The organism is Candidatus Neomarinimicrobiota bacterium, from assembly GCA_016784545.1.
Taxonomy (GTDB): domain Bacteria; phylum Fidelibacterota; class UBA8477; order UBA8477; family JABMPR01; genus JABMPR01.
On sequence record JADHUM010000025.1, the window covers coordinates 1 to 49932 of the forward strand.

Consider the following 49932-nt stretch of genomic DNA (forward strand, 5'->3'; position numbering starts at 1 on the left):
CGGTTGTATCACTGGTAATTGCACCGCTGATTGCAACCATAGGCCTATAAGGAGGTTCGCTCTTGAAAAAGTATGAGTGCCTTTATATTGTAAATATCAACTTTGATAGTGAAGGAATCTCCGCCGTTGTTGCAAGAGTGGATGAAGTCCTGAAGAACGTAGGCGGTGAGCTTGTGAATACCCAACATTGGGGCAAGCGCAAACTGGCTTACGCTATCGATAAAGAACGCTATGGAAATTATGTTTTAATGCATTTTCAAGGCGAAAACCCGAATATCTCAGAGCTCGCTCGCGAGTTTGAAATTGAAACAGGTGTACTTCACTATATGACAATTCGCCTGGATGAATTTCCTGATTTTGAGACACTGGCTGTTCCACAGGCTTTTGAAGCTGAGCGTGGAAGACGTCCTGGTGGCAGAGACTCAAGAGACTCAAGAGATTCCAGGGATGATCACAGACCAAGACGCTATGAAAACGAGGAAGCATCTCCAGCAGTAGCCAAGGAAGCAACTGAAGACGTTGCCAAAGAGGCAACTGGAGAAGTAGCTGAAGACGTTGAAGGTGCTGAAGTTGCTGTTGAAGCAACGGAAGAGATTGCTGAGACAGCAGAAGTGGTTGAAGAGAAACCGGTTGAAGTCGCCGAGGAAGCAGCTGAAGAAGTGGTCGAAGAAGTTGAAGTGGCTGAAGAGCCTGCAGCTCCTGAAGCAGATGTTGAAGAATCCGCAGACGAATCACCTGAAGAAGAAGCTGAAAAGCCTGCTGACGCAGAGTAATCGGCCGGATTAGAGAAAGAGAGTATTCTATATGAAAATGTTCACCTATAGAAAAAAGATTTGCAAATTCTGTGAAAACAAGAAGATGGAAATTGATTACAAAAACCCCTCCATGCTGCGTCGCTTCGTGACCGAACAGGGCAAGATTCTACCTAGCCGTATTACAGGTACTTGTGCTCGCCATCAAAGAGGGCTGGTAACAGCTATTAAACGTGCTCGGAATATTGCTTTACTGCCATATACCAATGACGTAAAAAACGCCTAAGAGAGAGGATCTGATCATGAAAATTATTCTACGTGAAGATATCGAATCCCTGGGTCTTGCTGGAGAAACCGTCAACGTCAAAGATGGTTTTGCCCGCAATTATTTGATTCCACAGAAGCTGGCTTATCCAGCTACCCGCAGTTTCTCACGCGTTTTTGAGGAAGAAAAGAAGCTAAAAGATAATCGCGATGCCCGCGCTACTGCACAGGCTGAGCAACTAGCTGCCAAGCTTGGAAATCTCTCCCTTGAAACCTCAGTGAAAGTCGGTGAGGAAGACAAGGTTTTTGGTGCCGTAACTGCAGCTGATATTGCAGAACTTCTGGCTGCTAAAGGCTATGAGATTGACAAACGTGACATCCTCCTCGAGGAACCCCTCAAGGCTCTGGGCATCTATAATGTACCAGTAAAGGTCGCCACAGATATCAAAGCCGAAGTCAAAGTCTGGGTTATCAAAGAATAAGCTGATACCCCACCATGTTAAATGGGGTGAAAGTGATGGTTGTTGTCTCAACTTTCATTTTCACCCTATTTTGTTTCTGGAGATAAATAACTATTAGATAAGTTGGCATCCTTTGACACGATTTTCATTTCATATATTTAGCACGAGAGAAGCCTACTTCATGGTAGCAGCAAGTATGTTTCTAGGGCTTTTTATTGGCCTCAGTCTCCAGAGTTTGATATCTGGAATGGAGAACACAACACTCCTTGATCGCCTCATCATGCTTGTAGGTGAAATTGCTATCATCGTCCCGCCGCTGTTTATTCTCAATCAACGTAAAATTTCACTCATTCAAGTATTGCCGCTGCATAAGATATCACCCATTACCATTGGCATGTCAGTTTTGTTTATTGGAGGTGTGATCGGTTTGGTGTCTGTGTTTGAGGTTCTCGTTTTGCCTTATTACCCAGTCCCGGATTTTTTAAAACAAATGGATGCGACCCTTTTCGATGGTGGTATTCTGGCAAATGTGATACTCATTTCAGCAGCAGTCCTGGTGGCACCCCTTGTTGAAGAATTCCTCTTCAGAGGTCTGCTCCAGCAAAGCCTGTTTTATCATTTTGGGTCCGTGTTGCCAGCCATGGTGATTCCAACAGTGGTTTTTGCCCTCTTCCATGTGGGCTACCTCTTCTATTTCCCAGCCATGGTGGAGCTCCTCACGTTAGGACTATTGCTGGCATGGCTTATGGTCAAGACGGGAAACATTCTCATTCCAATGCTTACCCATGCCTTGTTTAACCTTTCAGCATTTTCAGGATTATTCCTGGGTCTTGATGAAGAGACTTCCACGCTGGCTGATCTGGGATGGACCTGGATAATTATCTCTGCCACCCTTTTTGGAATAGGCCTATTTTATTTTAAACGCATGAAAACCGTAGTATGTGATGAAGTCTATTTGATACCGCTACCCTATGAAGTGGAGGGGTGAGAGAATGGAATATAGTAAAATCCTGGCAATTGGCATGGGTGGCTTCCTGGGTGCTCTCGGTCGTTATTGGGTCAGTGGTCTTGCCCAAAGGCTTGGTGGTCGATTTCCCTACGGGACCTTGTCGGTTAACCTTATCGGTAGTTTTATTCTCGGTATCTTCGCCACGCTTTTCCTGGAGAAGGTGATCGTAAACCAGGAGATGAGATTGTTTTTGCTGGTAGGCCTGTTAGGTGCTTTTACGACCTACTCAACCTTCTCATTAGAGACACTCAATCTTATGCGTGGTGGAGAATGGATGTTCGCAGGTTTGAATGTTCTGGCCAATGTAGTGGGGACACTTATTGCTGTGTGGGCAGGAGTTAGCATCGCCAAATTGTGGTGATAATCTAAAACGCTGAGCTCTGAACCCCGGAACAGTGCATCAATTTAAAGCATTTCCATACACAATTGGTCACCACAAGTCCCTCCACCCTGCCGGGTAGAAGAAATGTCAGCAACGAAGTAATTTGATTTATTCATTCTGAGTCGTATCATCGGTCCTGTTTATTGTGAAGTCTTTTTTTAACGACCACAATGGTAGGAGGGGAATATATGTATGAAGATTATGCAGGTCAAAAACTGTGCATATTTATTGGAGAAGACGATAAATTTAATGGTCGCAGATTACATGAACTTCTTCTGGAAAAGGCTCTTGAAAATGGATTATCAGGCGGTACAATTGTTCGCGGAAGAGAAGGTTTTGGGGCACATGGTGAGATTCATTCAATGAAAATATTGCGGATGTCTGAAAACTTGCCCTTGATATTGGAGTTTGTAGGAAGAGCCCCTAAAATTGATGCCTATGTTGATCAAATCAAACCGCTGCTTAGTGAGGGGATACTTACCAGGACAGATGTTCAAATAAGCAAGTTCAGAAAGGATGACGGCCAATAAAAATCTGGATTATGTCATCGGGACACTTATTGCCGTGTAGGCAAGGCTAAGCATCGTTAGATTGTGGTGATGAAAACGGGAAAAGATTATGCTTGAATATTACGACGGACAGAAGCTCTGCATCTTTATCAGTAAAAACGATAAGTATGAAGGAATAGTCCTTTATGAACTGCTTCTAGAGATCGCCTTCAATAGCCGTTTATCCGGTGGAACCGTTACCATAGGGGATAAAGGATTCTTTGGGGCTAGGGATGAATCCACCAAATTAAAGATTCTGCGAACCGCTGAAAACTTGCCTGTGGTGTTGGAGTTTCAAGGTAGGGCAGATAGAATTGTTAGATATATCGAACGTATCCAGCCTATGATAAGAGAAGGTCTTATTACGCTAGCAGACGTCCAGATCATGAAGTTCAACTCGTCAGATGAAGACACTGAGAATTTTGAGGACGAGCATAATGAGGATCAGTCAAAAATATTTGAAGACGACGACAATGTGTCCAGTAAGCCGGATTCACAACCGGAAGAGGTTGGTGAGACCTTAGCTGTTGATGAGGATGATTCTACCCCCTCAGAATCTGAGGGACAAAGCGAAGCAACCAGTCAGCCCGCAGATGACGAGCCAGATGTGGAACAAAAGGTTGAGGAGGATCTTGTGGATACTCCCGAGCCCGAGGTGGAGATTCCCTCTTTTGATGATGACCATGAGCAGCCTTTAGAAACTGAAGAGGAAGACCAGGGGAAAATACCTGAAGAAGAGATAAATGAAGTCCCTGAACCCCACATTGAGGAGGACTCATTTATTGAATCGGAAGGCGATGAAGACGAGCCGCATACTCCTGAATTTCAATCGCTGGACGAAGACCCAGTCAAGGATGAAGACGTAGATGAGTTCCTTGAAGATGAAAGTGACACATTTATTGAAGAAGAACTTGAAGAGGAGTCTCCAGCTCTACAATTGGCAGATCTGAGTGAAACACCAGCAGAAGATGATGACGAGGACAGGTTCGAAATGGATGACTCAGATAAGACCGAAGAGGATACATCTAACAATACTGAAGATAGAGAACCACCGACGGAAGATGAGCTTGACGCATTGTTTAAGGAGAGTAGTGAGACGTTTGAAAGCACTTTTGATGATATGCTTAAACAGGCCGGTGGGGCAAGTGTGGATGATACCGAATTAGATTCTGAAGATGACATAACAATGGACAAAGAGCAGGGGGAATCACCGGGTGATGAGGCTGAAGAAAGTGCCGAAACCAATTCCGAGACCTATGATAAGAATCACAAGGAAAATGAGATGAAGAACTATTTTTCATCGCTTTTTAAAAAAAGTGAGTAAACAAAAGGAGATTAACATGAAAAAATTAATAACACTACTTGTTGCTTTCGGGCTGATGGGGATGCTAACACTTTCATATGGGCAAACCTCGTATTCCACTTCGCGGGCATCTGGAACCATCATGATTTCCGGAACGGGATCCTACCAGACTGATCTGAGTCAGGATTTGAGATCTTCAGTCTGGAACATTAATACAGACCTTGCTTTGTTTCTCTTTCCACAATTCGCTGCCGGAATAGATCTGGGTTATGGAAAAGCCATGCAAGAATCAGGTGACGAGGATGAACCTGATGTCTTTGAATCCGTAGTCATGTCCCTTGGACCAAGGGTCTACTTCTTTTTTGGTGGCAAGAACAGCGAGCTAACACCATTTATCAAAGGTGGCGCAAATTACCTTGTTAACAAAACACTCTATAATGATGAAGAATTGTTTAGGGATGAATCTGAATTAGGGCTGGTAGCCAGCGCAGGTCTTCTTTTAAACCTGGCAAAAAATGTTGGTCTTACTGTAGAAGCTGAATACAATTTCGAAAAAGGTACCGATGTCAATGATATTGATACTCAACAGCTGCTAATAAGATTTGGAATTCGCTCCTTTCTTGGACAATAATAGCCACTCCTGATCCAGACAGTTAATATATTGATGGCTGGTGACCACTTCTTGTGATCATCAGCCATTTTTTACCATATTGGGGTGAGCAAAATGATATCTAGTTTTCAAGAACTTCATCAATTGGTTAAGGGTTCCACACCCAAGCGGGTAGCTCTGGCAGCAGCTGAGGATTCTATTCTTATTCAAGCAGCCAACAGAGCACAGCAAGAAGGCCTTGCTCAATTTTTTCTGTTTGGCAACGCCAGGAAAATCGAATCACTCATTCCACCTGGGATCTCGGGTTTTGAAATCGTTGATAGTCAGAATCCAGCTGTTGATGCTATCCAATATATTCATGCGGATAAAGCCGACCTGCTGATGAAAGGCAAGATTCCCACTGGGGAACTCTTGCGAGCTATCCTTGATAGAGATACTGGGTTGCGCCAGGGTGAACTGCTCAACCACATTGCTGTTATAGAATCACCCCACTACCATAAGCTGCTCTTCATTAGTGATGGAGGTATCAATCTTCATCTCGACGAGCATGTTTTCCAGCAGATGGTAGAGAATATCACCCACTACCTGAAATTATTAGGCATCGAACGACCTCATTTTGGGATGATGACCCTGGTTGAAACGGTGAGCGATAAAATACCTGAAACGGTCATTGCGCAAAATGTGGTTAAGGCGCTATCTGGCAGGGTCTCCATCGAAGGACCCATTGCTCCCGATGTTGCCCTCTCCCTTGTTGCCGCTACCCGAAAGGGTTTGGACTCGGAAATCGCTGGTGAAATTGATGTCTTTCTCATGCCCAATACAACAGCCGCCAATCATCTGGTGAAGGGACTCTCAGCTCTGGGAGGATGCAAGGTGGGAGGGGTAGTCGTGGGTGCCCGTGTGCCTGTTATTATGTTGAGTCGTTCTGACGATGCAGAGACGAAATATAGATCAATCCTGCTAGGGTTGGTTTAAGGGTTTCTGGAATGGTGTTATAGAATTTGCGAGCTGAACTATACTCCGCCCTCAATGCAATGTTATAAGTGTATAGAGGAATACGGGTGATAGACGCGAAGCGAGTGACTTAAAACCTGGGAATTGAAATTCGACTGCATGATCAACTGAAGCGAGCTCCTACCTCTTCCCTTATACCCTATACCTCATTTCCCTGAATTCCCCTGAACCAGACCAACGCCTTCAGTTTGAAATTGTTTAACTGCTTCATCACTCAGGGGGTGTTTGGACATGGCTATCAGAGTAGAATAAGGTAAGGTAAGGTCGTCTGCTCCAGCAGAAAATGCCTGGCTAGCTTCAGCTGGTGATTTTAGGCTAGCGGCCAGCAATTTGGTCTGGCTTCCACTCAATATTTCAGCAATATCTTCAACCAACTTTAGACCATCTCCCATGAGTCTTGTTGCCCTATTCACATAGACTGCCAGATATTGAGCACCAGCCTCCCTGGCAATCAGAGCCTGAGAGGTTGAGTAAATGGCCGTGGGACAACAGGGTATCCTGGAAGACAACTCGGAACATAGTCTAAACCCTAATTCCGTAGGGGGTAATTTTACCACGAGTTGCTTCTCGAGGAGTTCCACAGCTTGATGTGCTTCAGCCATACAGGCTTCAAAGGTATTTGATGTCAACTGGTAAAAAATGGGTCCAGCACTCAACTTTCTTAGCGCCATGAATAAAGCTGACGGCTCCAGCTCTGATTGGGCCAGAAGTAGTGGATTGGTTGTGACACCCTTAACCCAGCCAAGTTCAAGGGCTGTTTTAACCTGTGCAAGATTTGCTGAATCGATGAAAATGGACATAACGCTTCTCCCTGCCTCTTCCCTTTACTTTTCACTCCTGTGTCGTGTACCAATCTTTCATTTCAGACCATCAAATCAAAATATTATTTGGAGCAAACTACGGATTACATTCCAGGCATGCAGAGTAAAAGTCCACAACAGGTTCATACGCGTAATACGGTTCTCAATGCAGCAGGTGAAGGCCTGTGGGGTTTTGCAATGGCCTTCCATAATATGAATTCTGTCATCCCCATGTTTCTGGCACAGATGGGTGCATCTGCTTTCATTATTGGTTTGATTCCTGGCGGATTCATTCTGTTGGTCGCATTGCCACAGCTGCTGTCGGCGAATCTTTTTCGTCACTCTACTCGGATAAAGGAAATAAACATCGGATTGCATTTTGCCATGGCTCCCCTTGCGTTTCTCATTGGTGTGGCTTTCTACTATTTTGAGTTTGTTGGTCAGACTGGGATCATGGTCTATTTGGCTTTATGGATTCTATGGTCATTAGGTGTGGGTTTCCTGGTTCCTGTGTGGGCAGATTTTTTAGCATCAGTGACAGTGACGAATCGCCGGGGAAGATTTTTTGGTATCACCTTTACTGTGAATGCCATCATGGGGATGGTTGGCGGCTATGTCCTAAAGGAGGTCCTGTCCATGGATTCTTTGAGCTTCCCCAGTAATTTTGGGGTCGCTTTCCTAATCATGACACTGGCTATACTGGTGGGGAATAGCGTTTTCATCTTTATCAAAGTCATTCATCCCCCATCACCAAAGAAAGAGCAGCTTGATAATTGGTGGCAGCGCCTGAAACCCATTTATACTCAGGACAGAAACTTCCGCAATTATATTTATAGCCGTGCACTGGCCGCGGCAACCATGATGCCCCTGGCTTTTTATGGCGTTGATTTACAAAACAGATTTGATCTACCCTTAAGTTCTGCTGGAACCTTCACTTTTTTTCTGGTTGTGGGTCAAGCTATTTTCAACATAGTATTCGGATATATTGGTGATATTTATGGTCGCAAGACCGCAATAAGCGGATTTTTCATTGGTCATTTTTTAGCCGGTCTCACTGCTATCCTGGCCACTGAGCCGTGGATGGCATATATAACTTTTGTGTTTGTGGGAATGGCCTTTGGGGCCGGTCAATCTTCCTTTATGGTATTTGTTTATGAGTTTGCAGGGGAACTGGGTGACCGTAAGCTGTATTACGCTGCCCTGGATACTGCTGTGGCGCCATTTATCGTTGTATATATTTCAATCGCCGGGCTCCTGGTCGAGGCCTTTGGAACCATACCCCTCTATGCCTTGAGTCTGAGTTTTCTTGTGGCGGGCCTCCTGGTCTTCATCTATAAAGTCGATGCACCTGAACCAGCTTAAGGCGCTTTTTTGTTAAACCCATCCACTCTAAAGCTGTGATAATCTTGCAAAACGCGCAATTGTGAATCGCGTGCGATTCCCTGTAGCTAGAAGTTTACCGAGAGAAAAGACAATTATTATCAACAATAAACGCGCATAACGCGCTTTTATGTTGCCCCGAGATGAATCATGTCTATATTTGTCACGTATGAAAAGAAAAACTGACAGATTTGACAATGAATATCGGAGTTTGAAAATGAAAAACCTAGTGTTGAGCATCCTAATATTAAGCGCTACCACCCTTTTGGGGCAGGGGAGCAATTCCATCCAGGGCAAGGTCATAGATGAAACCACCCAACAGCCAATAATTGGTGCAAATGTAATAGTTGAGGATGCGAATCGTGGTTCGGCTACTGATGTGGAGGGCAATTTTTATATCCAGTCTATGCCAGTTGGTACTTATCGCTTAAGAGTAGACTATATCGGATATGCATCGAGGATCATCAGTGACATTGTGGTAAAGTCAAACAGACCTGCTGTGATTAATATTGAATTACAGGAAACAATCCTTGAACTGGAAGCTGCAGTGGTAATTGCTGAGTATTTCACCAAAAGTCCTGATACACCTTCCAGTACACAGGTTCAATCAAGTGAAGAGATCAGAAGATTGCCTGGTGGCTTTGAAGGTGTGGTCCGGGCGATTTCAATACTCCCCGGTGTTGCTCAGGCTGATGGTGGCCGAAATGATCTTATTGTTCGTGGTGGAGCCCCAAGTGAGAACTTGTATATCATCGATAATATTGAAGTCCCCAATATCAATCACTTTGGGACCCAGGGTGCCAGTGGGGGTCCCCAGAGCTATGTAAATCTTGATTTTGTGGATGAAACCTCTTTCTCAACAGGTGGTTTTACTGCCAAATATGGTGATCGTCTCAGCTCAGTGCTGGATATTTCCCTACGTGAAGGCCTCAGCGATCAGCTTGCCTCCAAGACAACCATCTCGGCTAGTCAGTTTGGCTTCAACCTGGAAGGTGCTTTACCACAAAACGGTAATTTTCTTTTTTCAGCACGTCGCAGCTATCTAGACTTTCTGTTTAAGGCTGCAGGCTTTGGTTTTGTACCAGAGTATTGGGATTTTCTTACAAAAGCAACCTTCAATTTGAATCAGACAGATCAGCTTACCTTCCTGGGTATCGCAGCCCTGAATAATGTAAAGTGGTTTAATGATACCAAAGAGCAACGCAATTCAAATAGCCAGATTCTGGGAAGTGATCAGCAGCAATTTGTCGCCGGTATCAATTACAGACATTTAATGAGTTCCGGTCTTTTTACAACCAGCCTGAGTCAGGTGAATGTAGAATACGATTTTCTCCAGAGAAATGCTGACTTGACCCCCATTTTCAGCAACCGCAGTTATGATCGTCAAACTTCCCTCAAATCAGATGTGACCTGGAAATTGAGCAAATCACTGCGTCTCAGTACAGGTGGAAAAATAAGTCGTGCGGATTTTTATTCAGATCTGGTACTCAACCAAAACGATGTCCCTGGTATTGGCAGTTTTAGTATTGAACAGGAATATGCCAAGGTGGGTTACAAGTCCGGCATTTATGGACAGCTGTCACAGCGTTTCGTCCGCTTTAATTACACAGCCGGTTTGCGTGCGGATCACTCAACATTTTTAGATGCTGCTCCAGTGCTTTCACCCCGTTTTTCAATGAACTATGATTTGACCGGCGATGTCTCTGTATCAACGAGTGTCGGTAGATATAACCAATATCCAAGTACGATCTGGCTGGTTTCCAATGAGAGTAACCGTGATCTCGATCCTATTCAGGCTGATCAGTTTGTTTTAGGGTTGGAATACCTCTGGCGTTCAGATACAAAAGTTACGCTGGAAGCATATACCAAACAGTATAGAAAGTACCCGGTCAGTCTGACTCGAGATTATCTCGTCATGGTGAATACCGGTGCTGGCTTTGGTGGATCAACTGAGGGTTTTGCCTCCTTTGGCGTTGATCCACTCAGTAGTGAAGGTACAGGCTGGGCTCGTGGTCTTGAATTTTTTGTTCAGAAAAAAATGTCTGAGGTTCCCTGTTACGGCACCATCAGTGTGAGCTACAACCAGTCCATGTTTAAAGCTTTGGATGGCATTGAACGTCCAGGAAGTTTTGATCAGACCTGGATCATGAATCTGGGTGGTGGATACGTTTTTAACGAAAAATGGGAGTTCAGCACCAAGTTCCGCTATGCCAGTGGTCGCCCCTATACACCCCTAAATGATTCAGGAATGCAGATAACAGAAGCCTATAATGCCCTCCGCCTGGATGCCAACCACAATCTGGATGTACGACTGGATCGTCGCTGGACCAATAAGGGCTGGGGTCTGATCACCTATATTGATGTTCAGAATGTGTATAACCGTAAATCATCTTCTGCACCATCATTTGACCCAAATACTGGCAAGGTTGCTGTGAATCAGGGTTTTGGGATATTACCAACTATTGGAATAAGTGCAGAAATCTAAGTTTGTTGGGTTATTTTGAGTTGATTAAGGAAGACTGGAGATGCAAAAGACTGCCAATAGTACCTCATTAATAAGTAGCGCCGATGTTGCCAAAATCCTGGGTGTCAATGTTGCCACTGTGAAGCGTTGGACTGACACGGGTAAATTGGATTGTGTGAAAACAGCAGGTGGTCACAGAAAGTTTCTATTACGACACCTCGCCGCATTTGCCATGGGTCATGAAAAATATTCAGAACGTCTGTCGCTCTTGCCCCTGGACAACCAGCTAAATCTTGAGCTGAGTCATCAAATTCTCCGGGCAGATTATGACCAGCTTATTCCCTATGTCCTGGATCACGCGATTTCCTGCGATCAATCAGCAGTGAAAACAGTTTTAAATGGCTTGGTTATGGTCAACCAGAATCTGGCCAGCATTTATGATGATTTACTCACACCAATTCTTCATACAATCGGTGAAATGTGGATGGATGGAAGGTTAAGTGTTTCTCAGGAACATCTTGCTTCCCAAACCATTAGGGATGGAATTATTCAACTTCAGGATGTGGTAGTCAAACCAGAAAAGACACAGACCAAAGCATTTGTCCTGACTTTGAGTGAAGAGCTCCATGATATCCCGGCAAAAATGGTTCAGCACCTCCTGGAGCAACGAGGTTTTCAGGTCCTTTTCAGCGGACAAAAAACACCTGTCGGTGATACAGAAAGCGTCTTCAAGTCATTTAAACCGGAGCGTGTATACCTCTCATCGATTTATAATGAGAATGCACCTGCAGCCCAGGCTGAGTTCAGAGAACTTCAAGACTTGTGTGAAAAATATGATGCCACTCTATATGTGGGGGGTAGCGGTGTTGCTCAGTTGGGGCTTGATGATACCCATGAATGCATACACCTGAATACTTTTACTGATGTTCAAGCTTCCTGAGTAGAAACACTCCAGATAAATCAAAAGGTAATGGAGTAGGCTGAAGGGCTTGTCCGCAATCTCTCGTAGTTCTATTCTGTATATTTCTTTTGGCAACGAGAACAATAATGCGTTCCTCGCTGTCCGACTTTAATCTTTGTTATCAAAGTTTCACATTTCAAACAAGGTTCACCTCCGCGGCCATAGACCTCCAAAGCCTCCTGATAACTGCCAATCCGATTATCGCCATGGCTAAAATTGAGGACAGTTGTTCCCTGGGCTTCAATACTGGCGGAAAGGATGGACTGTATAGCCGAATGCAGGCAGTACACCCGACTTTTTGGTATGGAAGAGGATAAACTTAAGGGTTGAATGCCTGATTGAAACAGGGCTTCATCCACATAAATGTTTCCCAGGCCGGCCAGAAAAGACTGGTCTAATAAGAGCGGCTTAATCAGACGCTTTTTCCCGCACAACATTTTATAAAACACATCCGGGATAAAGTCATCACTAAGGGGTTCGGGTCCAAGATTGCCTAAGGCCTCAAGCGGGTTATCCGTATACACCATGCGTCCAAATTTACGAGTATCTTGAAAATAGAGACTATTCCCTGACTCAAAATGCAGGACGACTGTCACATGCTTTTCTGGATAAACTGGAGTAAGTTTCCCCGTCATGCGCAAGTGAACAAGGAGAAATCCCCTGTCAAATTCAATGATAATGTATTTGGCCCGGCGACGAACTCCGGTAATAAGTTTACCCACAATTGATTCGTAGGGATCATCAGCCACCAGGGCTTTTTCCCAGGGCACTTCCAGATCCATAATTGTCTCACCAACTATAGTGTTCTGCAGACCCCTTACGACGGTTTCTACTTCAGGTAGTTCTGGCATAAAACAAAGATGTGTGAATGATCATCCAAGTTGGGATTCGAATCCCAACCCGGGAAAGCCAATACTCATTATTTCAGGACCAAACTAATGGGACAGTGATCTGAACCGGTGATGTTGGGATGAATCCGAGAGGCATCCACCGTGTCGGCAATCTTTTCACTTACCAGGAAGTAGTCAATTCTCCAGCCCACGTTGTTTACACGGGCATTGGAGCGGAAGCTCCACCATGAATAGTAGCCTTTGGCCCCAGGGTGCTCCTGACGAAAGGTATCAACAAATCCTGTATCCAGATAGCGGTCAACCCAAACACGCTCTTCAGGGAGAAATCCGGATGTCTTTTCGTTGGGCTTTGGACGAGCCAGATCGATATCAGTATGAGCGGTATTAAAATCTCCCACGATAATTACAGGTTTAATTTTATCCTTTTCACGGATGTGTTCCTGGAGGGCACCATAAAATCGCAACTTATAATCGAGTCGATCCTGATCTTTTTGCCCATTGGGGAAATAGACATTATACAAAAAGAATTTTTCATGTTCAGTGAGGACAATCCGACCTTCCCGATTAAAAGCATCGTCTAAAATGGCTGTTTCCACCGACAGAGGTTCTGTTTTACACCATGTCGCCACACTGCTATAGCCTTTGCGCTCGGCTGAATGATAATAGGCGTGATATCCAAGAGGTTTGGTCAGTGATTCATCGAGTTGATCTGGCTGTGCCTTGGTTTCTTGAAAGCACATGATATCAGGTGCATCCAGGTTAAACCAATCCCAAAAACCCTTTTTAACGACGGCACGAATACCGTTAACATTCCATGAAACTATGCGCATTGAAAACTCCTATATTGCGATAAAAATACTCTGAATATGCTCAAGGGGAATTGAAATATGTCCTGAGAGCATATTGGGCAAAGAGGGTGTCAGGGACAGATTTCCGATTGATTATTTGAACAGGAGATAGGGATTCAAACAATTATATTTTAAGCAACTTTAAATGAAATACAAAACAATCAAAAACAAGGTCACCGTCAATCCAGGTTCTCGAGCGATCTGGCGGGAATGGTTGGAAAAAAATCATGCAGATCTTAGTGAAATCTGGCTGGTCTACTACAAAAAGCACACGGGCAAACCAAGTTTAACCAAGGCTGAAGCCAATATGGAGGCGCTTTGTTTTGGATGGGTTGATAGCTTGATACAGGGAATAGATAAAAATCGTTACATGCAAAAATTTACTCCCCGAAAATCAAACAGCAGGTGGTCTGAACTAAACAAAAGACGTGTGATAGAGTTGCAAGCCCAGGGTCTCATGACCCCGCCAGGAACACGACAGGTTGATATTGCCAGGCAATCAGGAGAGTGGGCTTTGAACCGTGAACACCCTAATATCTCTGAAGTGCCAGAATTGTTTACCATCGAATTGGAAAAATCAAATGCAGCAAAGGTAATCTGGAATAAATTGAGTCCCGCTCATCGTCAACAATACCTGCTCTGGATAAGCACAGCCAAAAAAGATGAAACAACGAAAAGACGTTCCCAAAAAGCCATAAAGATGATGACTTCAGGGCAATCACCCGATACCTTGTAATCAAAGAAGGAAATGAAAATGACCCCAAAGATACTCCTTGTACTAATTTCTGTATTGTTCCTGGCATATTGCGCTCCTCAGGTTGAAAATATAGTGGAGGTTAACCCCGCCCTTGAAATGGTAACTCGCGCTGATTGGGGATGGGTACCCCTCACCGACACCATTCCTACCCACGAGATCAAATACATTACCATCCATCACGGTGGCGAGGACTTTCCCCAGGATAAAGATGTCATCAAATATTTGATTGGTTTACAATCCTGGAGTCGTTCTGATAAAAACTGGATTGACAATCCCTATCACTATATGATTGATCTTCAGGGGAAGATCTATGAAGCACGTCCCATCGAATATCCCGGTGATACCAATACGGATTATGATGTACGGGGGCATGCTCTCATTTGTGTCATGGGCAATTACGAAAACCAGATTCTCAGTGAAACCCAATTTAATCAACTCGCCCTGCTGACGGCAACTTTGGCAGATAAGTATGGCGTACCAAATGCCATGATCAAAAGTCACAAAGACTATACTGAGACCTTGTGTCCAGGGAAGGATCTCTATCGCTATCTGGAAGATGGTAGTCTGATCAAGCGCATCGCTGAATTAAGAAAACCTTAATACATCTCCCCTCGATTATATGTCGTCAAAAATAAAGCTAAAATACTTTAAACAATCCGGTGTGATCCCTGTTTACAAGGGCAAGGTGGTTGTCATCACAGCCAGGGGCAGTAACCGTTGGATTATTCCCAAAGGATCCATCGATTGGGAGCTAACAGCCCAGGAATCTGCAGCCAAAGAAGCACTGGAAGAGGCGGGTATCAAAGGGGAGGTGCTCCCTGATGAAATTGGGACCTATACTTACGAAAAACTGGGTGGCAGCTATAAGGTGCGTCTCTATTACATGGAGGTCACCAGGCTTAAAGACAAGTGGGATGAAAAACATTTCCGCAAACGAAAATTGTTTACCCCCAAGCAGGCGATAAAGAAGGTGGTTCCAGCGGCAGTTTCCAAAATTATGGCCAGTTTTTTTCATGAGAACAGACACCTCATTAAAAAGAAGAAGCGAAAGTCCAAAAAGAAAAAGAAGGGCTAGAGATATGGGGAATTCTATTATAGGTGTATGGAAGTTGCTAACTGTTGTCTACCTGTCTGGCGCAGATACCACATCAATTGATCCAGCACTTCCCGGGTTATTCATCTTTACTGAGGAGCACTACAGCATGACCTGGATGCCCCTGAGAGCTCAACAGGAAGCCTATGCCGATCAATGGCATCCCAATGATGCAGAGAAGGTTCAGAGCTACAACTCTATCGTAACCAATACGGGTCGCTATGAATTGTCCGGTTCGGAATTAACTACATATGTTGAAGTTGCAAAAACACCAGCATTTGTAGGTGGGCATGCCGTTTATGTGTGCCAGATCCAGGGTGATGAGATGCGTTTACAGATAGTGGATAATGTGGCTCACGATGGAACACGAGATGAGGGTTACCTCAAATTTAAAACCATCCTCACCCTCCAAAGAGTGGAGTAATTATTTTTTCCAGGCGAGGATTTGAATCCTCGCCTGGATAACCCCCCTAATCGATTAAAGGCCTATGGGAAACAAACAAAGCAAGTGGGAAACGATCTATGCCGTGGTGAAGCAAATCCCCGAAGGTATGGTTGCCACCTATGGACAGATCGCCGCACTGGCTGGCTATTACCGTCAAGCCCGCCAAGTAGGATATGCTTTACATGCGGTACCATCAGATGATATTCCCTGGCACAGAGTGATAAATGCCCAGGGGAAGATCAGCCTTAATCTTGAGATGGGCGGAGCTGTGCAGCGAAAATTGTTGGAAAGTGAAGGTGTTGTTTTTACTGAGGCAGGTGTGATTCCATTAAGACACTATCAATGGCAACCGACCTTCGATCCCCTTGACAGCTAATCTTGATTTTTCGATAAATGCCAACCGTTGCCGTGCTCGCATTCATAAACCTTTAATTTAACACCTTGCTCTTTACGGAGGTGACCAGCCCGTCTCAAGGCGTCACGTTCAGTAGCATATGAGTCTTTTAGTGCGCCATCTGAACCACGGCAACTTGTGCAGGTCTGGCTGGGGGTTTGCCTGTCTTCAGGTGAAAGATGCCAGAACCCACATTTACTGCATTTATAGGGAACCATATGATTCCCGGCATAATTTAGATTGGCGTGCTTTGCAGCAGAATTAGCCTCAGCTTTTGAGTCATATTCCATCAAAGGACGACTGGTTTTTTTAGAATTACAGCTTGGACTTTTTCTATTCAAAGACATCTCCCAGGGTTGCTGCCCAATCTAAAGATGAATCTCAAGAAATAAGCATGAATATCTTGTAATTAGGTTAAATAAAAAAAGCCCCGAAACATGCCGGGGCTTTTTATTTATTGTGTCAGGCCACTAAATTATGAATCTGTGGAATCAGCCTTGAGTTTGGCGACCATATCCTGAAGCGTTCGAGTTTCTCTGGCCATGGGCGCCAGGGACGCCAGGCGAGTGACCCACTCTTCACCATCAATAGCATTGCCATCTTTCACATAGGCTCGGGCAATCTCATAGATGAGCTGTGCATTCATGGGTGCTTCCATGCTAAGCGGGAGCAGGATTTCCAGGGTCTTCTCCGTTTCATCGAAGAGATCATTCCAAATTGAGGCCACCTTGATCCGATCCATTATTGGTACATCATCGCGACCATTCTCAAAGGCATTTTCCATGTAGCGATACGCGCTGGAATCATCTTCGAGCTGGTAGTACATTTGGGCAATCTGAAGATACAGATCCATGTAAGTGACAGGAATCGTATTATCGGGAACCAGTTCATCCATCTTGTGGAGAACATGGAGAGCCTTTTCACGATTCTCCTCCCCATCAAGACCATATTCGTAGACAAGTTGCAGGAACCCCTTGCGATAGTTTTGCAGCAGGCGTTGAACGTTTGGTGGATAATACACATCTGGATCGTCCAGGTTGGTATATCGATAGGTATCAATGATCTTGTCATACATGACATCCACATCAATACTCAAGCCCACCTTGTAGGGCATCACCTGATACGCCTGTCCATCCATGCGCAGATAATCTCCCAGACCAATCTGGTTGCTGGGGGAAACCGTAACTGCAAAATAAATGGGTTGTTTCCATTTATTCATGCGCATGATATCGAAGATCATAACATCCTGTACTCTGAGACCCCCCACCAGTTTACCAGTCTGCTGGCTTTTCTGTCGCGAAATCGTGGGTTGCAAATTCCAGGTAATTCCTGCTGAGCCATTCTCCAGGGATCCAGATTCAGGTTTATCCCCATACGTCGTTGGTCCAGGAAGTGTCATCTCTCGCTCTTCCCATCTCCAAAGAGTCAAGTCTTCAATTTCTTTATCACTCAAGCTGATGGGAACTTTGGGGTCCATGTGTTTCAGCTGTTTTACATACCAGGGTGTATTCAACAGGCTCAAGTTGACCACTCGCACATCCTTACGAATACCCTCTACCTCCTGTAAATACCAGAGCGGGAAGGTATCATTATCGCCGTTTGTGAAAAGAATGGCGTTGGGTTCACAGGTGTTGAGCAGGTTGTAGGAATATTCCCAGGCCACATAATTGCCAGAACGATCATGGGTATGATAGTTTGCTTTCAGCATGTTTGCAGGTGCAGCAAGCAACATTATGGCGATAGCTCCACCAAAAAATACAGGAGAATCTTTACGCCAGTCTTTGAGTTTCTCCAGTACTGCGGCAGCTCCAATCCCAATCCAGATTGCAAAGGCATAAAATGATCCCACATAGGAGTAATCTCGTTCTCGAGGTTGGGGATCATCCTGATTGAGATAAAGCAGAATAGCAAATCCTGTGAGCATGAAAAGCGCCATTACGGCGAATGCCCGTCGTGAATCTTTTGCGAAATGATGCCCCATTCCAGCCAGTCCTAAGAAAAATGGAATGGCCCAGAGCTGAGAAATATCGGAGTTGTCTCCGTCTCTGCCCCAGAATTGCCACTTGAAGTAGCGGATATACATATGATTTATCTGGTAGCGCCAGAAAAAATCTGAATTTGATTTATAACCATTGGTGATAACGCTCAAATTATTCATGCGTTGGTTGATGTCTCGACCCCCAACACCCACCACAACCTGGTCTCCATTAACAGATACGACTTCACCAATTTTCCCCGTGCTATTGACCTTGACAATACGTCCAGGAGTGGCAGAGTTTCTATTAAGAGGTGTTTCTCCCCAACGATCACGGTAAAACATGGGGTAGCTTCCATACTGCTCGCGTTCCAGATAGGAGACAGCACGCGATACCGTTTCAGGATCATTCTCGTCAATATTTGGGTTCTGGGATGAGCGAATAAAGATGGTTTGATACGATGTAAACCCTACCAGGACCAGGAGCAGCGCCATGACAGAAAGTCTAATCTCAGTAGCACGGGCTCTATAGATTGAGGGAGCAAAAAAGATCAGTGCCATGAGAATGAGAATACTGACTGTAAAAGTGGCACCAATGGCAGATACGGCATTGTCCGTATTCAGAATGCTACCCATAGTATTGGCCAGCTTGGGCATACCCTTAATGATTCCAAGGTAAATGATAAGATAGGATGCACCAGCAGCGCCCATGAGTACAACCTGCTTCCAGAATCGACTACGTCTCTCAGCGTCAAAAGCCTGGGAGAGACCCCACAGTCCTCCACCGGTAATGATGCTAAAGATCACACCCAGAACCATGAGTTTGGAGCTCAAATCGGCGGGAGAAAGACGCATATATTCCAGTGAGCTGGCAGGCAATGCCATTTCAATGCCAATGAGGATTGCAATGGCCATAATTGCCACCGTTGCCAGCATATGCACCATCATTTCAACGCCATTCTCTTTGGGATTAAGCTTCATGTACATGATGAGCGCAATAAAAGGAATGGTAAGCAGGTTGAGCATGTGAACTGATATGGCCAGGCCCATCATATATGAAATGATCAAAATGTAACGTGAACCAGCTCCACCCTCATCCACTTTTTCAGACCACTTAAGTATGAGCCAAACCACAATGGCTGTGAAAAAGATACTCATGGAATACACTTCGGCTTCCACGGCATTAAACCAGTGACTATCAGAAAAGGCTATGGTGAGAGATCCCACCAGAGCACCACCATATGCAATCCACTTGTCGGCAGCATCCTTGATTTTCCCGCGCCATTCAGCAACCAGACGTACGATGATGAGAAAAAGAAACATGTTTGCAAATGCTGTGGCCAGAGGTGATAAAAGATTGATACGATAAGCAATATTATGGAACTGTGGTTCGTTCAATACAGGGTCGAGGGCAGCTCCGCCTACGATGGGAAGCATGGAAATGACGCGACCCAGCAAAAGATAGAGTGGCGAGCCAGGAGGGTGTGGAACACTCAAGGTGTGTGAAACAGCGATAAATTCACCGCAATCCCAGAAAGAAACCGTCGGCGCCATGGTGTCCAGGTAGATCAAAAAGGTGAAGATCAGCACGAAAAGCGCCATGAGTGTTTTCACCATGTCACGAGGTTTAAGAAAATCCATTGTTGATCCTTTATCAGTTCTATGTGTTGGTCACACAGGCTTAATCAAATAATTTCTGCCACTCAATATGGCCGAGCAATATATATGGATTGAAGTCTGATACCAAGACGATGTTCCTCTGAAAAGCCGACAGTCAAGGGATGTTTGGGGATATTTATAAGTTGTGAAAAGGTGATAATTAAAAAGTGCAGGGGCTTCTTGTGAATAGAAGTCCCTGCAATTCTCAGTAAATGTGGCTATACCGAAAAGATGTTTACTCAGTGGTTCTGTATAGAAATTCTCTTAATCCCAGCCAGGCCAGCATGGTTGCCAAAAAGATAAGGGTTCCAAAAATGGTGCTCACAGAGGCGATCCTAAAACCTTCCAGCACGATGGCAGGTGAAATATCCGTGGCTACGATGATTGCCCCCAGGGCAGCATAAATTCCCATAACTTGACCAATGGCGCCCAGAGCCATGGAAGAAATGCCTAATACCAGCAATGTCTTTAAGTCAAGCCTTGCTTTAACAGCAAGCCTCCTGTTGATGTTTCCATAAGCACGAATTGCATAGAAAACCTCAATCAGAAATACTACCAGGATAAGCCACATAAAGGGACCTCCTGAAAGAAACCAGTTAAACATGTCTACCTCCTTCTTACTTTTGCATTTTTTTATAGGGGAAATTTTCTATTCCACCTTGTTCTTGAGGCCAAGATATCAAACAAAAAAGCCCTGTTTTAGATTATGAGAGGATCTGCATGTTAGACCTGATACAAAGGTGTTTTGGTGGTATAAAACTAACTTGTCCTGATGATCTGTCCACTGGTCGCTTCTGAACACCCCTTGGGCTAATTATTCAGATCTACAGGCAATAATGATTATATTTGAACTGTGAATTTTCTAAACAGAGATATGATTTCAAATTTTAGGTCATCCCGCTTTATGAAAGTTTTACTGCATATAGTGGGCTGGCTCCTGGTTCTGCTCTTTTATTCCTCGGTCTATGGCCGGTTCATGGGTGCCTTTGCACCAGCACTACTGCACACATTGATCACCCTGCCTTTCTATCTGTTGCCAACATACTATCTTGCCTATTTTATCGTTCCCCGCTTTCTGCTTACCCAGCAATATCTACGAGCTACCATTCATACTATTTACCTAATTCTGTTTACCGCATTTGGATACATCATGACAAGCATTGCGGTAATACTCATGCCAACACCTGACTTCTTTTACACGTCGGGTCCCAATCCCATGAGTATTGATTTATTTATACACCTCATTGGCATCTTTGCCGTCGTTTTTCTGGTGGCTGCTATTCGACTTTTTCAATTACGCCAGGAGGTTGAACATGAGCGCCTCAAAGCTGAGACTGACTTGCTAAAAGGACAGTTGCACCCCCATTTTCTTTTCAACACCTTGAATAATCTGTATGCGCAAACACTCAAACAATCCCCTGCTGCACCAGAGATGATTTTGAAGCTATCCTCACTGCTTGATTACACACTTTATCAGACTAGACACCCCTACGTGCCTCTGGAGAAGGAATTAGAAGGAATCGAGGCCTATATTGAGTTGGAGAAATTGCGTTTTGGTGAGCGTCTCGATCTATCCCTAGAGATACAGGGCTATATTGACGACAAGACTATTGCACCTTTGATATTCATGCCCCTTGTTGAAAATGCCTTTAAACATGGTATTGCCAGACATGATCATGAGGGCTGGATAAAAATTAGTTTAAAAGTCATGCTGGATGGGTGTAAGTTCGTTGTGAGTAACTCAGTCCTTGAGACCACAAAAACGAAGGACAAACATTCGCAAGGAATTGGTCTAAAAAATTTAAGGCGTCGTCTGCAACTGCAGTATGCAGATCAATATGAAATGAAGATTCAAGCTGAATCAGACACATATACAGTTTCTTTAACCCTGAAAAACTGGGAGCCGCGACATGTCCATACGCTGTCTGCTGGTTGATGATGAGCCCCTGGCCCTGGAGGTGCTGGAATCACTTCTGACCAATATAGATGATGTTGAAATCATTGAGAAGTGCACCAGTGGGGTGGAGGCTTTCAAAATATTGGGGGAGCAGAAAATTGACCTCCTGTTTCTTGATATTGAGATGCCTGAGTTGAGTGGCTTGGAATTGATCAGAAATTTGTCAAATCCACCAGAAGTGGCATTTGTAACCGCCCATCGCGACTATGCCTTTGAGGGCTTTGAACATGATGTTCTGGATTTCTTGCTTAAGCCAGTGAGTCTACCGAGAATCTTAAAAACGCTTGATCGGTTTCGACATCAACGACAAAACATGCCACCGGTTCCGCACGAACAACCCACCCAGTCAAAGCCAACATACATTACCGTTCATATTAACAGGCAAAGTCATCGAGTAGCCTTCGGTGAGATCCACTATATTGAAAGTTTTAAAGATTATATCAAAATTTATACGGAAACAGGAATCCTGGTTGTCCGGGAGACCATTGGGGGTTTTGAGAAAAGATTACCCCGAGATGAATATCTGAGAATTCACCGTTCATATATCATCCCCTTAAGCAGGGTGAAGTCTTTTGATGCAACCCAGGTTGATCTTCCAGGAAAAACATTCCCCCTGGGTCCCCACTATCAGCGAGAAGCCCTGGCTCGTTTACAAAATTAGAATTGGTTCTCGCCTAACCTGTAGATCAGGTTTTTGTTAGCTCAAACAGAGCAATTCCTGTCGCCATGGCAGCATTGAGGGATTCGCCAGCACCGGGTTTTTCAATGGAAAGAGCGGTTGATAGTTTTAACAAATCCGGATCAACACCATGTGCTTCAGAACCAATAATAAGAAAGAGGGAATTTTCCTGCTTGAATGCATGTAGCGAGGTGCCCTGCATATGCAATGCAGCAACTTGCCCCCCCGCCAACTTCCACTGCTCAGCGCTTTCGCAAAGATTAGTAGATGAATGCAGATTCAATGTTCCAAGAGCTCCCATGCTTCCCCGGACCACTTTTGGGCTATAGGGATCAACACAATCTGGTCCCAGGAGGATATCCTGGATACCAAACCAGAGCGCTGATCTGAAAATGGTTCCCAGGTTGCCAGGATCAGCAATACGATCCAGTACCAACAGGATTTTAGTGTGTTCCGTATCCAGTTTTTCTGGAGTTTCAGGAATACGGGCGACACAAATGATACCCTGAGGGTTTTTACTGTCAGAAATTTGCTCGATTTGAACAGGGGTTGCTTCGAAATGTTTTACTTCGGGAGGAATGGAAAATTTGTCAAAATTCTTTGAAGTAATACAGGCAGTAATCTCCAGGTCCGATTGAAGCGCTTCCTCACACAATCTGGCACCTTCCAGTAAGAAGAGACCTTCCAGTCTTCTGTACTTCGATCGTTTAAGGGCTCGATAGCTGGTGGTTTGGGCGTTTGTGAGAAGGGATGGAAGCGGGTTCATTTAAAAAAACACCCTTCGACTCTTTGGCAGGCTCATAGCAGACATGCTCTAGTCTACGCTCTGTGAGCTACGACTTAGCAGGCAGGGTGACAGGGCTTTATTGATGTGTGACGCCACACTTTCAAAGGGGACAGCTTCCTGCTCGCCTGTTTCAAAATTCTTAAGCTGTACAATACCCTTAGCAAACTCCTCTTCACCAAGGATGGCCACATAACGGGCTTCTTGTCGGTTGGCTTCTCGCATCTGTGCTTTCATGCTTCTGCGAAGGGTGTCCATATCACATTTTAGTCCAGCACTTCGCCATTCATGGATAAGCTTGGGTGCCCGTACCCTCAAGTCTTCTCCCTGGACAATGAGAAAAAGATCCAATCCGGAATTGACCTCCAATGGTTGTAGTGCCTCCACAACCAGGAGAAGTCTTTCAATCCCAGCAGCCCAGCCGATAGCAGGCACCTCTTGCCCACCCAGCTCTTTGACCAGGTCGTTATAGCGACCCCCACCACAAATAGCATCCTGTGCACCAAGTGCATCGCTGGTGAATTCAAAAATTGTATGGGTATAATAATCCAGTCCTCGAACCAGTAGATCGTCCTGAACATAGGGAATATCCATTGCCTCAAGCATCTCCAGGACTTCAGCATAATGGGTCGCTGAGGCTTGATTAAGACACTCACGAATTTTCGGGGCGTCCTTTACCAACTCCTTGTCATTGGGTGCCTTGCTATCCAGAATCCGTAATGGATTTGATTCGAAACGCTTTTGACTGGTTTCAGAGAGCGAACTGAGGTGAGGTCTTAAATATTTCTGGAGAGCGTTACGATAGGCAGCTCGACTTTCACCATCACCAACACTATTAACTTTAAGGGTTACCGATTTCTCGATTTCAAGTTCTTTTAAAATGGCATAAAACAGGGCAATCATCTCTGCATCCTGTTCAGGATTGGGAGAGCCAATGGCTTCTGCGCCAAATTGCCAGAATTGACGGTAACGTCCTTTTTGGGGACGCTCCTGGCGGAACATGGGCCCTTCATACCAGAGCTTCTGAACCGGTGAGATTTGCTGGAGATTGTTTTGGATATAGCTGCGCACAACCCCTGCAGTGAGTTCAGGACGTAAGGTCAGCGAGGATTTACTCATATCGGAGAAGGAATACATTTCCTTGGAAACGATATCAGTATCTTCACCGACACCGCGGGCAAACAGCTCTGTTTTTTCAAAAATCGGCGGTCGAATCTCACCAAAGGCGTAGCGCTCCATCACCTGCTTGACAACCTGTTCCAGTGCTTGCCATTGTTTTGCTTCCTGGGGGAGAATGTCATTGACGCCTTTTACGCGTTGAACTTTTTGGGGCATTGATCAAGGTACCTTCATTTTAGTAATTATCTCAAGTGCACCCAATATAGGAAACAGCCTTCCTGATTGACATTTTTTCTATGACCGACTCTAAAACAGTTTTCTAGAAACCCGTGATTGAAATCATGGGTTTTTAGTGTAGATTTTATTCGATCAATTAACCCACGATCAAAAAAAAACAATTAATTCACTTCCAATAAATTCATGCAACCCACGGTCTGGTATAAGCACCTCCCGCGGTAAATCAAATATCACAGACCGAAACACACGCTGACACAACCCACGGTTTCAATCGTGGACTCCCAAGCATCGATACTTCTGGCTAAGTATCCATGAAATTATTCATGAGTATCTATGATCTGGAAACCAATGAAAGCCGTTTCAACAGTTTAAAAGGAGCTACACGAAATGAGCCACTCTTTAACAAGAATATGGGTACACGGAATATTAGGTACAAAGTATCGCCAACCCTTAATAAAGAATGTTATACGAGAAGACCTATTTACACATATCCAGGCACAAATGGAAATGATAGGCTGTGGTGTCAGGTGTATAAATGGAACACATGACCATATTCATGTGCTATTCCTATTGCCAAAAGAGCACTCTATTGCCCAAATTATGAAATCAATTAAAGGTGAATCCTCACATTGGATAAATCAGGGGGACAAGATCGCGACTAAATTTGCATGGCAAGTGGGCTATGGTGGGTTTTCAGTAAGTGAGTCTATTGTACCCAAAGTTGAAAAATATATACGAAATCAAGAGAAACATCACCGAACCATGACTTTTAGAAATGAATATGAGCTACTTGTAAAAAACCATAATTTGCATATAAACCATTAAAATGGTCTTAGCCGTTTGCATATAGCATCAAACCCATTTCTGTATGCTGTCTATGATCGGATATTCTGTAAAATTAGGCAACCCATAATTTTAATCGTGGGGGTAAAAGCAGGTTTAGAGTACTTAGCGCTCTTCTTCAGGCTCAAAATCTATAGCTTCTAGTACCGCTTGAGCTGCCTTCAGGTGTTCCTCTGGCACCATGAGAGTCGCCTGGTTTCCAGCAAGGGAAACGGAATGAGCCCCTAAACCAGAGGCCAGCATGCTACGCTTTATTTCACATGGAATATCAGCGCTTTCCAATGCGCCACAGAGCATTTCAGCCGTAATATCACCTTCAACGGTTCGTAGTTTTACCCACGCTTTTTCATCACTTTTATTCATCGCGACCTCCATTTATTTATTCATATCTGAAATTAACCCCAAACACCTGGTTTTCCTCCTTCAATTCCATCCTTCCAGGCCAGGATTCTAATCCCGGCCGGGAAGGATGAAAAGATGGTTTCTTGCAAAAAGACTATTATAATCATGTGCTGAAGCTGCATATTTTCTGAGGCAAATAAATCAACTATGGTGGGAACTATAGATTATTTCCCTCATAAAATTTGCATGTATTGGGGGCTGATGAAAGGATTATTGGGGTGCAACCCAAAGAAATAGAACATATTTTACATACGCGGATACTTTCAAAAGTATCAAAACCCGGGCGATATCTGGGGAACGAACACAACATTATCACCAAAGACTGGGATAAAATCCAGGCTAGCATTGCGTTGGCTTTCCCTGACGTCTATGATACGGCCATGCCCTACAATGGGTTTCAGATTTTGTATCATATTCTCAACCGGGAAAAAGATATTGCAGCAGAGCGCGTCTATGCGCCCTGGCCAGATATGGAAGGGCTCATGCGTGAGCATGGCCTGCCCATGTATAGTCTGGAGACCAAACATCATTTAAAAGACTTTGATATTATTGGGTTTTCGCTTCCCTATGATCTCCTGTACACCAATATATTGACCATGCTGGATCTGGCTGATATTCCCATCTGGACCAAAGATCGTGGTGATGATGATCCTTTTGTCATCGCCGGTGGGACCAATGCCTACAATCCTGAACCAGTCGCTGACTTTTTTGATCTTGTGTTTATTGGTGATGCAGAGGCGCAGGTGGTTGAGCTGGTCCGCCGCATTGGTGAGGGTCGCCGAGCCAATCGTTCACGTCGTGAAATATTAGAAGACCTGGCAACCATGCCCGAAGGTGTTTATGTACCAGCCTTTTACGACTTCGAATCCGATCAGGATGGCAAGTTAGTCGCTATCACCAAAAATTTTGAGGGAGCACCAGACCGGGTAAAAAGTGCGAAAATCCCCATTCTGGAAGCCTCAAACTATCCCACCAAACCTGTGGTGCCCATTGTTGAAACAGCCCAGGACAGGTTGGCCATAGAGGTCATGCGAGGCTGTACCCAGGGGTGTCGTTTCTGTCATGCTGGAATGGTATATCGACCCATTCGCGAGCGCAAACCGGAAGAACTCATCGAGACAACCAAGACAACGCTGGCCAACACGGGACAAAAAAACATGTCATTGCTATCGCTTTCAACCAGTGACTATACAGGTCTCAGCGAAGTGGTAGAGGGCATGAAACCCTATCTCAGAGAAAACCGGGTGTCGGTTTCCTTTCCATCAATGCGTCTGGATACGTTCACAAAAGAGATTGCATCAATTGCTTCTGAGGAGCGAAAATCAGGTCTAACCTTTGCCCCTGAAGCCGGTACCTGGCGGATGCGACGGGTTATAAACAAGCTGATCAGTGATGAAGATTTATTCTCCTCAGTCCAGATCGCTCTGGATGGTGGCTGGAAGACACTCAAATTCTATTTTATGCTGGGTCTACCAACTGAAACACAGGCTGATTTGCAGGGTATAGTTGACCTCATCAATGATGTACGGAAAATGGCAAACCCCTATGGCAGGATTAAAATCAATGTGACTTTGTCTACGTTTATTCCCAAACCGGAAACACCCTTCCAGTGGGAAGCACAGGACAGCAAAGAAGTCATTCGCGAAAAAATTGATTTCCTTATGGATAATCTGAAGCACAAAAATGTGCGTGCTTCCTACCGGGACCCTAAATACTCCGAGATCGAAGGTGTGTTGTCCCGGGGAGATCGTAAGGTTTCGCTTGCTATATATGAAGCATGGAAGGAAGGCGCCCGCTTTGACAGCTGGGGTGATTACTTCCGCCATGATCGCTGGATGAAAGCCTTCGAAACAGCGGGTATCCAGTATGAGGATTATCTGAAGGCGCGTGATGACCAGGACATCTTGCCCTGGGATCTGGTGGATAATGGTATTCTGAAAAAATTCCTCAGACGGGAAAAACAAAAAGCCTACCAGGAAGCAACCGTCATTGACTGCCGTGATGGCTGTCTGGCCTGTGGTGTTTGCGATTTCGATGAACTAATCATGCGGGTTGTTAAAGATGGCACAGTAGGTGAGTCAACCATCAAACCAGAACCCTATGTCGCCCCTGAAAGAGAACCCCTGCCTGAGTTGCTCAACACCACGCCTGTGCATACTGCTCGTCTGAGATATTCAAAAACAGGGATGGCAAGCTATCTGGGTCATCTTGATGTTCAGAACTCCTTTATGCGGGCCATTAGCCTGGCGAACCTCCCCGTGATTTTTTCCCAGGGCTTTAATAGCCGACCCAAGATATCCAGTGGACCGGCTCTACCACTCGGCTATACCTCTGAAGCTGAATACATGGATATTCTGCTTTTCCATAAGGTCGACTCCATAATAGAGGACCTGAATAAACACTTACCCGCTGGAGTTGCTGTGCGTGAAGTGGCGTGGCACAAAGGTCGAATTGACTCTGTTACCGCTCAGATTGGGTCCATAAAACAAAGAGTTGAACTGGAAGATATCCCCTCTGAAATGTCACTGGAGAGTTTGAAACAAAACTTTGAACAGAAGAAAAATGTGTATATTAAACGCGAGCGAAAACAGCGCATAATATCCCTGGATATAAAAGTATATATCCAGTCTATTGAAATAAAGGGTAATAGCCTTGAGGTTATCACTCTGGTCCAAAACGGGAAGGGAATCCGATTAAACGAATTTCTCCCCGCGTTTTTTGAAGTTCCGATCGAACAACTACCAATCCACACGGTTAAAAGAGAAGCTGTTTTCATGAACTTCACGGCGTGATTGGTATGACGATCGGTGAGTACCGTTGTAAAAAGAACCTGAGCAGATCCACACCTCCCGTCTGTATAGCGGTTTATCCATGTTTGTCTCTTTGAGACAACCCCGGCAGCCTAAAAACATTGAGGTCTAGATCGGTGGGATATTCTGAATTCTGTTTATTGAAGGATTACTGCCAGGTCATTACGTTCCCGCTTACATAAAAAATCAACCTGAGCATGGGGAACGCTTTTTACGACTGCAAAACAGGTGATCATCTTTGGATGCACCTGATTTAATAGCAGATCATAAGACTGCTAAAACCAGAATTGGTAAAAGAATTTAATCGATTCCTAAGAATATTTCCGAATCGATAGTGCGCAAGATCCGATAGAACAGGACAAAAAGAGTCCGCTCAAGCAGAGTAAGCGCAGAAAAAATTTTGTGAAAGGTTCATTCAAGGAGAATGAATGACCTCCCCGTTGAGAGCAAATGCCTCAACCTTCTTCTTTTACCGGTTCAATTCATATCTAAGGAATTGAAATGAAGAAGGATATCTTTATAAACCAAACGCATAAGGAAACACGGATTGCCATCCATGAGGATGACGTTCTGGTTGAACTTTATGTTGAAAAACCTGAAAACATTAGAATTGTTGGCAATATCTACAAGGGTGTTGTGGAGAATGTTTTGCCTGGAATGCAGGCTGCCTTTGTTGATATCGGGATCGGAGCCAATTCGTTTTTACCCTTTTCAGAAGTTGAGGGTGAATCCTTTCTTCTGGATCATGATGACGATGATGATGACGATGACAAGCCCCAAAGAGGCAACCGTGGTCGATCAAGAAACCAGAATCATCGCCACGATCATAGAAGACCCAATGCGCCAAAATTAAAGACGGGACAACAGATTCTGGTCCAGGTCATCAAAGAACCATATATGGGCAAGGGCGCCAGAGTGACGACCAACATTTCTTTACCAGGTCGATTTCTGGTATTGGTGCCCAACTCAAACTCAATTGGTATCTCCCGTAAAATTTACAATAATTATGAACGCCGTCGATTACGTCGAAGCTGTCAGGAAATGAAACCTGATGGATTTGGTTTAATTGCCAGAACCGTCACTGAAGGCAAAGATGATGAAACCCTGGGCGCCGATTTAAACAATCTCATGGACTCCTACAAACGCATGGAGAAGGTTGTTAAAAGCAAACCAGGTCCCGTACTTGTTTATAAGGATATGGAGACCGTTTCCAGTCTTATTCGTGATCTTTTTACCAATGATGTACAGCGCGTGGTCGCGGACAATAAGGGGATGTATAAGCAAATCAGCAGTTATCTCAAAGGTGCTGCTCCACAATTGCTTGATCGCCTCATTCATTACAATAAAAAATTACCCATGTTTGATGCCTACAATGTCCAGAAGGGTATTGATATATCAATGTCTCGGAAAGTGGGTTTGAAGAGTGGGGCCTCAATCGTCATTGAGCAAACCGAAGCCCTGGTGTCCATCGATGTAAACTCTGGAAAATTCATTGGTCGCAAAGACCATGAAGCCAATGCCGTGAAAATAAACCTGGAAGCAGCCCGGGCAATTGCCCAACAATTACGTCTGCGAGATTTGGGTGGTTTGATTGTTATTGATTTTATTGATATGTCCCGCGAGGATAATAAAAAGAAAGTCTATTACGAACTCCGTCGTGAACTTCGTAAAGATAGAGCCAAGGTAGCCGTGAGCTACATTTCGGATTTTGGTCTTCTGGAAATGACCCGTCAACGTATTCGTCTCAGCTTATTGCTATCAGCAACTGAGGAATGTCCAGTCTGCAAAGGACGCGGTCGCATTATGTCAAAGGCTGCCCTCACGACTCAGATTGAAGGCTGGTTCCGTCGTTTTCATTCCAAAAAACGAGAATTCAGACTTCAACTGGTTGTCAATCCCGAACTGGCAAAATTTTTAAGATCTGGTCGTAAAAATGTGGTACGCTCCATTCAGTGGCAGCATTTTATCAAAGTCGAAGTTGTGGAAGATGAATCCAAAAATATGGATGAATTTCGGGTGATCAGTAAGAAACAAGGCAAGGATATCACGGACGATTATTGAGATCGTTCTGAGGAGGCACCATGAGTAAAGCTGAGAAACTGGCAAAAGAGATTTTTAGTGATCAGGATTTGCAGGATATATCTGCGGCAATAAATACTTTTGAGGGTCGCACGAGTGGTGAGATTGTCATTAGTTTCAATACGACCTCTCACGGTCAACCCTACAAATCTGCTAAACGAATATTCGAAAAAGCCAAACTTCATGAGACCAAAGAGCGCAATGCCACCTTGATCGTTCTTTTTCTTTCTGAACAAAAATTCGCCGTCTATGGTGATGTGGGTATCTACGAAAAGGTTCCCACAGATTTTTGGGAAGAAACTGTTGAAGAGATGAAAACTCAATTTGCCCAGGGAAACATGCGTGAAGGTTTGTTGGCTGGAATTCATAAACTGGGTGAAAATCTTGCTAGCTATTTCCCCGTTTCTAAAGATGATGTCAACGAATTAGATGATGATATCAAGTTTGGTGACAGTGATGAGTGAAGCCTGTAAACTGACCCATGTTTTTAAGCGTGATGGGACGTATGTCCCATACTCCCGTCAACGTATAAGCAATGCCATCTATAGAGCCGCTGTAGCAGTTGGTGGTCGTGACAAGGACAAGGCAGCAGACCTGGCTTTGAAAGTCGAAGGGATCATCTGTGAGAACTATTCTGTTGACCACCCACCTATGGTGGAGGCAGTCCAGGATATCGTTGAGAAGGTTCTCATAGAAGAAGGTCATGCAACTGTTGCCAAACACTTTATTCTATATCGGGCTACACAGAACGATAAACGGAAAGCTAAATTAAGCAAAAGCGTAACCCACCAGGGTAATATTCCTTATCAAAAGATCTACGAAGTGCTTGTCTGGGCTTCTGATCACGATCTCAATTCTGTGGATAAAATGAATCAGCGAATTGCCAGGGGTGAATTTCCTCAGATCTGCCTGGAATCCGACGCCGCCTATGAATCTGACGTTCAGGCAGCTGCTGAACTCATCGCCGAGAGGGAAGGGAATACAAGAATAGTCGTTGTTGCCGGGCCATCATCTTCAGGTAAGACAACGACCACACGCAAATTGGCTCATTATCTTTCAAAAAAGGGAATGGGTCTGGTTGAGTTGAATGTTGACCACTACTTTTTTGATCTGGATATGCATCCTGTTGATGAATTTGGCGACCATGATTTTGAAACACCTCAGGCTCTGGATCTACCCCTTATCAATAAACACATCAAACAATTGCTGGCTGGTGAAGAAGTGTTGACACCTTCCTATGATTTTAAGACGGGAACCCGAACCCTGGATCAGATCCCCCTGAAGATTAAATCTACCGATGTGATCCTCATCGATAGTCTCCACGGTCTGTACGGTGATATGCTCGATGGAATTGATGAGAGTACAGTCTTCAAAGTGTATATAGAAACCTTGCTTCAAATGAAGGGTATTAACGGGAAGTTTATCCGCTGGACAGATCTGAGACTCATGCGTCGCATGATTCGGGATGAGCAGCATCGAGCATATGATCCCCGTCAGACATTGACTCACTGGCACTATGTCCGTAATGCAGAATTGCGAAACATTTTACCTTATATCAGCACTGCTGATTATGTCATCAACGGTGCAGTACCCTACGAGCTGCCTGTGATGCGAAATCGTCTGCTGGATCATTTTATAGAGTGGGAAAAGGACTATAAAGATGATCCCCGTCGAGTGGATGCCTATCTGAGAGCGAAAAGGGTACGGGAAATGCTTGAGTCAGTCACACCAGTTACAGACGAATCACCCATCCCTGAAACCTCGCATTTCCGAGAGTTTATTGGTGGCAGCATTTATGATGTTCATTAAGCTCGGCAAGTAACCCAACCCAAAGTTTTGGCAGGAGTGGATATCATACTGAACAGGCTAAAAAAATGGTTTTTCCGCTGGTCATTTATAGATATTCCCGTATTCGGTATCGGTCTGGCTTTGATCATATACTATTTCAACGGTCTCGAAGGGGTGAAAGCCGAAGCAGTCTTTTTGGAATCCATTGTCCCCAATATTGGTACGGAGTTATTGGGCGTATGGTTAAGTGTGAGGATCATTGAATCAGTCTTACGCGGCAGGCAAAAACGCAGCCGTCTGAGAACTCAACTTGTTGATAACATGAATTATCTGGTGACCCTGATCAGGGGGATTGCCCCCCATTTTGAGCAACAGACTATTGATCACCTAAGCTCAGAGCTTCAGTGGTTTGAAGAGATGAAAGATTATCGGATCAGCGGAACTTCGGAGGAGACCATCAAATTAATCAATGAAGCAACCAAGCTATACGCCGAGGCTGCCAGTGAAGCCTCCAAGATCAATCCCCTGCGAGATGAAATAAATGATCTCTTTCTACGCAATCCCCACATGCTTGACGATTTGCTGATAAAAGAACTCCATGATATCTATCGTAGACAGAATTATACCAGAATAATTGTAAAACGCATTGATAGCAGGATAAAAAGATATAGAGAAAAGATTGTTGGACATGAACCATCTAGCGAGCTTGAAAAGGAAGAATTAACTATCCTGAAGATTGAGGAGTATTCAGCAATTCTAAAAGTATACATAGCCATTACCCTCAATGCAGAAGCTGCTGTTGTTGAAGCCCGCTCAGCGGTCCTGAATCGGGAATACAACTTCTAGATAAATCCCATGCCACCATTAAAAGAAATTGATCGCAGAAATTAATTTTGTAGGTTCTCTGAATAATTATGAATTACCAGCATCACTTTTACCACAGAAAACAGTTCCGCTGGATGGTGCCCTATATAAATAAGGCCAAACAGGTATCATTCCCGGGTTTTGATCGGGTACCTGCATTTAACGTACTCTTATTTTTCTTTAGAGGCATTCGTGATGGTAGGGTGATTGCAAGAGCAGAGGCAGTTTCCTTTAATCTGGTTTTAGCTGTTTTTCCAGCCATCCTCTTTCTCTTCACGCTTATACCCCTGATCCCTATTGAGAATTTTCAAAGCGATCTTCTCCTGTTGATTCAATCTATTCTACCAGCCAGTACTTATGTGGTGGTTCAGAGGATCATTGAAGATATCATCACTATCAAACATGGTGGCTTGTTGTCATTTGGTTTTGCCTTCGCCCTGGTTTTTTCGACCAACGGTATTGTGGCTCTCATAGATGCTTTTAATGTGTCAATTCATGTTGAGGAAAGTCGGAGCTGGTTGATGCAGCGAGCAGTAGCCTTTGTACTGGTTGTTTCTCTCTTTTTCCTGGTTACCATAGGTGTTTCTCTCATGACCATTACCCACAGACTGCTGGATTTCCTGGTCCTCAAAGAACTCATGATACAAGGCTGGCTCTACTATATGGTCGTTATTGGTAAGTGGGTTGTCATTCTGGGAGTTTTCTATTTTGCCTACTCCTTTCTTTATTATTGGGGTCCTTCTAAAAAAAGCCAATATAGATTCATCTCGGCCGGGGCAAGCCTGGCCACAGTCCTGTCAATTTTGCTTACCACAGGCTTTGGATTCTATATTGATCATTTCAGCCGCTACAACGCACTTTATGGTTCCATAGGAACCCTACCCATTATTATGCTGCTGATATTTTGTTATGCTCTCGCCATCATTATTGGCTTTGAACTGAATATTGGTATTGTCGCTGCCCGTAACATTCAACTTACAGAAGTAGAATCATAATTCCCTCTCTGGATTTTTAGTTAGCCTCTCAGGTCTTAGCCCACAGAGCAACGACCCATGGATATATCTGGAACCACCCCAACAAAACATTTTTGAATCCTGGATTCTGCCTAGATTACCTGCATGAAAATTCTCATTAAATTTCTGCTGTCTATTCCGCTGGTTCTTGCGGCCAATGACCTTGATTTACTGTACGACGACAGCCAGGTCGCCATCATAGAAATAAATATGGACCCTGAGGGACTGATCTGGATGTATGATCATGTTCAGAGTGACTCCATGCATCTCTCAACAGTCCATTTCTCCAATGCCTTTATCGATGAAACTATCGAAAATGTGGGGTTTCGTCTCAGGGGCAATACCTCCCGAGATGCCCAGAAAAAATCATTCAAGCTCTCTTTCAATACGTTTGAACCGGGACGCAAATTTTATGATGTGGAAAAGCTGAACCTGAATGGGGAGCACAATGACCCCTCCATCATTCGCAGCAAAATAGCCTGGGATCACTACCGGAAGACTGGGATGGCCACCACCAGAGCAGCCCATTGTGCAGTATACATCAATGATGTTTATTACGGTCTCTACATCTCCATAGAACATATCGATGAGGAATTTCTTAAAAACCATTTCGAAGACGATTCTGGTAATTTGTGGAAATGTCTCTGGCCGGCAGATCTCACCTACAGGGGTCCCAACGCCAGTGATTATCATCCCTATCAGGATGACACCCGTCCATACGAATTAAAAACTAATGAGGACCTCTACGATTTTAGTGAGTTAGCCAGACTGATTACCATCATTCATGATACCCCTGCGGCTCTATTCCCAGATTCATTGGAGCAAGTCCTCGTGGTTCCAGATGTCCTGAAATATGCCGCCATGAACATCCTCATGGGGAATTGGGATGACTATTGGTTCCTGAGAAACAACTACTACCTGTATCATGACCCCAGCCTGGATCGGATTCGATTTATCCCCTACGATTATGACAATAGTTTTGGCATCGATTGGTTTAATGTGGATTGGACTCAGGTGAATCCATATAGCTTTATGACCATAGAGGAATCTCAGGGAAACAATCCGGGTTCCAGACCTCTCATGGAAGAAATCATGGGCAACACCCAATATCGAAATTTGTACACCCATATCCTGGAGTATTACCAGGACAATATTACCGATTTAAGTTTGTGGGAATCAAGGCTGGATAGTCTGAAGTCAATGATTGCCCCCTGGGCTGGGTTTGATACCTACAGAACTCTCGACTACGGTTTCGGAATAGACGATTTTAATCAGTCCTATTCGGCGAGCCCCTATTCCAATCAACATGTTAAAAAAGGGCTCAAGCAGTTTATTAATGAAAGACATGCCTCCCTGGATAACCAGCTTGTGTATGAAACTGCTCCTCCCATTATCTATGATCTCCAGTATTGGCCCCTCATCCCTGGACCTGAAGATAGTATATATGTCAGTGTGGCTGCATTCAGTCATGTAGGTCTGGATAGCTTGGCCATCGCTTTTCATCCTGGGGTGTTGACTGTAATCCTCTCCTACCCAATGCATTTTGCACCAGATCCAAACCCAACATCCATTGAGGGATCAGATCGATGGGTGGGTGTTATTCCTCCCATGGGTGAAATAGGTCACGGCCGGTTTCAGGTTGGTGCTGTTGATCTCAATGGACAGAACATGCTTTATCCCCGTAGTGATTTCAAATATATCCAGGTACCTGGGGGTTCAACCAACCCCTTGCGCATTAATGAGTTTTTGGCGGATAATGTGGCTGCGAATCATGATGCAGCAGGTGAATATGATGACTGGCTGGAAATTTATAATTCAGGCCCTTCAGATATGTATTTGAGTGGTATGTATCTCACAGATGACCCTGCCAATCTCACAAAGTGGATGTTTCCTTTTGGTGGCGTGATGTTGGAATCAGGAGGGCATTTGCTGGTCTGGTGTGATGAGGATCAGGAACAGGCAGACATACATTGCAATTTCAAATTGAGTCGTGGTGGTGAGTTCATTGCTCTGGTGGATAATGATGGACTCACCATTATTGATGCCTTGAATTTTGGACCCCAGCAAGCGGACATTTCTTACGGGAGATCTCCTGATGGCGGAGATACCTGGGTACACTTTGATAGTCCAACTCCAGGCTTCGTGAATGGGACAAGCTCTGTTGTGGCGGACCCAAACTTACCTGAGAACTTCAGTTTGACCAATCACCCCAATCCATTTAATGCTGAAACCATCTTGCGCTACACTCTCCCAGCAAATGGTCTCGTTAAACTACTCATCTTGGATTTGAGCGGCAGGCAAATAAAAACGCTGGTTCAGGGGGTCCAAAGCAGTGGTGAATATTCCAGGGCATGGAATGGCCTGGATGAGTCAGGGAGTAATGTTTCTGCGGGAATTTATTTTGTAAAACTGCAACAGGGAAATTTTACGGCCACACACAAAATACTACTTATAAAATAAGCAGCTTCAAGCTCCTGTCTTGAGAGGGAAATGTCAAATGCCCAGAATAATAGAATCACCGACAATCATTGAATCTGCAGGCAATAAACCCAAGCGCATAGAAGAATTTGTGGGTCATGTCAATTCAAACCATACTGAGGTGAGTGTGGCTCGCATGGGCTCACCTGGAGGGTGGGTGGAGCCTGGTCAGCGACCTGAATTTATGGAGATAACCCTGGTGTTGAAGGGACGACTTCATGTTGAATATGATGATGGGGAATGCGATGTGATGGCAGGCCAGTCCATTATCACAAATCCAGGAGAATGGGTTCGTTATAGCACCCCGGGAGAAGAGGGGGCTGAGTATGTCGCTGTGTGTCTCCCTGCATTTTCACCAGGGTCTGTTCACAGAGATGATGAGTAGCTGACAATAGAAAATTTTAGCTTTGATACTCAGGTTTACACGGGAAATTATACATCGAATAATTATAGTTGAATCAATACAACAAATAGGGGTTTGAAATGAAATGTCCGGCATGTGCCAATACACTTGTAGCAACCAAGGTTGGCGAGATAACTGTTGATGTCTGTAAAAATGGTTGTGGAGGTCTCTGGTTTGATAGCCATGAACTAAAACAGGTTGATGAAAGGCATGAAGCCGTTGGCGAAAAGCTTTTGCAGTTTGAAAAGAATCCAGGTGTTTCAGTTGATTTTACACAAAAACGACCCTGTCCCAAATGCGACGGCGTGATCATGTTGAAGCATTTCATGAGTGTTAAACGAGATGTGGAAGTGGATGAGTGTGCCAAGTGTGGCGGGTTCTGGTTGGATGCAGGAGAACTGGGTCAAATAAGAAATCAATTCACAACAGAAGCCGAGAGAACAAAAGCTGCCGAGAGCTATTTCCATGATGCCTTCGGTGAAGAGCTGGAAAAAATGCTGGAAGAGAGTCAAGAGAAGGCTGAGCGGGCAAGCAGCATCGCAAAGATGTTTCGTTTTCTCTGCCCCTCCTACTACATCCCTGGCAAACAAAAGTGGGGTGCCTTCTAAACGCTATGTCAGAACCACTGGGATTGGCTGCGGGTAATTTTTCAAACTGGCTTGGTGACGAGCGCGATGCACTGAAAAATGATACGGAGACAGATGTACCCTGTGGCGAATGCACCGCCTGCTGTCGATCTTCCTATTTTATCCACATCAAACCCGGTGAAACAGATACACTGTCTCATATTCCAGATGAATTGCTATTCCCTGCACCTGGAATGCCTGCAGGAAATGTCCTCATGGGGTATGATGAGAAGGGTCACTGTCCCATGCTCAAAAATAGCGCCTGCTCAATCTATGAGCACAGACCTTCAACTTGCCGTAGCTATGATTGTAGAATCTTCCCAGCCACTGGTATTCAGATCAATGGAAAAGACAAGGTCCTCATCACCCAGCAGGTTGAACGCTGGAAATTCAATCTTTCAGAAACTGAGGAAATCAAAGAACACAAAGCGGTTCAAAGGGCGGGCTCCTTTTTAACAAACAAATCCAAACTATTCCCTCCAGATGAATTGCCTGGGAACCCAACCCAGCTGGCCATCATGGCCATAAAGGTTTTCCAGGTCTTTTTGAATGAGGACGCTGAAGGCATTGATGATGGAGAAATGGTTGAAGCCATCATAAAAGAGCGAGAAAAATTCGATACGGACGAGACCACCCAATAGTCATCAAAGGGGGGCTGGAGTAGAAAATGAATCAAGACTATCAAACCAATTTAGAACTTTATGAAGCTCTGGTCGCGACCAATCCTGAAGTTGATCGTAAAGGCAAAACCATGCTCTACACCTCCAGGAATGGTCATATGTTTAGCTTCCTGGACAAGCAGGGAGTCATGGCTCTCCGCCTCCCCAAAGAGGCTAGAGAAACATTTCTGGTTGAATTTCAATCCTCACTCAGTGAACAATATGGGGCCATCATGAAGGAATATGTGAACATCCCCCAAAAGTTGCTGGAATCCACCTCAGACTTGAAACCAGATTTGATGTGAGCTATGACTATCTCGGTAGCCTCAACCAAAACCAACAACCAGAAAGAAAAAAACCTAGCCTGTGAAAGTGAAGTGGATCGTGGGATTGCTAAAAAACCAGGTATTTGTCCTGTTGGGGTTGCTAACGCTCTATTCATGCTCCAGATCCACACCCCCAATAAATTTGGAAGCCCTTTTTAACGATCGTGGAGTTACAGGTACCATCCTTCTAACCACGCTGGATGGGACACAACTATTTCAGGCCTGTCCTGAACGAGCAAAAATGCCCTTATTACCAGCATCAACCTTCAAAATACCCAACTCTCTTATCGCCCTCGAAGAAGCTGCCTTAACCGGTCCAGATGAAATTTTTATTTGGGATGGAGAGGTAAGATTTCTCGACGCCTGGAACCAGGACCATTCTATGAGGACAGCCTTTCCAGTATCATGTGTTTGGTTTTATCAGGAGTTGGCCAGAAGAGTTGGAAATGAGAAATATCTCCTTCATTTAAAACAGTTGAACTATGGCAACATGAAGACGGGTCCTGACATTTCCAGCTTTTGGTTGGATGGTGATCTACGAATTACGGCTGAACAACAAATTACTTTTCTCAAAAAGCTCCATAATAATGAGCTGCCTTTTAAGGCTCAAAATATCCAGATCGTAAAAGATCTTATGGTGGTTGAAGAGACAGATGACTATAAAATCCGCGCTAAAACAGGGTGGGCTGTTCGAGCTGATGGGCAACACACCTGGTGGATAGGATATGTTGAAAAAGGAGATCAAGTCTGGTTTTTTGCCACTAATATTGAACTCACCCACAACGACCAAGCTAAGTATTCTAGGGAAATAACCAGAGAAGCGTTGGAGCTAATCGGTGTTTTGCCCGAAGCACAACCGGAGCTGAATTAATTGCTGCATATCTATGTAGATGCTGATGCATGTCCCGTTAAGAACGAAGTGTATCGGGTGGCTGACAGATATGAGCTTATGGTTACCCTTGTATCAAATTCCAGGATGCGTGTACCACAAAATTCACGTGTCAAATTGGAAGTTGTCGGTGATGGGTTTGATGAAGCGGATGATTGGATTGTTGAACATGTGCAAGAAGGTGATGTGGTCATCACAGCAGATATACCTCTGGCAGGACGTTGCATTACAGCTGGTGCCGAGGTGTTGAGTAATTCTGGAAAGCGTTTTACCGATGATAATATTGGCCAGACGCTGGCAACCCGGGATTTGCTGACAGAGTTACGAGGGGCTGGTGAAATTACAGGCGGTCCAGCACCACTGACACAGCGTGACCGGTCTGAGTTTCTACAGAAATTGGATGTTGTCATCCAGTCCATTCGAAGGAGATAAACTGATAGAAATTGGGAAGGGGAAAGTGGTCGTAATATGAAAAATAGTACACTGATTTTCACAGGGATGCTGGTTCTTATACTGAGTGTCAATGGAGCCAATGCTATCCATTCACAGAAATTGACCATGACTATCTCCGGTAGGAACCAAGTTTTTAATGAATCCTTGATGCAGAACGAAATTGCTGAGACGGAAGTCAGCCATACCATTCTGGCAGGTCCTCTATCACATCTTGAGAAATTTGCCAGAAAATACGATCATATCCTGATTTTTATAAATGGCCAAGGCACGCTGAGGTCAGGTTCAGATACTTATAGTATTAAACCTGAAAGCATTGCCCTGACAAATGCAAAAAAAAGTATTTCGGTTGAAGTTGCTGCTGGAGATACTCTTCATTACATCCACATCAAGAAAAAGCTATCTAAACTGGACCTGAAAGAGATGAAAACCTTTCCTTCTGAAAACAGGGAGGGTATCTATTTCAAAAGATTTGAGGACTGCGAAGCTTACACTGAAAAAATTAAAAGTCCCAACACGGTTAGCCGCACTGTGTTGCCCAAAGATCATGCTCCTCGAGTTGCCATGGGGACCGTAGACACCAAAGGTCCTGATGCGGTGGGAGCTCATGAGCATCCCATGCTGGATCAGCTATTCCTGGGCTTGGCTGGTAATGACGCTGTGGTTTTTGCAGATACAGACTCAATTGCCTTCCATGAGTGGGAAATATTGCACATACCCATTGGAGCCAGCCACTGGGTAACCGTAGGGGAAAACAAGCGCATGTATTATCAGTGGATGGATTTCTTTCTAACCACATCAGGACAGGAATGGTTGAAAACGCATAAAAAGATTGAAGACTACAACAACACGGATTAAGAAATAGAGTAATTATTAGAATGTGGGGAGATTATTATGACTGATCGGATGACGATTGATTCATTTCTTGGAGAAAAAAAACTGGCGCTGGCTGGCGCATCCAGTAAAGCCAGTAAGTTTGGTAATGCAGTTCTTAAGGAGTTGAGCAGTAAGGGGTATGAATTATTATTAACTCATCCTGAAGCAGAGACAATAAATGGTGTCGCCTGCTATGGGTCCCTGGCTGAATTACCACCTGATGTGGGCGGGTTGATAAATGTGGTTCCTCCAGCCCAGACTGAAAAACTGGTTCGAGAAGCCCACGCGGCAGGGATTAGAAAAATCTGGATGCAACAGGGATCTGAATCGGCTGATGCGATTCAATATTGCAAGGAACATGAGATAGAGGTGGTCCATGGGGAATGCATACTGATGTTTGCCCAGCCCCGGGGATTGCATAAGTTCCATCATTGGCTATGGGGGTTATTCGGGAAATTGCCCAAAGGTCATGGGAAGTGATCTATTCAACAAATGAGGTGATATGAAAGTATTGTTTATTGGTGGAACTGGTATCATCAGTTCAGCCTGTTCAGAGCTGGCGGTTTCCAGAGGTATTGATTTGTACCATTTGAACAGAGGTAAAAGTGCCAGCTTGAGACCCGTATCGGGAGTTAAAACCATTCAGGCAGATATCAGGAATTATACTGAAACTGAGCACGCACTGGGAGACCATAAATTTGATGTCGTGGTGAACTGGATTGGCTTTACGCCAGATCAAATTCAAGCCGATATCGATATGTTCAGCAGCAGAACTGACCAGTATGTTTTCATTAGTTCTGCGTCAATCTATGAGACACCTCCCAGCAGTTTACCCATCACAGAGGATACTGTTTTAAGCAATCCCTTCTGGGAGTATTCACGTATTAAGATTGCCTGTGAGGACCTCCTTCGAAAAAGCTACCTGGAACAGGGATTTCCCTACACCATTGTGCGACCCTCTCATACCTATGACAAGACCCTTATTCCTCTCCAGGGTGGGATAACTGCCCTCATGCGCTTAAAGCAGGGGCTACCCGTCGTTGTCCATGGTGACGGGTCATCTATCTGGACTTTAACACACCACAAAGATTTTGCCAAAGGATTGGTCGGTCTACTGGGAAAAGAGGAAGCCGTTGGCCAGGCCTATCATATCACCTCAGATGAGTGGTTGTCCTGGGATAATATCTTTCGTTTGATGGGTGCTGCACTGGGAGTTGAACCCAATATCATTCACATTCCTTCCGACCTCATCGCCACCTATGACCCTGTGTTTGGTGAAGGACTTCTGGGAGACAAAACCCATACCATGATTTTTGACAATTCAAAAATTAAGACTCTGGTGCCAGATTTTTCAGCAGAGATTCCATTTGAACAGGGCGCCAGGGAGATTGTTGCCTGGTATGAAGCAGATGCTGCACGTCAGAAAGTTGACCCACATCTTAACGGTCTCTTCGAAAAGATGATTCAAGACTACTCTGCTGTAGGACGATGAGTGTCAGGGGTTAGGTAGCCAGATATGTATAATGAATATCACTCACTCGCCCGGCATATTCAGGAGCTCGAACTAGGTGACTATCTGGAGTTCGGATGTGGCGATGGAGGATTTCTCAAGCATGTCCTTGAACAGAATGAGTCATTCAAGTCAGTCACAGCAGTAGACATTAATCTAGAATCAGTCAAGCAGGCCAGGACAACTCTGGAAGCATTTAATATTCATTTTCTGATCCAGGAAAATCTGCCCCTGGGTCTTGAAGCGAATCAATTTGACACCATCACTTTATCAAACACTCTCCACCATCTCAGAGACAAAACAGCGGTCCTGTCTGAACTTAAAAGGTTGATCAAACGGGATGGTCAAATCATCATTACAGAGATGATAAGCAATGACCTCACTGAAGCAGAACAAACCTATTGTCGCTTCCATGCCTTGAGGGCGGAAGTGGATCGATTGCATGGGATTTTTCATGAAACCACCTATACTTCCAATGAAATTCTGGACATGGTTTCTAAGGCAGATCTGAGGATTGGCTCCAATGAAATTCTGCTCAATTCAAAAGAGGCAGCGCCAGATAAAATTGAGGTGGCCGAAATGGAAGCAATAATCGATGACTTGATCAAGGCAGAAAGTAAGCGGCCAGAATTTCCCGCATTGAAAGAAACGGCCGTGAGTATCAAAGCGCATTTACATCAACATGGTATCAAGCGACCCAGACAGCTTTATCTCGTGACCACTAATTAATAACGAGTCAGAGGCATTCAAAACACTCCAGATCTAGCTATATTGAATGCTAATAATAATGACAGGACGACCACATGAACACATCGACATTCTCTAATATTTTTCCCAAAACCAAGAGTCTCATCGGCATGATCCATGTTCAGGCTCTGCCGGGAACCCCTCAAAACCATCTCTCTGTCTCCGAAATTGCTGCTCAGGCAGTCAAAGAGGCAAAAATCCTGGCTGAAAACGGAATGCAATCCATTATGCTGGAGAATATGCATGACCTGCCCTTTTTGAATCGCAATGTGGGTCCTGAAATTATATCAGCCCTGACTCGGATATGCTCTGATGTGCGCGGAGTGACAAATCTACCCCTGGGTCTTCAAATTCTGGCTGGAGCCAATCAAGCAGCCCTTTCAGTGGCTCAAGCATCAGAATTTCAATTCATTCGTGCCGAGGGTTTTGTCTTTGGACACATGGCTGATGAAGGCTTGCTCCAGTCCGATGCCGGCGAATTACTTCGTTTTCGAAAGCATATTGGTGCTGAATCAATCCAGATTTTTACTGATATCAAGAAAAAGCACAGTAGCCACGCCATGACTTCTGATGTGTCCCTTGAGGATACGGTTGAAGCGGCTGAATTTTTCCTCAGTGATGGCGTGATTATCACCGGCACCCATACGGGCAAACCTGTGAATCACGAAGAGCTTAGCAGAGTCTATGCTTCTGCACAGTTGCCTGTTCTGGTGGGAAGTGGTGTAACATCAGATGGTCTTTCAGAAATCTTTGATACTGCAGATGCATTTATTGTGGGCAGCTATTTCAAGCAGGGGGGAAATTGGAAGCATGACCCAGATCCCCAGCGGATAGAAGCCCTGGTTCAGACACGTCAAAGTTTGCTTTCATGAGTATGCTGAAAGCTGAAAAAATATTTACCAATGGCATCATTCTGACTCAGGATGGTGAGCGCAACCAGGTTTCTCAAATGGCGACCCATGGTAAAACTATTCTGGCTGTTGGGGACGATCTCTCCCAATACGCAGATGATAAAACGGAATCCATCGATCTAGTGGGCTCTATTGTGGTCCCCGGTTTTATTGATGCCCATGTTCATTTTCTGTGGGGTGGCGAGACGCTGCTGACCATTCCTGCCCATGACGCCCACTCAAAAGCAGAGTTTATAGATATCGTCAGAAAGTTCGCAGCGGATCGACCTGCTGGATCCTGGCTAAAGGGCGGTGGCTGGAACGAACACCATTTTTCCGATAACAGCTTTCCACATCGAGATTGGCTGGACGAAGCCGCACCTGGACATCCCATGCTTCTCACCCGTCACGATGGTCATTCTGGTGTCGCCAGTTCGACAGCCCTGGCGTTGGCTGGAATTACTTCACAAACGCCAGATCCCCTGGGAGGTGTAATTGATCGGGATGAGAACGGGGAACCCACGGGTATTGTGCGAGATGCAGCCATTGACTTGGTATTTATGCATATGCCGGATGAATCTGAATCTGAGCTTATGAAGAATCTGGAGACCTCGCAGAATTATTTATTGTCAAGGGGTGTCACCTCAGTAGGTGATATGATTTATGATATGAACCACTTTCATTTTTTGCAAAAGATGGCGCGAGAAGGACTGCTGCGGGTACGGATAAGTGCCTATACTCCCATACTAAAATGGAAGGAAATGAAAGTCCTGCTCAAGGATGGCATATACGAGGATGAATTTTTTCAATACAAGGGTTTGAAAGGTTTTTGCGATGGCAGCCTAGGCTCTCATACAGCGCTCATGTTGAAAGCTTATGATGACAGCCCTGAATCAGCCGGTATATATGATAGCCAATGGGCAGATGTGTCGCTGATTCAAGAAACCATGGCCGAGGCTGATAAGATGGGGTATCAAAGTGTCATCCACGCCATTGGTGATCGTGCGGTGCGTGCGGTTCTTGATGTGTTTGAAGCAGTCATCCAGGAAAATGGTCCCAGGGATCGGCGTTTTCGAGTTGAGCATGCCCAGCATATCCATCCTCAGGATCAATCCAGGTTTGCCGATCTTGATGTCATCGCGTCGGTTCAACCGGCCCATTGTGTGGATGATGCACTCTATGCCGATAAATTACTGGGAGATCGTTGTGATTACGCCTATCCCTTCCAGTCCCTCAAACAAGCAGATGCCGTGTTAGCCTTTGGATCCGATTGGCCAGTATCTCCAGCTGATCCTATCGCCACCATTCATGGTGCCATTCATCGAGCAGGGTGGTACATGGAAGAGGCAATTGGTTTGAATGACTCACTGGAAGCACACACCCGCCTGGCGGCCTATGCCGGTTTTCGAGAACATGATCTGGGAATACTGAAGGCAGGACATCTCGCTGATTTTGTTGTTCTTGATCCTGACTTTCAACATCTAGATGCAGTTGATGAAATTCCAGAGGGGTTAATTCAAGCAGTTTACATGAATGGCAGCAAAGTATGAAACCACTGATTGGTCTCAGTCCTGCATATTATGAGCACAAGGAAATGGATCGCAGTATCCTGGGTAAGTCCTATACGGATAGCGTACAGAAAGCTGGCGGGCTCCCCGTTTTGATACCACCCATAATCGAAGCAGCTGATCTTGCGCTACTTATTAGTAAACTAGATGGTATTATTCTCACAGGTGGAGATGATCTCCATCCCGAATACTATGGAGAATCTCCTGATCCACTGACACCCAAACCATTTCATCATCGTCGGGGAGACCATGACCGTCAAATTTTCGAGTATATCTGGAAAAACAAAATACCCACCCTGGCCATCTGCCTGGGGATGCAGGAGGTTAATGTTTTCTTGGGCGGCTCTCTCTATCAGGATATTCCCGCTCAGGTTAACAATCCCCTCGTCCACAAAATTGGAGACTGGTTTGAGGCCCGCCATGACGTGAGACTTGAAGCAGGCTCAATTCTCCATGCGCTTACTGGAGAAATGATGGTTGATACCAATAGTGCCCATCATCAGGCAGTAAAAGAGGTTCCAGAAACGTTGCACATAACAGGACGAACAGCAGATGGTCTCATAGAAGCTCTGGAACCCAAAGATAGAAGCATTCCACTGTTAGCCGTACAGTGGCATCCAGAGTCAGAAACCAACGATACCATTGGTATAGATTTATTCAAATGGCTGGTATCCATAGCATCTAAATAGTTACCTCTTAGTTAGATGGTTTAGTCTTCGCGAACGAAGTGCGGCGATCTCGAACATCGGGTAATCCAAGAATTTGGAGATTGCCACGTCGTGTAACTTGTCCTGAGCATAGTCGAAGGGCTTCTCGCAAAGACGGAAACAAGGATTTATTGTCCCTCTCGTTATTTTACTGTAAGCAAGTAAGCATAACATTCCCATGCGTTTAGGATTATAATGGCGTGCAATTTTATGATATTGAATAAGGGAGAAATAAATATGTACCGCTCACGATCACTTCCAGTACTACTGATCGCACTCACTCTACTCATGTCTGCCTGTGTTTTTAACGGTGAGAAAGCTGATGACAGTAGTATCGATTTAAAGGCTCAAATGCCCACAGATCCCAGTCTTATTGAGGGACAATTGGACAATGGTTTAAAATATTTTATCAAAAAGAATGGCAAACCTGAGAATCGGGCTGAATTACGTCTGGTAATAAATGCTGGCTCAATCATGGAAGATGAAGATCAACTGGGTCTGGCCCATCTTCTGGAACATCTCGCTTTTAACGGTACTGAAGATTTTCCCAAGCAGGACCTGGTTAACTATCTGGAAGGCATTGGCATGCGCTTTGGTCCCGATCTGAATGCTTACACAAGTTTTGATGAAACGGTCTACATGCTTCAGGTTCCCACCGACAGCATAAACCAGATGGCAACAGGCTTTAGAATTTTGGAAAACTGGGCTCACAAGGTCAGTCTCGAAGGAGAGGAAATTGACAAAGAGCGCGGCGTGGTTGTTGAAGAATGGCGTCTGGGACAGGGTGCGGGGCAACGCATTTTTGACAAACAACTCCCTGTACTTTTTAAAGGCTCACGGTATGCTGATAGACTTCCAATTGGTTCCATGGATATTATTCAGAATGCCAGTCATGAGAGTGTTAAGCGCTTTTATAATGACTGGTATAGACCAGATCTTATGGCAGTTGTAGCAGTTGGTGATTTTGATCCAGCTGATATTGAAGCCAGAATAAAAAATCTCTTTGGTGCAATACCCAAGGCGACTGAAACCAGAGATCGTACAATTTTTGATGTACCCGGTCATTCTGAGGTGCTTTATGCAGTTGCATCAGATCCAGAAGCCACTCGTTCAAGTGTGAATATTCTCTTTAAACATCCCGCACGAATTGATCGCACGGCAGGTGAATATCGTGACAACATCATTGAACGTATTTACCATGAAATGCTGAATGCACGTTTTAGTGAATTATCCCAGAAGGCTGATGCACCGTTTCTGTATGCTTATTCCACTAAATGGGGCTGGGCCAGAACATCTGTAATGGCTGCTCTCGGTGCTGGTGTTGTGGATGGTGGGATCCCTGCCGGTCTGGAAGCGGTTCTTATTGAGGGTGAACGTGTTCGTCGTCATGGTTTCACATCAACAGAGTTGGATCGTGCAAAAAAATCGGTGCTCAGATCTATGGAAGCGCTCTATCAGGAGCGAGATAAGCAGGAGTCCCGTGGGTATGCCTCAGAACTCATTCGCCACTTTCTGGAAGAAGAAGCTGTGTCGGGTATAGAATATGAGTTTCAACTGTACAAGGAAACGGTCCCTGGAATTGGTCTTGATGAAGTCAACGCGCTGGCACAGAAATTTATCACAGATGAGAACCGGGTTGTCATGGCATCTGGACCAGAAAAAGAAGGCGTCTCAGTACCTGGTGAAGCTGAATTGGCTGCTGTCATGGCCAGCATCGCAACCTTGAATATAGAGCCCTATGTAGATCAGGTATCCACTGAACCACTGATCTCTGAACTTCCCAAAGCAGGCAGTGTAGCCGAGAAAAAATATCATGAAGATATCGACACCTACGAATTACGCTTGAGCAATGGTGTGAGGGTTGTTCTAAAATCCACAGATTTTAAAAATGATGAAATTCTCTTTCAAGCTTACAGCCCGGGTGGCTATTCAGTGTTTAACGACGATGATCTTATCACAGGCAAGATGGCTGATAAATTGATGGACTATAGTGGTCTGGGAAATTTCAGTCTCATGGATCTTCAGAAACTGATGGCAGGTAAAGAGGTCGCTACAACACCTTATATAAGCGAACTCTATGAAGGTCTACGTGGTTCAGTATCACCCAAGGATATTGAAATGCTGTTCCAGATGATCTATCTGCAATTCACAGCCAGTCGTCAGGATGAAGCAGCAGTTGCAGCTCTAATGACTCAGCTCCGCTCGCAGCTGGAGAATAAAAGTCTCAGTCCTGAAGCGGCTTATAGTGATACACTTGCTGCAACCATGAATCGCTATCATCACCGTCGTCAACCCATGACGGTTGAAAAACTTGATCTGGTTGACCTCAACAGGGCTCAAGAACTGTATGATGAGCGTTTTGAAGATGCCGGTGATTTTACTTTTCTATTTGTGGGAAGTTTTAAAATGGAAACCATGTTGCCACTCATTGTCCAATATCTGGGTTCATTGCCTGCTACAGGTAGAAATGAAACCTGGGTAGATGAGGGTGTGATGTCACCACAGGGCAAAATTCAAAAGGAAGTCAAGCGCGGTGTGGAACCTAAAAGTCGTACACGCATTATTTTTCCCGGGAAGTTTGAGTATACCCGCCAGAATCGTTATGACATGTACTCCATGATGCAGGTACTTCGTATTCGTTTGCGTGAAGTGCTCCGCGAGGATATGGGTGGTGTCTATGGCGTGAGTGTCTGGGCCAGCATGTCTAAGGAGCCAGAACCAGAATATTCGCTGAATGTGACTTTTGGTTGCGCCCCTGATCGAGTTCAGGAGTTGACGGATGCTGTTATGGTCGAGATCAAAAAGATCATGAATGAAGCCCCGGACCAAGTGAATGTTGATAAGGTTAAAGAATCCCAGCGCCGTGAACGTGAGATCAATATTCAGAAGAACTCATACTGGTTGAATTCACTGGCAGTTTATTACCGCGAAGGTCGTGAACTTTCAGACTTTATGAAATTTAATGAACTGATTGAAGGTTTTTCAGCTGAACATGCCCAGGCTGCTGCAGCAAAATACTTTGATCTGGACCGTATGGTTCAGGTGACCTTGAATCCTGAAGATTAAATCAGTAACCAAATAGCTTTGAGATGGCTCCTTTATGGAGCCATCTTTTTATCGTGTGCCGTGCATGGTTAATAACTAGGTGGTGCAAGTCCACTGTGGAGGATTGTAGTTTCCAACCACTAGTCGAGAGCAAGGGTGTCGTGGGTGACTGCGAATCTGAAGGAAGCTTAAGGCAAATCTCCGAACTGAGGA

The 49932-nt window shown here is 44.7% G+C and carries 50 protein-coding genes; 41 read left to right on the plus strand and 9 right to left on the minus strand.

Annotated features, from left to right (window positions below; translation table 11 throughout):
* The first annotated feature begins 62 nt into the window (after positions 1–62).
* From rpsF to ISR87_07185, 9 genes are all read left to right on the plus strand, one after another.
* A complete protein-coding gene (gene rpsF, locus ISR87_07145) occupies positions 63–773 on the plus strand; it encodes a 30S ribosomal protein S6 (GenBank protein ID MBL7025219.1) in 711 nt (236 codons plus the stop codon).
* Between the two features lie 31 nt (positions 774–804).
* Positions 805–1038: a 30S ribosomal protein S18 gene (locus ISR87_07150; protein ID MBL7025220.1), complete on the plus strand. Its 234-nt coding sequence runs from the start codon at positions 805–807 to the stop codon at positions 1036–1038.
* 16 nt (positions 1039–1054) lie between these two features.
* The gene (locus ISR87_07155; protein MBL7025221.1) at positions 1055–1498 is read left to right on the plus strand and encodes a 50S ribosomal protein L9; all 444 of its coding nucleotides are present in this window, start codon (positions 1055–1057) and stop codon (positions 1496–1498) included.
* 160 nt (positions 1499–1658) lie between these two features.
* Entirely contained in the window at positions 1659–2465 is an 807-nt protein-coding gene (locus tag ISR87_07160) for a CPBP family intramembrane metalloprotease (protein ID MBL7025222.1), read from the plus strand.
* Positions 2466–2469: 4 nt separating this feature from the next.
* Entirely contained in the window at positions 2470–2847 is a 378-nt protein-coding gene (crcB, locus tag ISR87_07165; protein MBL7025223.1) for a fluoride efflux transporter CrcB, read from the plus strand.
* Between the two features lie 209 nt (positions 2848–3056).
* Positions 3057–3398, plus strand: coding sequence for a DUF190 domain-containing protein (locus tag ISR87_07170; protein ID MBL7025224.1), 342 nt, complete (start codon positions 3057–3059; stop codon positions 3396–3398).
* 88 nt (positions 3399–3486) lie between these two features.
* On the plus strand, positions 3487–4740 hold the full coding sequence (locus ISR87_07175) for a DUF190 domain-containing protein (protein ID MBL7025225.1): 1254 nt from the start codon (positions 3487–3489) through the stop codon (positions 4738–4740).
* Between the two features lie 16 nt (positions 4741–4756).
* Positions 4757–5350: an outer membrane beta-barrel protein gene (locus ISR87_07180; GenBank protein MBL7025226.1), complete on the plus strand. Its 594-nt coding sequence runs from the start codon at positions 4757–4759 to the stop codon at positions 5348–5350.
* Positions 5351–5443: 93 nt separating this feature from the next.
* Positions 5444–6304, plus strand: coding sequence for a phosphate butyryltransferase (locus ISR87_07185; GenBank protein MBL7025227.1), 861 nt, complete (start codon positions 5444–5446; stop codon positions 6302–6304).
* A 185-nt stretch (positions 6305–6489) separates the two neighbouring features.
* On the opposite strand, the gene ISR87_07190 is transcribed toward ISR87_07185, so the two are convergent.
* The gene (locus ISR87_07190; protein ID MBL7025228.1) at positions 6490–7143 is read right to left on the minus strand and encodes a transaldolase; all 654 of its coding nucleotides are present in this window, start codon (positions 7141–7143) and stop codon (positions 6490–6492) included.
* A gap of 117 nt (positions 7144–7260) precedes the next feature.
* Between ISR87_07190 and ISR87_07195 the strand changes: the two genes are divergently transcribed.
* The 3 genes from ISR87_07195 (at position 7261) to ISR87_07205 (ending at position 11927) form a co-directional block, all read left to right on the plus strand.
* Positions 7261–8505, plus strand: a complete 1245-nt coding sequence (locus ISR87_07195) for an MFS transporter (GenBank protein MBL7025229.1) — start codon at positions 7261–7263, stop codon at positions 8503–8505.
* Between the two features lie 235 nt (positions 8506–8740).
* Entirely contained in the window at positions 8741–11008 is a 2268-nt protein-coding gene (locus ISR87_07200; protein ID MBL7025230.1) for a TonB-dependent receptor, read from the plus strand.
* A gap of 40 nt (positions 11009–11048) precedes the next feature.
* Positions 11049–11927: a helix-turn-helix domain-containing protein gene (locus ISR87_07205; protein MBL7025231.1), complete on the plus strand. Its 879-nt coding sequence runs from the start codon at positions 11049–11051 to the stop codon at positions 11925–11927.
* A 71-nt stretch (positions 11928–11998) separates the two neighbouring features.
* Here the strand turns inward: ISR87_07205 and mutM are convergent, their stop codons facing one another.
* Together mutM and xth are read right to left on the minus strand one after the other, a co-directional pair.
* Complete coding sequence (gene mutM, locus ISR87_07210) at positions 11999–12799, minus strand: DNA-formamidopyrimidine glycosylase (protein ID MBL7025232.1); 801 nt, start codon at positions 12797–12799, stop codon at positions 11999–12001.
* A gap of 68 nt (positions 12800–12867) precedes the next feature.
* Positions 12868–13629 (minus strand): exodeoxyribonuclease III, encoded by a 762-nt coding sequence (xth, locus tag ISR87_07215; GenBank protein ID MBL7025233.1) that lies wholly within the window; start codon positions 13627–13629, stop codon positions 12868–12870.
* Between the two features lie 163 nt (positions 13630–13792).
* Between xth and ISR87_07220 the strand changes: the two genes are divergently transcribed.
* The 5 genes from ISR87_07220 to ISR87_07240 all read left to right on the plus strand — a co-directional run bounded on the left by ISR87_07220 (position 13793) and on the right by ISR87_07240 (position 16318).
* The gene (locus ISR87_07220; protein ID MBL7025234.1) at positions 13793–14383 is read left to right on the plus strand and encodes a YdeI/OmpD-associated family protein; all 591 of its coding nucleotides are present in this window, start codon (positions 13793–13795) and stop codon (positions 14381–14383) included.
* Between the two features lie 18 nt (positions 14384–14401).
* Entirely contained in the window at positions 14402–15004 is a 603-nt protein-coding gene (locus tag ISR87_07225) for an N-acetylmuramoyl-L-alanine amidase (protein MBL7025235.1), read from the plus strand.
* Between the two features lie 19 nt (positions 15005–15023).
* Positions 15024–15479, plus strand: coding sequence for an NUDIX hydrolase (locus tag ISR87_07230; GenBank protein ID MBL7025236.1), 456 nt, complete (start codon positions 15024–15026; stop codon positions 15477–15479).
* Between the two features lie 4 nt (positions 15480–15483).
* On the plus strand, positions 15484–15921 hold the full coding sequence (locus ISR87_07235; protein ID MBL7025237.1) for a lipocalin-like domain-containing protein: 438 nt from the start codon (positions 15484–15486) through the stop codon (positions 15919–15921).
* A gap of 64 nt (positions 15922–15985) precedes the next feature.
* Positions 15986–16318 (plus strand): MGMT family protein, encoded by a 333-nt coding sequence (locus ISR87_07240; GenBank protein MBL7025238.1) that lies wholly within the window; start codon positions 15986–15988, stop codon positions 16316–16318.
* On the opposite strand, the gene ISR87_07245 is transcribed toward ISR87_07240, so the two are convergent.
* From ISR87_07245 to ISR87_07255, 3 genes are all read right to left on the minus strand, one after another.
* Positions 16315–16677, minus strand: coding sequence for a hypothetical protein (locus ISR87_07245; GenBank protein ID MBL7025239.1), 363 nt, complete (start codon positions 16675–16677; stop codon positions 16315–16317). The two genes, ISR87_07240 and ISR87_07245, sit on opposite strands and share 4 nt — an antisense overlap.
* Positions 16678–16811: 134 nt before the next feature.
* Positions 16812–19952 carry a DUF2723 domain-containing protein gene (locus tag ISR87_07250; GenBank protein MBL7025240.1) on the minus strand — a complete coding sequence of 1047 codons (3141 nt, stop codon included), beginning with the start codon at positions 19950–19952 and terminating at the stop codon, positions 16812–16814.
* Positions 19953–20205: 253 nt separating this feature from the next.
* On the minus strand, positions 20206–20574 hold the full coding sequence (locus ISR87_07255) for a hypothetical protein (protein MBL7025241.1): 369 nt from the start codon (positions 20572–20574) through the stop codon (positions 20206–20208).
* 300 nt (positions 20575–20874) lie between these two features.
* On the opposite strand from ISR87_07255, the gene ISR87_07260 reads away from it, so the two are divergent.
* Together ISR87_07260 and ISR87_07265 are read left to right on the plus strand one after the other, a co-directional pair.
* The gene (locus tag ISR87_07260) at positions 20875–21906 is read left to right on the plus strand and encodes a histidine kinase (protein MBL7025242.1); all 1032 of its coding nucleotides are present in this window, start codon (positions 20875–20877) and stop codon (positions 21904–21906) included.
* A complete protein-coding gene (locus ISR87_07265) occupies positions 21881–22588 on the plus strand; it encodes a response regulator transcription factor (GenBank protein ID MBL7025243.1) in 708 nt (235 codons plus the stop codon). The genes ISR87_07260 and ISR87_07265 overlap by 26 nt, the downstream gene beginning before the upstream one ends.
* A 25-nt stretch (positions 22589–22613) precedes the next feature.
* Here ISR87_07265 and ISR87_07270 read toward each other — a convergent pair whose 3' ends face one another.
* Positions 22614–23372: an RNA methyltransferase gene (locus ISR87_07270; GenBank protein MBL7025244.1), complete on the minus strand. Its 759-nt coding sequence runs from the start codon at positions 23370–23372 to the stop codon at positions 22614–22616.
* Positions 23373–23420: 48 nt separating this feature from the next.
* The gene (locus tag ISR87_07275) at positions 23421–24725 is read right to left on the minus strand and encodes a histidine--tRNA ligase (GenBank protein MBL7025245.1); all 1305 of its coding nucleotides are present in this window, start codon (positions 24723–24725) and stop codon (positions 23421–23423) included.
* 408 nt (positions 24726–25133) lie between these two features.
* Between ISR87_07275 and tnpA the strand changes: the two genes are divergently transcribed.
* A complete protein-coding gene (gene tnpA, locus ISR87_07280) occupies positions 25134–25571 on the plus strand; it encodes an IS200/IS605 family transposase (GenBank protein MBL7025246.1) in 438 nt (145 codons plus the stop codon).
* A 123-nt stretch (positions 25572–25694) separates the two neighbouring features.
* Here the strand turns inward: tnpA and ISR87_07285 are convergent, their stop codons facing one another.
* Positions 25695–25952: a DUF2007 domain-containing protein gene (locus ISR87_07285; protein MBL7025247.1), complete on the minus strand. Its 258-nt coding sequence runs from the start codon at positions 25950–25952 to the stop codon at positions 25695–25697.
* A gap of 257 nt (positions 25953–26209) precedes the next feature.
* Between ISR87_07285 and ISR87_07290 the strand changes: the two genes are divergently transcribed.
* From ISR87_07290 to ISR87_07390, 21 genes are all read left to right on the plus strand, one after another.
* Positions 26210–28783, plus strand: coding sequence for a TIGR03960 family B12-binding radical SAM protein (locus tag ISR87_07290; protein MBL7025248.1), 2574 nt, complete (start codon positions 26210–26212; stop codon positions 28781–28783).
* 519 nt (positions 28784–29302) lie between these two features.
* Complete coding sequence (locus ISR87_07295; protein MBL7025249.1) at positions 29303–30862, plus strand: Rne/Rng family ribonuclease; 1560 nt, start codon at positions 29303–29305, stop codon at positions 30860–30862.
* Positions 30863–30882: 20 nt separating this feature from the next.
* Positions 30883–31344, plus strand: coding sequence for a TPM domain-containing protein (locus ISR87_07300; protein ID MBL7025250.1), 462 nt, complete (start codon positions 30883–30885; stop codon positions 31342–31344).
* A complete protein-coding gene (locus tag ISR87_07305) occupies positions 31337–32689 on the plus strand; it encodes a response regulator SirA (protein MBL7025251.1) in 1353 nt (450 codons plus the stop codon). The genes ISR87_07300 and ISR87_07305 overlap by 8 nt, the downstream gene beginning before the upstream one ends.
* 36 nt (positions 32690–32725) lie before the next feature.
* Positions 32726–33514 carry a hypothetical protein gene (locus tag ISR87_07310; GenBank protein ID MBL7025252.1) on the plus strand — a complete coding sequence of 263 codons (789 nt, stop codon included), beginning with the start codon at positions 32726–32728 and terminating at the stop codon, positions 33512–33514.
* Between the two features lie 68 nt (positions 33515–33582).
* The gene (locus ISR87_07315) at positions 33583–34527 is read left to right on the plus strand and encodes a YihY/virulence factor BrkB family protein (protein MBL7025253.1); all 945 of its coding nucleotides are present in this window, start codon (positions 33583–33585) and stop codon (positions 34525–34527) included.
* A gap of 123 nt (positions 34528–34650) precedes the next feature.
* A complete protein-coding gene (locus ISR87_07320; GenBank protein ID MBL7025254.1) occupies positions 34651–37005 on the plus strand; it encodes a CotH kinase family protein in 2355 nt (784 codons plus the stop codon).
* A 37-nt stretch (positions 37006–37042) separates the two neighbouring features.
* The gene (locus tag ISR87_07325) at positions 37043–37408 is read left to right on the plus strand and encodes a cupin domain-containing protein (protein ID MBL7025255.1); all 366 of its coding nucleotides are present in this window, start codon (positions 37043–37045) and stop codon (positions 37406–37408) included.
* Positions 37409–37506: 98 nt separating this feature from the next.
* Complete coding sequence (locus tag ISR87_07330) at positions 37507–38034, plus strand: zf-TFIIB domain-containing protein (GenBank protein MBL7025256.1); 528 nt, start codon at positions 37507–37509, stop codon at positions 38032–38034.
* 5 nt (positions 38035–38039) lie between these two features.
* Complete coding sequence (locus tag ISR87_07335; GenBank protein ID MBL7025257.1) at positions 38040–38693, plus strand: YkgJ family cysteine cluster protein; 654 nt, start codon at positions 38040–38042, stop codon at positions 38691–38693.
* Between the two features lie 26 nt (positions 38694–38719).
* A complete protein-coding gene (locus ISR87_07340) occupies positions 38720–39016 on the plus strand; it encodes a hypothetical protein (protein MBL7025258.1) in 297 nt (98 codons plus the stop codon).
* A 61-nt stretch (positions 39017–39077) separates the two neighbouring features.
* Complete coding sequence (gene blaOXA, locus ISR87_07345) at positions 39078–39908, plus strand: class D beta-lactamase (protein ID MBL7025259.1); 831 nt, start codon at positions 39078–39080, stop codon at positions 39906–39908.
* Positions 39909–40358: a YaiI/YqxD family protein gene (locus ISR87_07350; GenBank protein ID MBL7025260.1), complete on the plus strand. Its 450-nt coding sequence runs from the start codon at positions 39909–39911 to the stop codon at positions 40356–40358.
* 36 nt (positions 40359–40394) lie between these two features.
* Positions 40395–41234: a hypothetical protein gene (locus ISR87_07355; GenBank protein ID MBL7025261.1), complete on the plus strand. Its 840-nt coding sequence runs from the start codon at positions 40395–40397 to the stop codon at positions 41232–41234.
* Between the two features lie 48 nt (positions 41235–41282).
* Positions 41283–41732, plus strand: coding sequence for a CoA-binding protein (locus tag ISR87_07360; protein ID MBL7025262.1), 450 nt, complete (start codon positions 41283–41285; stop codon positions 41730–41732).
* Between the two features lie 22 nt (positions 41733–41754).
* Entirely contained in the window at positions 41755–42744 is a 990-nt protein-coding gene (locus ISR87_07365; protein ID MBL7025263.1) for an NAD-dependent epimerase/dehydratase family protein, read from the plus strand.
* A gap of 24 nt (positions 42745–42768) precedes the next feature.
* Complete coding sequence (locus ISR87_07370; GenBank protein ID MBL7025264.1) at positions 42769–43491, plus strand: class I SAM-dependent methyltransferase; 723 nt, start codon at positions 42769–42771, stop codon at positions 43489–43491.
* Between the two features lie 74 nt (positions 43492–43565).
* Positions 43566–44381: a BtpA/SgcQ family protein gene (locus ISR87_07375; protein MBL7025265.1), complete on the plus strand. Its 816-nt coding sequence runs from the start codon at positions 43566–43568 to the stop codon at positions 44379–44381.
* The gene (locus ISR87_07380) at positions 44378–45949 is read left to right on the plus strand and encodes an amidohydrolase (GenBank protein ID MBL7025266.1); all 1572 of its coding nucleotides are present in this window, start codon (positions 44378–44380) and stop codon (positions 45947–45949) included. Before ISR87_07375 ends, ISR87_07380 begins: the two co-directional genes overlap by 4 nt.
* Complete coding sequence (locus ISR87_07385; protein MBL7025267.1) at positions 45946–46656, plus strand: gamma-glutamyl-gamma-aminobutyrate hydrolase family protein; 711 nt, start codon at positions 45946–45948, stop codon at positions 46654–46656. Before ISR87_07380 ends, ISR87_07385 begins: the two co-directional genes overlap by 4 nt.
* 255 nt (positions 46657–46911) lie before the next feature.
* The gene (locus ISR87_07390) at positions 46912–49740 is read left to right on the plus strand and encodes an insulinase family protein (protein ID MBL7025268.1); all 2829 of its coding nucleotides are present in this window, start codon (positions 46912–46914) and stop codon (positions 49738–49740) included.
* The last annotated feature ends 192 nt before the right edge of the window (positions 49741–49932 follow it).

What these genes read in the sequence shown, in the direction of transcription:
- ISR87_07275 (MBL7025245.1), bottom strand. Translation starts at nt 24,725, where the DNA reads ATGCCCCAAAAAGTTCAACGCGTAAAAGGCGTCAATGACATTCTCCCC.
- ISR87_07300 (MBL7025250.1), top strand. Translation starts at nt 30,883, where the DNA reads ATGAGTAAAGCTGAGAAACTGGCAAAAGAGATTTTTAGTGATCAGGAT.
- ISR87_07325 (MBL7025255.1), top strand. Translation starts at nt 37,043, where the DNA reads ATGCCCAGAATAATAGAATCACCGACAATCATTGAATCTGCAGGCAAT.
- ISR87_07375 (MBL7025265.1), top strand. Translation starts at nt 43,566, where the DNA reads ATGAACACATCGACATTCTCTAATATTTTTCCCAAAACCAAGAGTCTC.
- ISR87_07150 (MBL7025220.1), top strand. Translation starts at nt 805, where the DNA reads ATGAAAATGTTCACCTATAGAAAAAAGATTTGCAAATTCTGTGAAAAC.
- crcB (MBL7025223.1), top strand. Translation starts at nt 2,470, where the DNA reads ATGGAATATAGTAAAATCCTGGCAATTGGCATGGGTGGCTTCCTGGGT.
- ISR87_07360 (MBL7025262.1), top strand. Translation starts at nt 41,283, where the DNA reads ATGACGATTGATTCATTTCTTGGAGAAAAAAAACTGGCGCTGGCTGGC.
- ISR87_07195 (MBL7025229.1), top strand. Translation starts at nt 7,261, where the DNA reads ATGCAGAGTAAAAGTCCACAACAGGTTCATACGCGTAATACGGTTCTC.
- ISR87_07220 (MBL7025234.1), top strand. Translation starts at nt 13,793, where the DNA reads ATGAAATACAAAACAATCAAAAACAAGGTCACCGTCAATCCAGGTTCT.
- ISR87_07335 (MBL7025257.1), top strand. Translation starts at nt 38,040, where the DNA reads ATGTCAGAACCACTGGGATTGGCTGCGGGTAATTTTTCAAACTGGCTT.
- ISR87_07235 (MBL7025237.1), top strand. Translation starts at nt 15,484, where the DNA reads ATGGGGAATTCTATTATAGGTGTATGGAAGTTGCTAACTGTTGTCTAC.
- ISR87_07370 (MBL7025264.1), top strand. Translation starts at nt 42,769, where the DNA reads ATGTATAATGAATATCACTCACTCGCCCGGCATATTCAGGAGCTCGAA.
- ISR87_07295 (MBL7025249.1), top strand. Translation starts at nt 29,303, where the DNA reads ATGAAGAAGGATATCTTTATAAACCAAACGCATAAGGAAACACGGATT.
- ISR87_07285 (MBL7025247.1), bottom strand. Translation starts at nt 25,952, where the DNA reads ATGAATAAAAGTGATGAAAAAGCGTGGGTAAAACTACGAACCGTTGAA.
- ISR87_07260 (MBL7025242.1), top strand. Translation starts at nt 20,875, where the DNA reads ATGAAAGTTTTACTGCATATAGTGGGCTGGCTCCTGGTTCTGCTCTTT.
- ISR87_07230 (MBL7025236.1), top strand. Translation starts at nt 15,024, where the DNA reads ATGTCGTCAAAAATAAAGCTAAAATACTTTAAACAATCCGGTGTGATC.
- ISR87_07200 (MBL7025230.1), top strand. Translation starts at nt 8,741, where the DNA reads ATGAAAAACCTAGTGTTGAGCATCCTAATATTAAGCGCTACCACCCTT.
- ISR87_07355 (MBL7025261.1), top strand. Translation starts at nt 40,395, where the DNA reads ATGAAAAATAGTACACTGATTTTCACAGGGATGCTGGTTCTTATACTG.
- ISR87_07175 (MBL7025225.1), top strand. Translation starts at nt 3,487, where the DNA reads ATGCTTGAATATTACGACGGACAGAAGCTCTGCATCTTTATCAGTAAA.
- ISR87_07225 (MBL7025235.1), top strand. Translation starts at nt 14,402, where the DNA reads ATGACCCCAAAGATACTCCTTGTACTAATTTCTGTATTGTTCCTGGCA.
- ISR87_07340 (MBL7025258.1), top strand. Translation starts at nt 38,720, where the DNA reads ATGAATCAAGACTATCAAACCAATTTAGAACTTTATGAAGCTCTGGTC.
- ISR87_07180 (MBL7025226.1), top strand. Translation starts at nt 4,757, where the DNA reads ATGAAAAAATTAATAACACTACTTGTTGCTTTCGGGCTGATGGGGATG.
- ISR87_07270 (MBL7025244.1), bottom strand. Translation starts at nt 23,372, where the DNA reads ATGAACCCGCTTCCATCCCTTCTCACAAACGCCCAAACCACCAGCTAT.
- ISR87_07265 (MBL7025243.1), top strand. Translation starts at nt 21,881, where the DNA reads ATGTCCATACGCTGTCTGCTGGTTGATGATGAGCCCCTGGCCCTGGAG.
- tnpA (MBL7025246.1), top strand. Translation starts at nt 25,134, where the DNA reads ATGAGCCACTCTTTAACAAGAATATGGGTACACGGAATATTAGGTACA.
- ISR87_07240 (MBL7025238.1), top strand. Translation starts at nt 15,986, where the DNA reads ATGGGAAACAAACAAAGCAAGTGGGAAACGATCTATGCCGTGGTGAAG.
- ISR87_07380 (MBL7025266.1), top strand. Translation starts at nt 44,378, where the DNA reads ATGAGTATGCTGAAAGCTGAAAAAATATTTACCAATGGCATCATTCTG.
- ISR87_07305 (MBL7025251.1), top strand. Translation starts at nt 31,337, where the DNA reads ATGAGTGAAGCCTGTAAACTGACCCATGTTTTTAAGCGTGATGGGACG.
- ISR87_07160 (MBL7025222.1), top strand. Translation starts at nt 1,659, where the DNA reads ATGGTAGCAGCAAGTATGTTTCTAGGGCTTTTTATTGGCCTCAGTCTC.
- ISR87_07385 (MBL7025267.1), top strand. Translation starts at nt 45,946, where the DNA reads ATGAAACCACTGATTGGTCTCAGTCCTGCATATTATGAGCACAAGGAA.
- mutM (MBL7025232.1), bottom strand. Translation starts at nt 12,799, where the DNA reads ATGCCAGAACTACCTGAAGTAGAAACCGTCGTAAGGGGTCTGCAGAAC.
- ISR87_07170 (MBL7025224.1), top strand. Translation starts at nt 3,057, where the DNA reads ATGTATGAAGATTATGCAGGTCAAAAACTGTGCATATTTATTGGAGAA.
- ISR87_07255 (MBL7025241.1), bottom strand. Translation starts at nt 20,574, where the DNA reads ATGTTTAACTGGTTTCTTTCAGGAGGTCCCTTTATGTGGCTTATCCTG.
- ISR87_07315 (MBL7025253.1), top strand. Translation starts at nt 33,583, where the DNA reads ATGAATTACCAGCATCACTTTTACCACAGAAAACAGTTCCGCTGGATG.
- ISR87_07185 (MBL7025227.1), top strand. Translation starts at nt 5,444, where the DNA reads ATGATATCTAGTTTTCAAGAACTTCATCAATTGGTTAAGGGTTCCACA.
- xth (MBL7025233.1), bottom strand. Translation starts at nt 13,629, where the DNA reads ATGCGCATAGTTTCATGGAATGTTAACGGTATTCGTGCCGTCGTTAAA.
- ISR87_07390 (MBL7025268.1), top strand. Translation starts at nt 46,912, where the DNA reads ATGTACCGCTCACGATCACTTCCAGTACTACTGATCGCACTCACTCTA.
- ISR87_07205 (MBL7025231.1), top strand. Translation starts at nt 11,049, where the DNA reads ATGCAAAAGACTGCCAATAGTACCTCATTAATAAGTAGCGCCGATGTT.
- ISR87_07155 (MBL7025221.1), top strand. Translation starts at nt 1,055, where the DNA reads ATGAAAATTATTCTACGTGAAGATATCGAATCCCTGGGTCTTGCTGGA.
- ISR87_07190 (MBL7025228.1), bottom strand. Translation starts at nt 7,143, where the DNA reads ATGTCCATTTTCATCGATTCAGCAAATCTTGCACAGGTTAAAACAGCC.
- ISR87_07320 (MBL7025254.1), top strand. Translation starts at nt 34,651, where the DNA reads ATGAAAATTCTCATTAAATTTCTGCTGTCTATTCCGCTGGTTCTTGCG.
- ISR87_07330 (MBL7025256.1), top strand. Translation starts at nt 37,507, where the DNA reads ATGAAATGTCCGGCATGTGCCAATACACTTGTAGCAACCAAGGTTGGC.
- ISR87_07365 (MBL7025263.1), top strand. Translation starts at nt 41,755, where the DNA reads ATGAAAGTATTGTTTATTGGTGGAACTGGTATCATCAGTTCAGCCTGT.
- ISR87_07250 (MBL7025240.1), bottom strand. Translation starts at nt 19,952, where the DNA reads ATGGATTTTCTTAAACCTCGTGACATGGTGAAAACACTCATGGCGCTT.